Source organism: Streptomyces justiciae, assembly GCF_015163075.1.
GTDB classification, from domain to species: Bacteria; Actinomycetota; Actinomycetes; order Streptomycetales; family Streptomycetaceae; genus Streptomyces; species Streptomyces justiciae.
Window position 1 is genome coordinate 1 of record NZ_JADDXU010000002.1, and the last position, 56,490, is coordinate 56,490.

At 71.7% G+C, this 56,490-nt stretch carries 52 protein-coding genes and 2 pseudogenes; 31 read left to right on the forward strand and 23 right to left on the reverse strand.

The window, feature by feature from the left end; translation table 11 throughout:
• Positions 1–11: 11 nt before the first annotated feature.
• The 4 genes and pseudogenes from IQ210_RS04160 to IQ210_RS04170 all read right to left on the reverse strand — a co-directional run bounded on the left by IQ210_RS04160 (position 12) and on the right by IQ210_RS04170 (position 5,137).
• The gene (locus IQ210_RS04160; RefSeq protein ID WP_194077128.1) at positions 12–1,799 is read right to left on the reverse strand and encodes an alpha-galactosidase D; all 1,788 of its coding nucleotides are present in this window, start codon (positions 1,797–1,799) and stop codon (positions 12–14) included.
• Positions 1,800–1,830: 31 nt separating this feature from the next.
• The gene (locus tag IQ210_RS04165; RefSeq protein WP_194077130.1) at positions 1,831–3,012 is read right to left on the reverse strand and encodes an ROK family transcriptional regulator; all 1,182 of its coding nucleotides are present in this window, start codon (positions 3,010–3,012) and stop codon (positions 1,831–1,833) included.
• A 69-nt stretch (positions 3,013–3,081) separates the two neighbouring features.
• Positions 3,082–3,266, reverse strand: a pseudogene (locus IQ210_RS47085) (GNAT family N-acetyltransferase); the annotation flags it as partial.
• A 116-nt stretch (positions 3,267–3,382) separates the two neighbouring features.
• Positions 3,383–5,137: a M4 family metallopeptidase gene (locus IQ210_RS04170; protein WP_194077132.1), complete on the reverse strand. Its 1,755-nt coding sequence runs from the start codon at positions 5,135–5,137 to the stop codon at positions 3,383–3,385.
• A gap of 314 nt (positions 5,138–5,451) precedes the next feature.
• On the opposite strand from IQ210_RS04170, the gene IQ210_RS04175 reads away from it, so the two are divergent.
• The 7 genes and pseudogenes from IQ210_RS04175 (at position 5,452) to IQ210_RS04205 (ending at position 13,883) form a co-directional block, all read left to right on the forward strand.
• Positions 5,452–6,678 (forward strand): serine hydrolase domain-containing protein, encoded by a 1,227-nt coding sequence (locus IQ210_RS04175; protein WP_194077134.1) that lies wholly within the window; start codon positions 5,452–5,454, stop codon positions 6,676–6,678.
• Positions 6,679–6,764: 86 nt separating this feature from the next.
• A complete protein-coding gene (locus tag IQ210_RS04180) occupies positions 6,765–8,072 on the forward strand; it encodes a CAP domain-containing protein (protein WP_194077137.1) in 1,308 nt (435 codons plus the stop codon).
• A gap of 80 nt (positions 8,073–8,152) precedes the next feature.
• Positions 8,153–8,830 carry an AIM24 family protein gene (locus tag IQ210_RS04185; RefSeq protein WP_194077140.1) on the forward strand — a complete coding sequence of 226 codons (678 nt, stop codon included), beginning with the start codon at positions 8,153–8,155 and terminating at the stop codon, positions 8,828–8,830.
• A 204-nt stretch (positions 8,831–9,034) separates the two neighbouring features.
• Positions 9,035–10,075, forward strand: a pseudogene (locus IQ210_RS04190) (tetratricopeptide repeat protein).
• Positions 10,072–11,085, forward strand: a complete 1,014-nt coding sequence (locus IQ210_RS04195; protein WP_322656308.1) for a polyprenyl synthetase family protein — start codon at positions 10,072–10,074, stop codon at positions 11,083–11,085. The pseudogene IQ210_RS04190 and the gene IQ210_RS04195 overlap by 4 nt, the downstream one beginning before the upstream one ends.
• Before the next feature lie 92 nt (positions 11,086–11,177).
• Entirely contained in the window at positions 11,178–12,137 is a 960-nt protein-coding gene (locus IQ210_RS04200) for a threonine/serine dehydratase (RefSeq protein WP_194077142.1), read from the forward strand.
• 141 nt (positions 12,138–12,278) lie between these two features.
• A complete protein-coding gene (locus IQ210_RS04205; RefSeq protein ID WP_228047037.1) occupies positions 12,279–13,883 on the forward strand; it encodes a serine/threonine protein kinase in 1,605 nt (534 codons plus the stop codon).
• On the opposite strand, the gene IQ210_RS04210 is transcribed toward IQ210_RS04205, so the two are convergent.
• The gene (locus tag IQ210_RS04210) at positions 13,875–15,278 is read right to left on the reverse strand and encodes a serine hydrolase domain-containing protein (protein WP_194077145.1); all 1,404 of its coding nucleotides are present in this window, start codon (positions 15,276–15,278) and stop codon (positions 13,875–13,877) included. The two genes, IQ210_RS04205 and IQ210_RS04210, sit on opposite strands and share 9 nt — an antisense overlap.
• Positions 15,279–15,362: 84 nt before the next feature.
• Here IQ210_RS04210 and IQ210_RS04215 point away from each other — a divergent pair, with 84 nt between their 5' ends.
• The 4 genes from IQ210_RS04215 (at position 15,363) to IQ210_RS04230 (ending at position 18,740) form a co-directional block, all read left to right on the forward strand.
• Positions 15,363–16,337, forward strand: a complete 975-nt coding sequence (locus IQ210_RS04215) for an LLM class F420-dependent oxidoreductase (RefSeq protein ID WP_194077147.1) — start codon at positions 15,363–15,365, stop codon at positions 16,335–16,337.
• A 96-nt stretch (positions 16,338–16,433) separates the two neighbouring features.
• Positions 16,434–17,477 carry a hypothetical protein gene (locus tag IQ210_RS04220; RefSeq protein WP_194077149.1) on the forward strand — a complete coding sequence of 348 codons (1,044 nt, stop codon included), beginning with the start codon at positions 16,434–16,436 and terminating at the stop codon, positions 17,475–17,477.
• Positions 17,478–17,539: 62 nt separating this feature from the next.
• Positions 17,540–17,974, forward strand: coding sequence for an SsgA family sporulation/cell division regulator (locus IQ210_RS04225; RefSeq protein ID WP_194077152.1), 435 nt, complete (start codon positions 17,540–17,542; stop codon positions 17,972–17,974).
• Between the two features lie 64 nt (positions 17,975–18,038).
• Positions 18,039–18,740 carry a DUF2238 domain-containing protein gene (locus IQ210_RS04230; RefSeq protein ID WP_194077153.1) on the forward strand — a complete coding sequence of 234 codons (702 nt, stop codon included), beginning with the start codon at positions 18,039–18,041 and terminating at the stop codon, positions 18,738–18,740.
• Here the strand turns inward: IQ210_RS04230 and IQ210_RS04235 are convergent.
• Complete coding sequence (locus tag IQ210_RS04235) at positions 18,661–19,149, reverse strand: DUF6328 family protein (RefSeq protein ID WP_194077154.1); 489 nt, start codon at positions 19,147–19,149, stop codon at positions 18,661–18,663. The genes IQ210_RS04230 and IQ210_RS04235 overlap by 80 nt on opposite strands.
• A 59-nt stretch (positions 19,150–19,208) precedes the next feature.
• Positions 19,209–20,192, reverse strand: a complete 984-nt coding sequence (locus IQ210_RS04240) for an aldo/keto reductase (RefSeq protein ID WP_194077155.1) — start codon at positions 20,190–20,192, stop codon at positions 19,209–19,211.
• A 137-nt stretch (positions 20,193–20,329) separates the two neighbouring features.
• On the opposite strand from IQ210_RS04240, the gene IQ210_RS04245 reads away from it, so the two are divergent.
• Positions 20,330–22,009, forward strand: coding sequence for a cholesterol oxidase substrate-binding domain-containing protein (locus IQ210_RS04245; RefSeq protein ID WP_194077156.1), 1,680 nt, complete (start codon positions 20,330–20,332; stop codon positions 22,007–22,009).
• On the opposite strand, the gene IQ210_RS04250 is transcribed toward IQ210_RS04245, so the two are convergent.
• The 3 genes from IQ210_RS04250 to IQ210_RS04260 all read right to left on the reverse strand — a co-directional run bounded on the left by IQ210_RS04250 (position 22,006) and on the right by IQ210_RS04260 (position 25,353).
• A complete protein-coding gene (locus IQ210_RS04250) occupies positions 22,006–22,596 on the reverse strand; it encodes a TetR/AcrR family transcriptional regulator (RefSeq protein WP_194077157.1) in 591 nt (196 codons plus the stop codon). The genes IQ210_RS04245 and IQ210_RS04250 overlap by 4 nt on opposite strands.
• Positions 22,593–24,047: an MFS transporter gene (locus tag IQ210_RS04255; protein ID WP_194077158.1), complete on the reverse strand. Its 1,455-nt coding sequence runs from the start codon at positions 24,045–24,047 to the stop codon at positions 22,593–22,595. Before IQ210_RS04255 ends, IQ210_RS04250 begins: the two co-directional genes overlap by 4 nt.
• A 91-nt stretch (positions 24,048–24,138) precedes the next feature.
• Complete coding sequence (locus IQ210_RS04260; RefSeq protein WP_194077160.1) at positions 24,139–25,353, reverse strand: FAD-dependent monooxygenase; 1,215 nt, start codon at positions 25,351–25,353, stop codon at positions 24,139–24,141.
• Positions 25,354–25,666: 313 nt separating this feature from the next.
• Between IQ210_RS04260 and melC1 the strand changes: the two genes are divergently transcribed.
• Positions 25,667–26,017, forward strand: coding sequence for an apotyrosinase chaperone MelC1 (gene melC1, locus IQ210_RS04265; RefSeq protein ID WP_194077162.1), 351 nt, complete (start codon positions 25,667–25,669; stop codon positions 26,015–26,017).
• Between the two features lie 31 nt (positions 26,018–26,048).
• The gene (gene melC2 / locus IQ210_RS04270; RefSeq protein ID WP_194077165.1) at positions 26,049–26,873 is read left to right on the forward strand and encodes a tyrosinase MelC2; all 825 of its coding nucleotides are present in this window, start codon (positions 26,049–26,051) and stop codon (positions 26,871–26,873) included.
• A gap of 10 nt (positions 26,874–26,883) precedes the next feature.
• Here melC2 and IQ210_RS04275 read toward each other — a convergent pair whose 3' ends face one another.
• Both IQ210_RS04275 and IQ210_RS04280 read right to left on the reverse strand, forming a co-directional pair.
• Entirely contained in the window at positions 26,884–27,582 is a 699-nt protein-coding gene (locus tag IQ210_RS04275; protein WP_194077167.1) for a ribonuclease H family protein, read from the reverse strand.
• Positions 27,583–27,676: 94 nt separating this feature from the next.
• Positions 27,677–28,471 carry a VOC family protein gene (locus tag IQ210_RS04280; RefSeq protein WP_194077169.1) on the reverse strand — a complete coding sequence of 265 codons (795 nt, stop codon included), beginning with the start codon at positions 28,469–28,471 and terminating at the stop codon, positions 27,677–27,679.
• Positions 28,472–28,615: 144 nt separating this feature from the next.
• Here IQ210_RS04280 and IQ210_RS04285 point away from each other — a divergent pair, with 144 nt between their 5' ends.
• The 6 genes from IQ210_RS04285 to IQ210_RS04310 all read left to right on the forward strand — a co-directional run bounded on the left by IQ210_RS04285 (position 28,616) and on the right by IQ210_RS04310 (position 35,972).
• Positions 28,616–29,617, forward strand: coding sequence for a zinc-binding alcohol dehydrogenase family protein (locus IQ210_RS04285; RefSeq protein WP_194078169.1), 1,002 nt, complete (start codon positions 28,616–28,618; stop codon positions 29,615–29,617).
• A gap of 77 nt (positions 29,618–29,694) precedes the next feature.
• Complete coding sequence (locus IQ210_RS48170) at positions 29,695–31,191, forward strand: alpha-N-arabinofuranosidase (RefSeq protein ID WP_194077171.1); 1,497 nt, start codon at positions 29,695–29,697, stop codon at positions 31,189–31,191.
• Positions 31,192–31,279: 88 nt separating this feature from the next.
• A complete protein-coding gene (locus tag IQ210_RS04295) occupies positions 31,280–32,293 on the forward strand; it encodes a LacI family DNA-binding transcriptional regulator (RefSeq protein WP_194077173.1) in 1,014 nt (337 codons plus the stop codon).
• A 344-nt stretch (positions 32,294–32,637) separates the two neighbouring features.
• Positions 32,638–33,312 carry a response regulator transcription factor gene (locus tag IQ210_RS04300; RefSeq protein ID WP_194077174.1) on the forward strand — a complete coding sequence of 225 codons (675 nt, stop codon included), beginning with the start codon at positions 32,638–32,640 and terminating at the stop codon, positions 33,310–33,312.
• 19 nt (positions 33,313–33,331) lie between these two features.
• Positions 33,332–34,993: a hybrid sensor histidine kinase/response regulator gene (locus IQ210_RS04305; RefSeq protein WP_194077175.1), complete on the forward strand. Its 1,662-nt coding sequence runs from the start codon at positions 33,332–33,334 to the stop codon at positions 34,991–34,993.
• A 79-nt stretch (positions 34,994–35,072) separates the two neighbouring features.
• Positions 35,073–35,972, forward strand: a complete 900-nt coding sequence (locus IQ210_RS04310; protein ID WP_194077176.1) for an SGNH/GDSL hydrolase family protein — start codon at positions 35,073–35,075, stop codon at positions 35,970–35,972.
• Between the two features lie 3 nt (positions 35,973–35,975).
• On the opposite strand, the gene IQ210_RS04315 is transcribed toward IQ210_RS04310, so the two are convergent.
• A complete protein-coding gene (locus IQ210_RS04315) occupies positions 35,976–36,458 on the reverse strand; it encodes a VOC family protein (protein WP_194077177.1) in 483 nt (160 codons plus the stop codon).
• Between the two features lie 107 nt (positions 36,459–36,565).
• On the opposite strand from IQ210_RS04315, the gene IQ210_RS04320 reads away from it, so the two are divergent.
• The 3 genes from IQ210_RS04320 to IQ210_RS04330 all read left to right on the forward strand — a co-directional run bounded on the left by IQ210_RS04320 (position 36,566) and on the right by IQ210_RS04330 (position 39,172).
• A complete protein-coding gene (locus IQ210_RS04320; protein WP_194077178.1) occupies positions 36,566–37,780 on the forward strand; it encodes an epoxide hydrolase family protein in 1,215 nt (404 codons plus the stop codon).
• 149 nt (positions 37,781–37,929) lie between these two features.
• Entirely contained in the window at positions 37,930–38,568 is a 639-nt protein-coding gene (locus tag IQ210_RS04325) for a ClpP family protease (protein WP_059197082.1), read from the forward strand.
• Position 38,569: 1 nt separating this feature from the next.
• Entirely contained in the window at positions 38,570–39,172 is a 603-nt protein-coding gene (locus IQ210_RS04330; protein WP_194077179.1) for a ClpP family protease, read from the forward strand.
• Between the two features lie 15 nt (positions 39,173–39,187).
• Here IQ210_RS04330 and IQ210_RS04335 read toward each other — a convergent pair whose 3' ends face one another.
• A complete protein-coding gene (locus tag IQ210_RS04335; protein WP_194077180.1) occupies positions 39,188–39,754 on the reverse strand; it encodes a helix-turn-helix domain-containing protein in 567 nt (188 codons plus the stop codon).
• Positions 39,755–39,839: 85 nt separating this feature from the next.
• Between IQ210_RS04335 and IQ210_RS04340 the strand changes: the two genes are divergently transcribed.
• Both IQ210_RS04340 and IQ210_RS04345 read left to right on the forward strand, forming a co-directional pair.
• A complete protein-coding gene (locus tag IQ210_RS04340) occupies positions 39,840–40,637 on the forward strand; it encodes a class I SAM-dependent methyltransferase (RefSeq protein WP_194077181.1) in 798 nt (265 codons plus the stop codon).
• 163 nt (positions 40,638–40,800) lie between these two features.
• Positions 40,801–41,688 (forward strand): RNA polymerase sigma factor SigF, encoded by an 888-nt coding sequence (locus IQ210_RS04345; protein WP_194077183.1) that lies wholly within the window; start codon positions 40,801–40,803, stop codon positions 41,686–41,688.
• A 41-nt stretch (positions 41,689–41,729) separates the two neighbouring features.
• On the opposite strand, the gene IQ210_RS04350 is transcribed toward IQ210_RS04345, so the two are convergent.
• On the reverse strand, positions 41,730–42,185 hold the full coding sequence (locus tag IQ210_RS04350) for an ATP-binding protein (RefSeq protein ID WP_194077185.1): 456 nt from the start codon (positions 42,183–42,185) through the stop codon (positions 41,730–41,732).
• Between the two features lie 96 nt (positions 42,186–42,281).
• Complete coding sequence (locus IQ210_RS04355; RefSeq protein WP_194077186.1) at positions 42,282–43,526, reverse strand: DUF6777 domain-containing protein; 1,245 nt, start codon at positions 43,524–43,526, stop codon at positions 42,282–42,284.
• A gap of 161 nt (positions 43,527–43,687) precedes the next feature.
• On the opposite strand from IQ210_RS04355, the gene IQ210_RS04360 reads away from it, so the two are divergent.
• Positions 43,688–44,992, forward strand: coding sequence for a streptophobe family protein (locus tag IQ210_RS04360; protein WP_194077187.1), 1,305 nt, complete (start codon positions 43,688–43,690; stop codon positions 44,990–44,992).
• 25 nt (positions 44,993–45,017) lie between these two features.
• Here IQ210_RS04360 and IQ210_RS04365 read toward each other — a convergent pair whose 3' ends face one another.
• The 4 genes from IQ210_RS04365 to IQ210_RS04380 form a co-directional block, all read right to left on the reverse strand.
• Positions 45,018–46,007, reverse strand: a complete 990-nt coding sequence (locus tag IQ210_RS04365) for a serine/threonine-protein kinase (protein WP_194077188.1) — start codon at positions 46,005–46,007, stop codon at positions 45,018–45,020.
• Entirely contained in the window at positions 45,997–46,542 is a 546-nt protein-coding gene (locus IQ210_RS04370; RefSeq protein WP_194077189.1) for an SH3 domain-containing protein, read from the reverse strand. Before IQ210_RS04370 ends, IQ210_RS04365 begins: the two co-directional genes overlap by 11 nt.
• Positions 46,542–48,869, reverse strand: coding sequence for an ABC transporter ATP-binding protein/permease (locus IQ210_RS04375; RefSeq protein ID WP_194077196.1), 2,328 nt, complete (start codon positions 48,867–48,869; stop codon positions 46,542–46,544). The genes IQ210_RS04370 and IQ210_RS04375 overlap by 1 nt, the downstream gene beginning before the upstream one ends.
• Before the next feature lie 73 nt (positions 48,870–48,942).
• A complete protein-coding gene (locus IQ210_RS04380) occupies positions 48,943–49,353 on the reverse strand; it encodes a hypothetical protein (protein ID WP_194077198.1) in 411 nt (136 codons plus the stop codon).
• A gap of 346 nt (positions 49,354–49,699) precedes the next feature.
• Between IQ210_RS04380 and IQ210_RS04385 the strand changes: the two genes are divergently transcribed.
• Together IQ210_RS04385 and IQ210_RS04390 are read left to right on the forward strand one after the other, a co-directional pair.
• Entirely contained in the window at positions 49,700–50,083 is a 384-nt protein-coding gene (locus IQ210_RS04385) for a nuclear transport factor 2 family protein (protein WP_194077200.1), read from the forward strand.
• A gap of 63 nt (positions 50,084–50,146) precedes the next feature.
• Entirely contained in the window at positions 50,147–50,428 is a 282-nt protein-coding gene (locus IQ210_RS04390) for a DUF1905 domain-containing protein (protein ID WP_194077202.1), read from the forward strand.
• 6 nt (positions 50,429–50,434) lie between these two features.
• On the opposite strand, the gene mgrA is transcribed toward IQ210_RS04390, so the two are convergent.
• Positions 50,435–51,430, reverse strand: a complete 996-nt coding sequence (gene mgrA / locus IQ210_RS04395; RefSeq protein ID WP_194077204.1) for an L-glyceraldehyde 3-phosphate reductase — start codon at positions 51,428–51,430, stop codon at positions 50,435–50,437.
• A gap of 151 nt (positions 51,431–51,581) precedes the next feature.
• On the opposite strand from mgrA, the gene IQ210_RS04400 reads away from it, so the two are divergent.
• From IQ210_RS04400 to IQ210_RS04410, 3 genes are all read left to right on the forward strand, one after another.
• Positions 51,582–52,499: a LysR family transcriptional regulator gene (locus tag IQ210_RS04400; RefSeq protein WP_194077206.1), complete on the forward strand. Its 918-nt coding sequence runs from the start codon at positions 51,582–51,584 to the stop codon at positions 52,497–52,499.
• Positions 52,500–52,567: 68 nt separating this feature from the next.
• Positions 52,568–54,055, forward strand: a complete 1,488-nt coding sequence (locus tag IQ210_RS04405; RefSeq protein ID WP_194077208.1) for a carotenoid oxygenase family protein — start codon at positions 52,568–52,570, stop codon at positions 54,053–54,055.
• Positions 54,056–54,083: 28 nt separating this feature from the next.
• A complete protein-coding gene (locus IQ210_RS04410) occupies positions 54,084–54,599 on the forward strand; it encodes a mycothiol transferase (RefSeq protein WP_194077210.1) in 516 nt (171 codons plus the stop codon).
• On the opposite strand, the gene IQ210_RS04415 is transcribed toward IQ210_RS04410, so the two are convergent.
• Positions 54,581–55,651 (reverse strand): adenosine deaminase, encoded by a 1,071-nt coding sequence (locus IQ210_RS04415; protein WP_194078170.1) that lies wholly within the window; start codon positions 55,649–55,651, stop codon positions 54,581–54,583. The genes IQ210_RS04410 and IQ210_RS04415 overlap by 19 nt on opposite strands.
• Before the next feature lie 48 nt (positions 55,652–55,699).
• Complete coding sequence (locus tag IQ210_RS04420) at positions 55,700–56,092, reverse strand: VOC family protein (protein ID WP_194077212.1); 393 nt, start codon at positions 56,090–56,092, stop codon at positions 55,700–55,702.
• Positions 56,093–56,490: the final 398 nt, after the last annotated feature.

Consider the following 56,490-nt stretch of genomic DNA (forward strand, 5'->3'; position numbering starts at 1 on the left):
TGGTGGGGGTGTCAGGACTGGGGGACATCGATCCGGTCGATGTCCGGCGCGTAGCCGGTGCCGCTGTCGAAGGTGACCGTGTTGGCGCCGGCCTTCAGCGTCACGGGCACGTGGACGCTCGACACGGTGCCCCAGTCGCCGGTGGAGGGGAACTTGTGGCCGGCGCCCGCGCCGCCGTTGGCGGAGACGTTGACCGAGCGGGCGTCACCGCTCACGTAGGCGACCTTGAGCTGATAGGTACCGTTCTTGGGGACCACGATGTCGTTGACGGTCAGCTTGCCGCCGACATAGAGGTTGCCGACCTTCTTCCCGCCGGAGCACGCCGAGCAGTCGGCGACGGAGGCGTTGCCGGAGAGGGTGTTCGAGGGGGACTCGGCCTCGATGCCGGTCCACCGCAGCGTCGTTCCGCGCGGGGTGACGGTGAACAGGCGGGAGCCGTGGGCGGGCAGCGCCTGGGTGATCCCGTTCTTGTAGGTGCCGAGGTTCTCGTGGTTCCACAGGTCGCGGACGGCCGCCTTGCCCGTGAAGCCGAGAGTGGACCAGTCGGCGGTCACCGAGGCCGGCTTGTCGGCGAGGTTGAACAGGGCGACGGTGTAGGTGCCGTCGGTGTTCCGCGCGGCCCACACCTGCTGCGGGTCGGACGGGGTGACCGGGTGCGCGGGCGGATTGGCGTTCTGGTCGACGGCGATGACCTCGCGGTTGGTCAGCAGGGACAGGCCGTAGGAGTCGAGACGGGTGAGGTCGTCGCCGGTGTAGAGCGGGGACTTGGCGATGGCCCACAAGGTGGCGTAGCTCTGCCGCTCGGCCTTGGTCAGGCCGTCCATCTCGCCGTTGCCGACGTCGAGCGAGTCGAGGTCGTTCCAGCCGCCGGGGCCGGCGTGCCGGGTCCAGGCCGGGGTGTCGTCCCAGCGGTCGTCGACGGAGTTCTCCCAGCTGACGAGGGTGTTGCAGTAGCACTCGACGTCGGTGTCGACACGCCAGCCCTGCGAGTACTTCTTCCAGTCGGCGGCGTGGCCGATGTCCAGGGACCAGGACAGTTCGAGGTGGATCGGGCGGCCGGTGGCGGCGATGGCCTGGTGCCAGGCGGCCACGTCGGCAACGTTGTCGTACTGGTCGCCGCTCTTGCCGGAGCCGGGGCCGACGCCGTCGAGCTTGAGGAAGTCGTAGCCCCAGTCGGCGATCAACCGGGCCTGGGAGTCTATGTACTTGGCGGTGCAGGGCTTGGCGAAGTCGAGTTTGTAGGCGCTGTCCCAGCCGTTGGTGGTGCGCAGGTCGTCGTGGACGATGTCGGCGGTGGTGCAGCCGTCCGCGTTCCAGATCGGTGTCTTCCCGTCGCCGTAGGCACCCTTCTCCAGGCCGGCCGGGAGGTAGATGCCGGCCTTGAGGCCCTTGGCGTGCAGGTCGTCGGCGACGGCCTTCATGCCGCGCGGGAACCGGGTGGGGTCGGGCTTCTGGCGGCCGTACTCGTCGAAGCCGGACTTCCAGGCCTTGTCCATCCACCAGCCGGCGTCGATGTTGACGTATGCGTAGCCGTACTTCTTCAGCTTGGCGGCGAGGGCCCCGGCCTGCTTCAGGACGTTGGCCTCAGTGAGGTAGCTGTAGTCGCCGTCCGGGTTGAGACCGGGGTACTTGGAGGACTGCATGCTCCAACTCGACCAGCCCATATAGGGCTTGGCGGCGAGAGGAGCGGTCTCGGCGTGGGCGGTCGGCGCGGTGACCACGGCACCGGCGGCCAGGGTCAGCACCACCAGGGCTCTCAGGGTGCGTGCGGGCATGACGGAGTACGAGGGTGACCGCATGGGCCGTACCTCCTGGGATCGGCTCGGTTGTTCAGCTGTCGGCTCGGACGAAGGACTGGATCGCGGTGGCCGCGGCCCCGCGGGCCCACTCCTCGAAGGGGAGCGGGCGGGTCTGGACGTCGCACTGGGCGGCGGAACCGAAGGCGGCCGCGGTGAAGACGGCGCGGATGTGCTCGGCGAACAGGTCGTAGGCGGCCAGCCCCTCGCCGGAGATGATCACGCGCTCGGGGCCGAGGAGGTTGGCGACGGTGGCGATGCCGCGGCCGATCGCCTCCCCGGCGCGCGCGTACACCTCCCGCGCCCCGGGGACGCCTTCGCGGGCCATGGCCAAGGCCTGGGCGGCGTCGGCGAGTTGGACGCCCGTGGCCTCCTGGATCTGCCGGACGACGGCGGCCTCCCCCGCGATCGCCTCCACGCAGCCGCGGTTGCCGCAGTGGCAGAGCGGGCCGCCCGGGTCGACGGTGACATGGCCGATCTCCCCGGCCACGCCGTGCGCCCCCGCGACCACCCGGCCGTGGACGACGAGACCGCAGCCGATGCCGGCGCCGACGGTCACCACGGCGAAGTCGGACAGTCCGGCGCCGGCGCCGAACCACTGCTCGGCGACGGTCAGGGCGCGTACGTCGTTGTCGACGGTGACCGGCAACCCCGTGATCGTCGTGGCGAGTTCGGCGAGCGGTACGTCACGCCAGTCGAGGAACGGCGAGTAGCGGACGGTGCCCTCGCCGCGGTCCACGTCCCCGGAGACGGCGACGCCCAGGCCCAGGACGGGGGCCCGGAGTCCGTCCGCCGCCGCGAGGAGGTCGTGCACCAGCTCGGCGATCGACGCCAGGACCGCCTTCGGGGCGCGGTCGGCGAGCGGTACGTGCCGGGCCACGCGGATGCGGCAGCACAGGTCGGTGAGGACTCCGATGACCTCGTCGCCGGTCACCTTGACGCCGACGAACAGGGCCCGACCGCCGTCCACCCGGACCAGGTTGGCGGGCCGCCCGAGCGCCGGACGGGACTCCTCGTCCACGTCCTCCATCAGATATCCGGCCTCGATCAGGGGCCGGACCGCCTTGGTGACGGCGGCCGGGGAGAGACCGACGCGGCGGGCCACCTCCAGCCGGGCGAGGGGGCCTTGGGTGAGGACGGTGGTGAACACCTGTGCGGCGGCAGGGGTGTTGACGGGGAACGTCTCGGCGCGAGAGGGCGGGTGGGTCGGGCGCATGGCCGGAAACCTATGAGGGTTCTTTTCCGTCGTCAATAAAAGAACCCGAATTGACGGACGTCCGCGCGGTCAGAGCGGCTTGGCGAAGCAGTGGCTGTCCGAATAACCCCGGTAGGAACCGAAGTTGGCCGTCGGCTCGTAGCCACTCGGGCGAGCCCGCGCCCGCGGCCCTCGGGGACCACGAACATGCGCTTGCCCTCGGCGTCGCCGTCCGCGTAGCCCTCGCCATCGGCGTTCTGGGCACGCCGGCCGCCGTCTCCATGGCAGCGGACGCTAGGAGGCGCCCCGACCGCGCCTCAACCGGATGTCCCGGCCGCTCGACCGGATGTCCCGGCCGCCGGACACCTGACGTCCGGCGGCCGGGATCGCCTCAGTGCCGTGCCGCGGGCGTGTTGGCCGGGGTCACGTTGACGGCGGCCCAGGAGCGGTCCACCGCCTTGTACTCGGTGCTGCCGGCGCCGTACAGGTCCTTGGCCGCCTTCAGCGTCGCCACGCGGGCGTCGTGGAAGTCGGTCGTGGAGACCATGTAGCGGGTCAGCGCGCGGTAGTAGATCGCCGTGGCCTTGGCGCGGCCGATGCCCTTCACGGGCAGGCCGTCGAAGGTCGGCGAGTCGTAGGTGACGCTGCCGATCTTCTTGCGGCCGCTGCCCTCGGCGAGGAGGTAGTACGCGTGCGAGGAGACACCGGAACCGGCGTGCACCTCGGCGTCGTAGACGGCCGGTGACCAGTAGTCGATGGCGCCTTCGAGCTCGTCGAGGGACGGCTTGTCGAGGCGGCGCAGGAACTTCTGGTCCAGGCCGAGCTTCTCGCCGAGCAGGTAGTTCGGCGGGTTCTTCGCGTTGTTGGCGCTGAACTCGACGTTGGAGCCGAAGATGTCGGCGAGCGACTCGTTGAGGGAGCCGGCCTCGCCGTACTGGTTGCCGTCCTGGTCGACCCGGGTGGGCTCCAGGCGGGCGGTGGCGTCCACGACGCCGTGGGTGAGTTCGTGGCCGGTGACGTCGAGGACGACGAGCGGCTTCTTGAACATGTCCCCGTCGCCGTCGCCGTACAGCATGCAGCCGCAGGCGGGGTCCCAGAACGCGTTGGCCACCTTGTTGCCGAAGTGGACCATCGCCTTGGCGCCCTTGGAGTTGTTGGCGATCCCCTTGCGGCCGAAGGTCTTCTTGTAGAAGTCCAGGGTCTTGGTGATGCCGTATTGGGCGTCGACGGCGGCGCTGGCCCGGCTGGAGACGGCGCCGTTGCCCCACTTGTTGGTGGTGGAGGTGAACTTCTTGCCGCGGGCGAAGACCTCCAGCTCCTGGCCCTTGGCGTCCCGGGTCTCGGTGCCCCAGCGGCTGGGGTCCTTCAGGACGTAGCTGCGGCTGCCCGTCTTCGTGGTGGTCAGCGGGACCTTGCCGGCGAAGAGCGAGTTGCCGGTGCCGGAGGCCGTCGCCGCGAGCGCGGAGGCCTGCGGGGCGGTGCCGGTGGCGGGGTCGAGCGTCTCGCCGCGCTCGCGCAGGGTGTCGAGGAGCTTGGGCGAGAGGAACTCGTCGCTGTCCGGCGTGTTGCTGCGCACCTTGCCGGTGAGGGCGTCGACGACGACCGTGCGGGAGCCGGCCTCGGCGGTGGCGCTGTCGGTGACCCGCACCTGGTAGGCGAGGGCCGCCGCGCCGCCGCGGGCGTCGACGACGAGTTCGGCCGGCCCGGCGTCGCCCTTCGCGACGGCGGCGGCCTTCTCCTCGGCCTGTCCGGCCGTCAGCCGGGCGCGCGTGGCCGATGGGTCGACCTTGTGGTCGGCCGCCCGGGTGACACCCGCGTAGGTCAGCCGCTCGGTGAGGTGGACGACGAGATCGCCGCCGAGGACGGCCATGCCCTGATGCGCCCGGACGAACCGGACGTGCCGGCCCCCTTCCGGGTCGATCAGCACGTCCTGGGCGTGGAGTTCGTCGCCCTGGGCGACTCCGGTGGCGGAGGCGTGGGCGAACGCGGCGGCACGGGCCGCGTCGACGACGGTCGTGGCGGTGACGGCAGCGGCCTGGCTCGACTTCCCCGTGGACGGGTCGGCGAAGGCCGTACCCGCGAGCCCCGTGGCGGCCGTCGTCACCGCGACGGCGACGGCCAGGCTGCGTATGTGGGGTCTACGCACTGTTGAGGGTTCCTTCGTGCGAAGGCGGCCGGGATCACCAACCGCCCTGGGACATGGCGCGGTTGGGCGCCATGGGGGCTGGTCGGGCCCCGGATCGCAACCCTTACGGATGAGTCATGTCCACGTAAAGCCCAAATCATCGGTTTTCTGGCTTTTCATGGCAATACTTTGCAAATCCGCACCGCCCAGTGATCAACGGGTGACCAACTGTGCGTCGGCTGTGGAGATGTGACGGGATGCGAGAAGGTTGCCCGGCGTCCGTGTGACCGATCTCGCATCGAGGACTCACCGCCAGGAACGGGAGAAACAGTCGGATGTCATCACAAATGCTGCGCAGGGCAACGGTGTCGGGGACGGTACTGCTGTCCCTGCTGGCGGTCCCGGCCCACGCCACGGCGGACAGCGCCCCCGCCACGACCGGCACCGCGGCCCTGGCTAAGCCCGACCTCGAAGGTGTCCGCGCGGTGCTGCGCACGGCCCGGCAGCAGGGCGCGCCCGGCGCGCTCGCCCGGATCGACGACCGCGGCACGGTCTACCGGGCGGTCACCGGAGTAGCCGACCGGAAGACCAAACGCACCATCAGCACGCTCGACCAGTTCCGGATCGGCTCCGTCACCAAGACCTTCTCCGCCGTGGTGCTGCTCCAGCTGGTCGACGAGAAGAAGCTCAGGCTCGACACGTCGGTCAACCACTATCTGCCGGGCCTGTTGCCCGACGACCGCATCACCGTGCGGCACGTCCTGAGCCACCGAAGCGGGCTGTACGACTACACGAACGACATGTTCGCCCGCACGGTCCCGGGCTTCGAGGCCGTCCGCACCAAGGTCTTCACCTACCGCGAGCTGGTCAAGCGCTCCCTGCGCCACGCCCGCACCAACCGCCCCGGCGCCGCCTACTCGTACTCCAACACCAACTTCGTCGTCGCCGGGCTGCTCATCGAGAAGCTGACCGGCCGGTCCGTGCAGACGGCGTACCAGGACCGCATCTTCGAGCCCCTGAAGCTGCGCGACACCTTCTACGTCCACCCGGACACGAAGCTCCCCGGCCGCCACGCCCGCGGCTACCTCACCCCGGACACGCCCGGCGCCGCCCTCGTCGACGCCACCCGGCAGACCACGTCCTGGGCGCAGAGCGCGGGCTCGATCATCTCCACCGCCGGGGACCTCAACACGTTCCTGTCAGCACTGCTCCGCGGAAAGCTGACGTCCGCCGCGAGCCTGGACCAGATGCAGCGCTGGTGGAAGGTGAACAGCAACACGTCGTACGGCCTCGGCCTGCGCCGCCGGACGCTGTCGTGCGGCGTGTCGGTGTACGGCCACACGGGCGCCGTCCAGGGCTACTACACGTACGCGTTCACCTCGAAGGACGGCAAGCGGAGCCTGAGCGCGGCCGTCAACACCTCCAACAACGGCACGGTCCTCAACACCATGTTCGGCACGCTGGAGTCGGCGTTCTGCGGGAAGCGGGCGAAGACACTGCGCGGCTCGACGGCTGGGGTGGAGCGGTACGAGGACGTCGCGCCCGGCGTGCCGAGGGACTGAGGCGGCGGGAACCCGGGCCGGGGGGCGGACGTTGTCCGGACACCCCCTCCCGGGGCTCCGCACCTCGACACCAGCAGGACGGCACGATGACCGAGTTGGTTCCCGGGGGCAATCTGCCCCTCCCGGGCGGCATCGTGACCGTCCGGGTTCCCGGCCCGTTCGACGTGTCCGCGCTGATCACCGACGACGACGGCAAGGTCCGGGGCGACGCCGACTTCGTCTTCTACAACCAGCCCGCCGCCCCCGGAGCCCGGCTCACCGGCGACACCCTGACCCTCCATCCGGCAGGACTGCGCGCCGGCGCCACCAAGGTCACGGTCGTCGTCAGCCCGGCCGACCCCGGCACTCCCCTGGGCCACCTGCCCGCCCCCGTCCTCGACGTCACGGGCCCCGGCGGGCGCCCGCTCGCCCGGTTCACCCCGCCCCGCCCACGCCAGGAGACCCTCCTGCTCCTCGCGGAGGTCTACCGCCGCGGCCCCGGCTGGAAGCTCCGCGCCCTCGGCCAGGGATACGCCGACGGTCTGGCCGGACTGGCACGGGACTTCGGCGTGGACGTCACCGACGACCCGCCCCCGCCACCCACGCCGCATGCCACCCCGTCCCTCTCCCCCTCTCCTGACCCCGACGGCTTCCTCGGCCTGGTCAACTCCGCCCGCAGCGCCGCCGGTTCCCCGCCCGTCGCCCTGGACGCCCGTCTCACCTCCGCGGCCCGCGCCCACGCCTCCGCCATGGCCGCGTCGGGCCGCCTCGGTGTCGAGGCGCTGGACGGCGTCTCCGTCTACCAACGCCTGACCGCCACCGGATACACGTACGTCACCGTCGGCGAGCACCTCGTCTCCGGCCCGCGCACCCCGGCCGAGTTCGTCGACTACTGCCTGCGCACCGCCCAGCCCCGGCAGACCCTGCACGACCCGGCCTTCACGCACGCGGGTCTGGCGTACGTCACCGACCACCGCTCCGGCGACACCTACTGGACCGCCCTGTGGGCCCGCCCCCTCACCCCCGCCGAACTGACCCGCACCGCCTCCCAGGTGGTCGACCTCACCAACCGCGAGCGCGCCCGCCACGGTCTGCCAGCCCTGACCGTCGACCCTCGACTCACCGCCGCCGCCCAGGCACACAGCACGGACATGATCGCCCGCGCCTTCTACTCGCACACCTCACCGGACGGCAGCCAACCCTGGCACCGGGCGGCCGCCGCGGGCGCGAGCCGGCGCTCGATCGGCGAGAACATAGCCTGCGGCCAGCGCTCCCCTGCCGAGGTCGTCGAGGGCTGGATGAACAGCCCCGGCCACCGCGCCAACATCCTCAAACCGGACTTCACCCACATCGGGATCGGCTTCGCGGGCGGCGGTTCGGCGGGCACGTACTGGACCCAACTCTTCGGCGCCTGACCCCGACGACGCCGCTCCCGTCCGACACGCCGCCGCCCGGCCCCGTGACGGAACGAAACCGTCCGGGACACCATGCCCTCATGAAGGGTGACCTGTTTTCCAGTGAGCACATGGTCCAGCCGGCCACGGCGCCGGGCATGACGGTCGAGAACGCCAAGTGCATCAGGTACGCGGTGAACGGCGAGATGCTCGCCCGCCAGGGCGCGATGATCGCCTACCGCGGCAACCTCCAGTTCGAGCGCAAGGGCCAGGGCGTGGGCGGCATGTTGAAGCGTGCGGTCACCGGCGAGGGCCTCCCGCTGATGGCCGTGCGCGGGCAGGGCGAGGCCTGGTTCGCGCAGGAGGCGCAGAACTGCTTCGTCGTCGACGTCGACCCCGGTGACGAGTTCACGGTCAACGGGCGCAACGTCCTGTGTTTCGACGCCTCGTTGTCGTACCGGATCGCGACGGTGAAGGGCGCCGGGATCAGCGGGGGCGGCCTGTTCAACAGCGTCTTCACCGGGCAGGGCCGCCTCGGCCTGGTCTGCGAGGGCAATCCGCTGGTCATCCCGGTCTCGGCGCAGTTCCCGGTGTACGTCGACACGGACGCGGTCGTCGGCTGGACCGCCGGCCTCCAGACCTCCCTGCACCGCTCGCAGTCCATCGGCTCGATGCTGCGAGGGGGCTCGGGGGAAGCGGTCCAGCTGATGCTCCAGGGCCAGGGATACGTCGTCGTACGGCCGAGCGAGACGACCCCGCACAAGCCGCAGCAGCACTAGCGCGCCACCGAAGGTGATCCGCGCCTCACGAGCAACCCCATCGAGCCGACCGACGTCTTGATCGGCAACAGGTGACACGCCCTGGCCCGCAACGGGTCAGGGCCGGTTTTCGGCGCACTATACGCACCATGTATACACATCGCGTATACGCAGAGTGCATAGGTGCGCCGGTCACCGCTCGTGCACGCGTAGCGAAAGGCATCCATGTACGGCAAGGCATTCGCCCCGGAGTATCAGGGCGCCCTCACCACCCTGTCCGTGAACTCCTCCCTGACCGACGTACTGGCCGCCGGCACCGAGCAGTTGAGGGCCGCCGAGCAGGCCGGGAAGAGCGCGGAGGCGGCGCGCTCGGGACTGGCGGTCGCCGAGGCGCACCGGCGGCTCGGGCGCGTCGGCGAGGCGGACCGGGCGTGGTAGGCGAGTTACCGGGCGGCACGCAAGGCCGGGGATCTCGGCGCGATGGCCTGGGCCCTGTGGAGCGGCGGCACCCTGGCCCGGCAGCGCGGCGCGCTCGCCCTCGCCCGACGGCTGCTGGGCCTCGCGGCCGAACTCGGCGAGCGCGGCGGCGACATCGTCGTACGGGGCTACTCGCTGGCAGGGCTGGCGGAGACCGGCCGGATCCAGGGGGACTACGAGGCGGTCGGGCGGCTGCACGAGCAGTTGCTGGCCGAGGCGCGCCGGCGCGGGGAGGCACGGCACACGGTGTGGGCGCTGGAGGGCATCGCGCAGATGCACCGCAACACCGGTGCGTACGACACCGCGTTCGCGCTGTTCGAGGAGGCCGCGGAGGTCGCCGCGCGGGCGGACGACCGGCGCGGCCATGCCTGGGCGCTGCGCGGGCTCGCCGACATCGTCTCCGTGCGCGACGGTGACGTGGAGCGGGCCCTGGCGCTGCTGTCGGAGGCGGAGGCCGGCTGCCGCGCGATGAACCTCTCCGGCGCTCTCGCCTACAACCACAAGATGCGGGGCAACGTCCTTTACCGCGCCGGGCGTTACGCCGAGGCCCGGGACCTGTACGAGGAGGCGCTGGCGGAGTTCCGGGCGATGAGCGAACCGCGCGGGGAGGCGCTGGCGCGGCTGGGGCTGGCCAAGTCGCGGGCGCAGCTCGGCCGCGACCGCCGCGAGACCGCCGCCGAACTGGCCGATCTGTACGAGGTGTTGGGCCGCATCGGTCTGCGGCACGCGCAGGAGATGGTGGCGCGGGCCCAGACGGAGTTCGGCGTAGCGGCGGAGGCCGTACGGTGACCGCGGCCCTCACAGAACTCGTCGAGGTGCCCCAAGTCCTCGACCGCAGCCGCGCGTTGGTGCGCCCCGCCCTGCGGTCGGCCGTGGATCGGCTGCACCCGTGGGTGGGTGAGATGGCCGCCTACTCCTTCGGCTGGTGCGAGGTCGGGGGCGCGTCGGCGGTCGCGTCCGGCGGCAAGGGCGTGCGCCAGGCGCTGGCGGTGCTCGGCGCAGAGGCGGCGGGGGCGCCCGCTCGGGCCGGGGTGCCGGCCGCGGTGGCGGTGGAGCTGCTGCACACCTTCTCGCTGGTGCACGACGACATCATGGACGGCGACACGGCACGGCGGGGCCGCGCCACCGCCTGGAAGGCGTACGGCACCGGTCCCGCGGTGCTCGCAGGCGACGCGCTGTTCGCCCTGGCGGTCGAGACCCTCGCGGAGACGGGTCACGGGCCCGCCGCCGTCCGGCTGACGGCCCGGGCGCTCAGCGACCTGGTGCGCGGTCAGGCCGACGACCTGCTGTTCGCCGACCGGCCCTGGACCGGTCCGGGGCGGGTCCAGCCGGCCCAGTACCGGGCGATGGCCGAGCACAAGACGGGCGCGCTGCTGGGCTGTGCACTGGGGCTGGGTGCCCTGCTGGGCGGTGCCCCGGCGGCCGCGGTCGGCGCGCTCGACCGGGCCGGGCGGCACATCGGCATCGCGTTCCAGGTCGTCGACGACGTGCTGGGCATCTGGGGCGACCCCGCCGTCACCGGCAAGCCCGTGCACGCCGATCTCCGGGAACGGAAGAAGACGTACCCGGTGCTCGTCGCCCTCGACGCCCCGGGCCTCGCCGGGCTCCTGGAAACCGGCGACCGCCCCGCCGAGGCGGCCACCCTCATCGAGGAGGCGGGTGGCCGGGCGGCGGCGCTCGCCGAGGCACGCCGGCATCTCGACGCCGCGCAGGCCTCGCTCGACGAGGTGCTCCTGGAGGCGACCGCGCTGCACGAGCTGCGGTGCCTGCTGGACTTCCTGGTCCGGCGCGACCTCTGAGGCGGCCGTCGGCGGAACCCGGTTGACCCGCACCGCGCGCCGCGTCAGGGTCGAAGCGGTGCGGGACGTCCGTACCGGGAAGGGTGACTGCCTTGATCGGGATCTCCGAGATCGAAGCCGCGGCCGAGCGGATCACCGGACATGTCGTCCGCACCCCCACCGTGCCGAGCCCCGGCCTGTCCGCGCTGCTCGGGGCTCCGGTCACCGCCAAGCTCGAACTGCTCCAGCGCACCGGCTCGTTCAAGGCACGCGGCGCGACCGCGAAGCTGCTCTCGCTGAGCGCGGCCGAGCGGGCCGCCGGTGTGGTCGCGGTCAGCGGCGGGAACCACGGCATCGCGCTCGCGATGACGGCCGCGGCCCTCCATGTGAAGGCCACGGTGGTCATGCCGCGCTCGGCGCCCGCCCGTGCCGTGGAGATCGCCGAGGCGGCCGGTGCCGCGGTGCGGCTGACCGAGGACATGGACGGCGCGTTCTCGCTCGTGACCCGCTTGCGCGACGAGGGACTGACGCTGGTCCACCCCTTCGACGACCCGCTGGTCGTCGCCGGGCAGGGCACCGTGGGGCTGGAGTTCGCGGAGGACGCCGGTGAGCTCACGGACGTCCTCGTCAGCATCGGGGGCGGCGGGCTGATCGCGGGGGTCGCGGCGGCGCTGCGGGCCCGGCGTCCGGGGGTGCGGATCTGGGGTGTGGAGACCGAGGGCGCCACGGCCATGTCGGAGGCGCTGGCGGCGGGCGGGCCGGTGCCGGTCGCGCTGTCGTCGATCGTGTCCACGCTCAGCGCCCCTGCCGTGTCGCAGCTGACGTACGACCATGTGTCGGCCCTGGTCGACGAGGTGCTCGTGGTCACCGACCGGGAGGCCGTGCAGGGTTCGCTCCAGCTCGCCGACCACGCCAAGGTGTGGGCCGAGCCCGCCGCCGGCTGTCTGCTGCCCGCGGCCCGGCGCGTGCTGGAGCGGGTCGGGGACGGTGCCCGGCTGGGACTGGTCGTCTGCGGCGGCAACGCGACAACCGGGGACGTCATGGCGTGGGCGGAACGATTCGGCCTTCTCTGACCATTCGTCACCCATCCTTGACCAATCGTCAATTCCCGCTCGGTGACTGCATGTCAGGAAAGCAGTTGCCATTCGGCTGAACACACCCCGTCGCGCCCTTCGTACCTGTGGGAAAGGTGAGAGCCAGGGGTTCAGCGAGGGATGACCATGGTCAAGGCGCACGTCTCCACACAAGAGCTGGTCGCCGGACGGTACCGGCTCCTGGAGGTCCTCCACCGCGAGACCAACCGCGTCTGCTGGTACGGCGAGGACGTCGAGGCCGGCCGCCCCTGTCTCCTCACCCAGATCGGGTTGCCGCCGGACCCCGACGGGGAGAGCTCGCGGCGGGCCGTCGCCCGGGTCGTCCGGATGTCCGAGACCATGGGCCGGCTCTGTCCGGGCCGGGTCGCCGCGGTCGTCGACGCCGTCGAGGAGTACGGCACCCTGTGGACCGTCACCGAGTGGATCGAGGGCACCCCGCTGGGCGAACTCCTGGAGCGCCAGGGCACGTTCGACTACGCGCGCGCCGCCCGCATCGGCCTGGAGCTGCTCGACGTGCTGGAGGCCGGGCACGGCGAGGGCATCACGCACGGCGAACTCAGCCCCGGCCAGGTGTTCGTGCGGGACGACGGCCCCCTCGTGGTGACCGGCTTCGGGCTGGCCGGCGCGACCCTCGCGCCCCGGGTCAGCGCACCGTCGTACGCCTCCCCGGAGCAGGCCCGTGACGAGCGGATCGGCCCGGCCGCGGACCTGTGGGCGCTCGGCGCGATGCTCTACACGATGGTCGAGGGCCGGCCACCGTTCCGGGACCGGGACAGCCCGTCGACGACGCTGAAGGGCGTGGACCGGCTGCCGCTGCGCAGCCCGGTGCGGGCCGGACCGCTCACCCCGACCGTGCAGGGGCTGCTCCGCAAGAACTCCCGGGAACGCCTCAGCCGCCAGCTGGTCCGCGAGGCCCTCACCCGCGTCGTGGACGAGGACCCCGACGCCGCTTCGGGCGAGGCCGCCCCGCCCCGGCTGCGCCGCCTGTACGCCGCCGGACCGGGCCGGAGCCGGCGCACGATGGCCGCGGGCACGGCACTGGCCGTCGTCACCGTGACCGCCGCGATCCTCGCCGCGACGGGTCAACTCCCCACGGATTCCGACGACTCCGCGGCAGACGCCCCACCGGTCAGACCGACCGCCTCGGCCACCGGTGGTCCGGCGGCCCCGCCCTCCCCGAAGCCGACGCCCACGCCCACGCCCACGGCGACTCCCACCCCCACACCCACCCCCGAGCCGACCAGCGCGGCCCCGTCACCGACCCCGGAGTTCCAGCACTACACCGCGCCTCAGGGCTTCTCCGTCTCGCTCCCCCGAGGCTGGGAGGTGCTGAGCACCAAGACACAGGACGACCTGGCCTACCGGGTCGTCCTCGGCACCGAGGGCGATCCCCGCACACTCGCCGTCACCTACAGCACGCGCGTGGGCGACGACCCGGTCGCCGTCTGGCGGGACGACGTCGAGCCGTCGCTCCAGCAGTCCGGCGACTACCGACGCGTCGGGGACATCCGGGCGACGACGTACCAGGGCCGTGAGGCCGCCGACATGGAGTGGCTCGCCACCGTCGACGGCACCCGCGTGCAGACCCTGGGCCGGGGCTTCCTCATCGGCGGTGGCCGTGGCTACTCGCTGCGCTGGACGACCCCGGCGGCCGACTGGGACGACGCCGCCAACCAGGAGGCCCTGGAGACGATCCTGCGGACCTTCGAGGTGCCGTCAGACTGAGTCGCGGGGTGCCCGCATCGCCCCGATGCGGGAGCTGTGCAGGGGCTGCGTGCGCCACTTCGCGGTGAACGTCCGGTCCGTGAGCGAGCAGGTCACATCCAGGTGGTGCGGCGTCTCCAGCAGCGCCACGTCGAGCACGAGCGTGTCCTCGTCGGTCCATCCCCCGCTCACCGCGGCCGGTACCGGGCCCTCGGTGACGGTCCAGCCGGGCTCACCGCACCCCAGCTCCAGCCGGTGCCCGTCCTCGACGAGGGTCACCCGTCGGCCGTCCGCGCCGACCTCCACGGCCGTCAGCCTGGGAAGACCCGCGCAGCCGCCGTCGTACGGCGTGAACGTGACGGCACCGTCCAGCTGTGCCGGTTTGCCCGCGGCCGGCGGCAGCGCGAGCCCGGCCATGCGCTCCGCGAGCGAGGCGTCCGCCTCCGGCGTGGTGCGACCGAACGCGGGGAGCAGATGCCGCCAGACCAGGTCGAGGACGGCCTGCATCTGGTCGGTGGCCCCGGTGAACGCGATCACGGCGTCCTGCTCGGGCAGCACGAGGCAGTACTGCCCGTACGCCCCGTCGCCGCGATAGCCGTGCTGCGACATCCAGAACTGGTAGCCGTACCCGTGCCGCCAGTCCGCCGACCAGCTCTCGTCCCCGCTGGCGATGTGGGACCGGGTCGCCTCCTCGACCCACCCCTCGGGCAGCACCCGCTCGCCCTCCCACACGCCGTCCTGGAGATAGAGCCGGCCGAGGCGGGCGATCGCGTCGGTGGTGGCGTGCAGTCCGCTGTAGCCGAGCTGGCGTCCGGTCCGGTCCGTCAGCCAGGCGACGTCGCCGATGCCGATCGGGTCGAAGAGGCGGGGACGCAGATAGTCGGTGAGGGTCTGGCCGGTGACCCGCTGGACGATCGCGGCGAGGGTGTAGGTGGTGGGCTGGTTGTAGGCGAAGACCGTGCCCGGGTCGCCGTCCGGCGGCAGCAGGAGGAAGCCGCGCACCGGCTCCTCCCGGTCCGCCGCCAGGGCCTGCTCATGGGTCTCGGCCGCGTGTCCGCTGGCCATCGTCGCGACATGCCGGACGAGCATCGCGCGGCTGCGCGGGTCGGTGATGTCGGCGTCGAACTCCGGGAAGTACGAGATCACCGTGTCGTCGAGCCGGAGCAGCCCCTCGGCCACGGCGAACGCGGCGGCCGTGGCGGTGAAGCTCTTGCTGAGCGAGTACAGCAGGTGGGGGCGGTCGGCGGTGTACGGCGCCCACCAGCCGGAGGCCACGACCTTGCCGTGGCGCAGCAGCATCAGGCTGTGCGGCTCGATGTCGGGGGAGGCTTCCAGGGCGTCGAGGAAGGCGTGGACGCCGGACGCGTCGACGCCTTCGGCGGACGGGGTGCCCGTGGGCAGGGGGCGCACACTCATGCGGGCATCCTCCCCCGGCGGCCCCGCCATGATCCAGATGCCGGTCGGCCGTTTTCGGTGGCCCAGCCAGGGGACTCGCGGCTTATGGTGCAAATCGGATACACGATGATGACCGAGCAGGCCGGGCCCCGAGAGCTGGTCGACCATGTGGTGCGCGCCGAGGAGGTCGGCTTCGACTTCTCGGTGACCTCGGACCACTACTTTCCGTGGCTGCGCTCGCAGGGTCACTCGCCGTACGCGTGGAGTGTGCTCGGCGCCGCCGCGCAGGCCACCTCGCGCATTCCGCTGATGACCTATGTGACGTGTCCGACGTTCCGCTACCACCCGGCGGTCGTGGCCCAGAAGGCGGCGACGATGCAGTTGCTGTCGGAGGGCCGGTTCCGGCTGGGGCTGGGCTCGGGGGAGAATCTCAACGAGCATGTGGTGGGCGGCGGTTGGCCGTCCGTGGACGTGCGGCACGAGATGCTTCAGGAGGCGGTCGAGATCATCCGGGCGCTCTTCGCGGGCGGTCATGTGAACCGGCGGGGCACGCACTTCGACGTGGAGTCGGCCCGGTTGTGGGACCTGCCCGACGAGCCGGTGCCGATCGGCGTCGCCGTCTCCGGTGAGCAGTCCTGCGCGCTCGCGGGCCGGCTCGCGGACCTGGTGATCGCGACGGAGCCGAAGGCGGGCCTGCTGGACTCCTTCGACCGGCACGGCGGCGCGGGCAAGCCGCGCGTGGGCCAGCTGCCGGTCTGTTACGACCCCGACCGGGACACGGCCGTGCACCGGGCGCACGCCCAGTTCCGCTGGTTCGGCGGCGGCTGGAAGGTCAACTCCGAGCTGCCGCACCCCGATGCGTTCGAGTCGGCGACGCAGTTCGTGACACCGGACGATGTCACCGCGTCCATTCCGTGCGGCGACGACCCGGACGACTTCGTCGAGGCCGTACGTCCCTACGCGGACGCCGGTTTCACGGAGATCGCCCTGGTGCAGATCGGCGGCGAGTCGCAGCCGGCGTATCTGGACTGGGCGGAGAAGACCCTGCTCCCGGCGCTCCACGACGCCCTGGACAGCTAGACACAGAGGGCCTGCCAAAGCATCGCCAATGGGTCGATATAGGCTGCCGGTCTGCACGTGTGCAGTCCCATCAGCCCCTCCTCAGGAGAGACACCTGTGACCCTAGCGATCGATCCGTCCGAGACGTCGGCCGAGACGTCCCCCGCGCCGCTGTCCGACCTCGTGGCGCGGGACGCCCGCGAGTTCGGCGTCTACGCGCGGACCGGCGGATGGGCCTTCGGCCTGATGGTGGCGCGCAGCGTCCGGCCTGGCGGGCAGGGCGCGGACGAGACGCCGAAGGTGTCGGCGAAGGAGTTCGCCGAGCTCGCCGGCTGCTCCGCCGACCGTGTCATGCGCTACTACAAGGCATGGGACCGGGCCGCCGACGACGGCATCGTCCCGCAGTTCGAGGCGCTCGCGCCGGGCCAGGAGGTGGAGCTGCCGGACGCCGACGTGTGGCTCAGCTACTACGTCTCCCGCAACAGCGCCACGTCCGAGCGCGGCACCGCCATCGCCGAGGCCGCCGAGGCGGAGGGCATCCGGCCGACGAAGGCGCTGGAGGTCGCCGAGAACCCGACCGCGCTGCGGGCCGCGATCCTCGCCGACCCCTCCACCGCCCGCGCCGCCCGCCAGGCGCTCCTGGACCGGGTGCGCGAGGACCCGGAGCTCCAGTCCGAGCTGGCCCGTGACGTCGTGCGCACCGACGACCTGAAGAAGGCCGTCGCCACCGAGAGCCGGGCCGCCGACCGGATCGGCTACGTCCGCCAGATCGCCGAGTCCGGCCAGATCAAGACCCCGGCCGGCCAGACCGTCGACGCGCCCGTCGACCTCCGCCAGGAGGCCGAGCGCCACCTCTCGCTCCTGGACGAGCTGGAGGACGACGAGGACACCGGCGAGTGGGCCACGGAGGCCTACGACACCATGAAGACCCTCGTCGTCGAGGCCGTGGAGGCCGACCCCGAACTCCGGGTCCAGGAACGGCGGACGAAGTTCTACAGCAGTCTCCAGAAGGCGACGAAGGTCTTCGAGGAGCTGACCTTCGACGACGCGCAGGACTTCTACGAGGACGACATGGTCCAGCAGCTGGAGGAGTTGCAGCAGGCCATCGGCGCCTGCATCACCGCGTTGCGCGGGGCCCGCGGGAATCACTCTCCGGAGTGAGCATCTTGTGCGCGACAGGGGTACTAGAGGGGGCCAAGTCCGTTCTCCCCGGAGGCCCTCAGGTGAACCCCCTCGTGCACAAGTCCCTGGTCGTGCAGCTCCAGGCGGGCGTCACGCACCGTTTCCCCGTGCTCGCCCACCTGTCGTACGACGCCTCCGACCCGTTCGCCGTCACGGCGGTGTTCAGCCATGACGGCCGGGTCCTCGCCCGCTGGCGGCTCGACCGGGAGATGCTCGCCGAGGGGCTGTTCAAGCCCGTCGGGCTGGGTGACGTACGCATGTGTCCCGTGTCCACGGGCATGGGGCACGAGCTGCGCATCGAGTTCCTCGGCGACGCCCACCCCGACGGCGGCCGGCATCACGCCGTGATCTTCGTGTGGGCCCCGGCGGTGACCACGTTCCTGCGCAGAACCCGGGAACTGGTCCCGCCGGGCAGCGAGCGGAGCGGGGTCGACGAGTTCCTCGCCGAGCTCTTCGCTCAGGACCGGGCTGAGTAGCCGTACTCATGCCCGGCGCGCGCGGTGCCAGCACGATGGGGCTCCGACGAAAAGGAGCCTGAACATGACAGCAGTGCGCCGCCCGCTGCCCACCCTCCTCGCGGGGGCCGTGGTAGTGGGGATGGTCCTCTCCGCGTGGGGCCCGAAGGACCGCACCACCTGGTTCCTGGAGACCGTGTGGGTGCTGGTGGGCCTGCCGCTGATCGTGCTGGCCCGGCGCCGCTTCCCGCTCACCGACCTGCTGTGCTGTCTGCTGGCCGTGCACGCGGTGGTGCTGATGGTGGGCGGCCACTACACCTACGCGCAGGTGCCGCTCGGGAACTGGCTGCGCGACGAACTGGGCCTGGAGCGCAATCCGTACGACCGTTTCGGCCACCTCATGCAGGGCTTCGTACCGGCCGTCCTGGTACGGGAGTTGCTCAGCCGCACCTCACCGCTGCGCGGCAGCCGTTGGCTGGCGCCGCTGACGGTGTGCGCGTGCCTCGCCTTCAGTGCCGTCTTCGAGATGCTGGAGTGGCTGGCCGCGGTGGTCGGCGGTCAGGCGGCGGACGCGTTCCTCGCGACGCAGGGGGATGTGTGGGACACGCAGTGGGACATGTTCTGCGCGCTCCTCGGGGCGACCGTGTCGGTGCTGGTGCTGAGCCGTGTGCACGACCGTCAGCTGTCGAAACTGCCGCTCCCGGACGTCACTTCGTCGTATAGCGGCGCCGCACCCACAGCGGGACGACGAACCAGCACACGAGGTACCACGCCACTACCGCGGTGACCAGCCAGGGCACGAACGGGTCGTGGGTGGCGACGCGGAGGATCAGCAGGAGCGAGGAGGCGGTGGTGACGAGGAGCAGCAGCAGGCCGATGAAGGTCAGCCGCGAGGCCCACTCCACCGCCCGTGGCTTGATGCGCCGCCCGGAGACCAGACGGTGCAGGGAGACCGGCCCGATGAGGGCGCCGGTGGCGGTGGCGCCGAGGACGACCGTGACGATGTAGATGGCCTTCTCGGTGTGGCCGAGGTCGGCGTACTTCGGGGTGAAGACGACGGTCAGCAGAAAGCCGAACAGGATCTGCACACCCATCTGGGCGACGCGGATCTCCTGCATGAGCTCCCCCCACATGCGGTCGGCTCGCTCGTCCGCGGTCTCGTCACGGCCGGTACGCCTCTCCGGTGCCTGCACCATGCGGGACGGGTAACCCGGTGTCTGATCGTTCAAACAGCCGGGTCACCCGCGCCGGCGGACTACCAGCGGCTCTCGACCTGGTCCTTGATCCGCCGGTCGTAGATGTCCTGGATCGCGGTGAGCGTCTCGGCGGACAGCTCCGGCAGCGCGGCGGCGGCCGCGTTGGCGCGGGCCTGCTCCGGGTTGCGGGCGCCGGGGATGACGGTGGTGACACCGGGCTGCTGGACGATCCAGCGCAGGGCGAGCTGGGCCGGGGTGTACCCCTCGGGGGCGAGGGCGGAGAACTCGGCGGCGGCCTCCACGCCGGTCGTGTAGTCGACGCCGGAGAAGGTCTCGCCGACGTCGAAGGACTCGCCGTGCCGGTTGTAGGTGCGGTGGTCGTTCTCGGGGAAGACGGTGTCCTTGGTGTACTTCCCCGACAGCAGACCGGAGGCCAGCGGGACGCGAGCGATGATCCCGACGCCGGCCTCCTGGGCGGCGGGAAGCACCTTCTGCAGCGGCTTCATGCGGAAGGCGTTGAAGATGATCTGCACGCTCGCCACACCCGGCCGGGCGATCGCGGTGAGGGCCTCCTCGCAGGTCTCCACGCTGACGCCGTAGGCGGCGATGCGCTCCTCCGCGACGAGGGTGTCGAGGGCGTCGAAGACCTCGTCGCTCGAGTAGACGGGGGTGGGCGGGCAGTGCAGCTGCACCAGGTCGAGGCGGTCGACGCCGAGGTTGCGGCGGGAACGGTCGTTCCAGGCGCGGAAGTTGTCGAGGACGTAGTTCTCCGGGATCTGCTCGACGCGGCGGCCCATCTTCGTCGCCACGAACACATGCAGATCGGGGCGGCCGCGCAGGAACGTCGCGATGGTCTGCTCGCTGCGGCCGTCGCCGTAGACGTCGGCGGTGTCGAAGAAGGTGACTCCCGACTCGGCCGCCGCCTCCAGTACCGAAAGGGCTTCCTTGTCGTCGACGTCTCCCCAGTCGGCACCCAACTGCCACGTACCGAGACCGACGACGGATGCCCGCTGACCCAACCTGCCGAAAGTGCGCTCGTCCATGGCGTCAGTCTGTCATCCGCCACGGCCGCGCGCGGAACGGGCTCCGCCAGGCCGCCACCTGTGAATGATTCACTCACATGAGTGAATGCCTTCGACGGGCAAGCGCTCTCTGTCAAGCGAGTGCCTAGCTTGTGCCCGTGACGGACACATGGACCCGCAGGAGTTTTCTCCTCAGCGCAGCCGCTCTGACCCTGCTGCCGGCCGATCCGGCGGTCGCCGCGGCGGAACTCCCGGACTTCCCCGGAGACGTCGCCCTCTATCGCACGGCCTACCGGAACTGGGTCGGCGAGATCACCGCGGACGGCCTGTGGGCCTGCTCCCCGGCCGACGGGGAGCAGGTCGTCGCCGTCGTCAACTGGGCCTGGAGAAACGGCTGGAGAGTACGCGGCCGGGGTTCCTCCCACGGCTGGTCCCCGCTGACCCTCACGGAGGGCACCCCGTCGGACGCCCCCGTCCTCCTCGTGGACACCGCTACCCATCTGACCGGCCTGACCCTGGAGTCGTCGCACGCCGTGCGGGTCGGCACCGGCGTCACGCTGGAGGCCCTGCTGACGTTCCTGGAGGGGCACGGCCTCGGGGTCACCGCCGCCCCCGCGCCCGGCGACCTCACGCTGGGCGGCGCCCTGGCGATCGACGCGCACGGCACGGCCGTACCCGCGCGGGGCGAGGAGCGGCTGCCGGGACAGACGTACGGCTCGCTCAGCAATCGCGTGCTGACCGTCACGGCGGTGGTGTGGGACGAGGCGAGCGACGCGTACGTCCTGCGGACCTTCGACCGCGCCGAGGCGGACAGCGCGGCGCTGCTGACCCACCTCGGTCGGGCCCTCGTCACCGAGGTGGTGCTGCGGGTCGGTGCCAACAGCAATCTGCGCTGTGTGAGCCGTACGGACATCCCGGCCGCGGAGCTCTTCGCCGCGCCCGGCGGGGACGGGCGCACCCTCGCGAGCTACCTGGACCAGGCGGGGAGGGTGGAGGCGATCTGGTTCGCCTTCACGGAGTTCCCGTGGTTGAAGGTGTGGAGCGTCGAGCCGACGAAGCCGCTCACCTCGCGGCGGGTGACGTCGCCGTACAACTACCCGTTCTCCGACAACGTCCCCACCCTGGTGGCGGACATCGCCGGGCGGATGGTGTCGGACGCGGCCTGGTATCTGGCGCCGGTACTCGGGAACGCGCAGTACGACGCGGCCGCGCTCGGGCTCGTGGCGACGCTGTCGGCCGACATCTGGGGGCCGTCGAAGAACACGCTGCTCTATCTGAAGCCGACCACGCTGCGGATCAACGCCAACGGCTACGCGGTGCTCACGCGGCGGGACCAAGTGCAGCGGGTCGTCGCCGAGTTCACCGACTTCTACCGGGAGCGCCTTGCGGTGTACTCCGCGCTCGGCCGGTTCCCGGTCAACGGCTCGGTGGAGATCCGGGTGACGGGCCTCGACGACCCGGCGGACGCCGAACTCGTCGGCGCCCGGGCCCCGTTGCTGTCCGCGCTGCGGCCCGACGCCGGGCACCCGGAGTGGGACACCGCCGTCTGGCTGGACATCCTGACGCTGCCGGGGACGCCGTACGCGGAGCAGTTCCTGCGCGAGATCGAACGGTTCCTGCTGGACAGCCACGACGGCACGGACTCCCTCACCCGGGTGGAGTGGTCCAAGGGGTGGGCCTACACCGAGGACGCGGTGTGGGACGACGAGGAGGTGCTGGGCACGGTGGTGCCGGCGTCGCTCGGGGACGGGGCGTGGGGGCAGGCGGCCGGGATGCTGGACCGGCTCGATCCGCACCGGGTGTTCGGGAACGCCTTCCTGGACCGGCTGTTCGGCTAGGGCGTCAACTGGGCCTGCACCAGAGGGGCGTAGCGGTCGACGATGTCCTCGATCGCGCTCGCCCTCAGATGCGGGCCGCGGGCTATGCCGTACATGACGCCCAGGCCCAGCAGGGTGCCGACGGCGAGTTCGGCGCGCAGGCCGGCGTCGGGGCCGGTGAGGCGGTCGGCGAGGAGTTCGGTCACCTGGGTGCGGAAGTTGGCGCGCAGGATGTCGCCCTGCTCGCCGTGCAGGGGCGCGAACGCGATCCGCAGCAGGGGGTCGGCGCCGCGTTCGCTCTGGCTCTCCAGGACGTGCCGCACCATGTGCCGGCCCAGTTCGGGCAGCGAGGCGTCCAGCAGCGCCTCCGCGTCGGCCTCGAAGGACATGACGCGGGCGAAGAGGGCGTCCTTGTTGCCGAAGTACTTGAGGATCAACGGCGGGCTGACTCCGGCGCGTTCGGCGACGTCCTTGAGGGTGATGTCGGTGTGGGCGTGCCGGGCCAGGAGGTAGCGGGCAGACCTGAGGATCGCCGCCTTGGTGGCCTCGGCGTCCCGGCGCGCGGGTGCCGCGTCGGAGGCGGTGGGTGGAGTGCTCACAGCTCTCATGCTCCCTCCATCACCTCCTTCCGGGGTCCCCGGGCCCGCCACGTGCCGCCGGTCTCGGGATCGCCGGGGATGCAGAGCGCGACGGCGCTGCCCGCCAGGGCGATCGCGCCCGCGATGCCGAAGGCGAGCAGATAGCCGTCGAGGGTGGGCACCGGGAGGCCGCCCACCGGGCTGGTGTGCCGGACCAGCACCGCGGCGACGGCGGCGCTCGACACGGCCTGGCCGATCGTGCGCATGAGGACGTTGACGCCGTTGGCGGACGCGGTCTGGCCGGCCGGGACGGCGTGCAGGATCAGCGTCGGCAGCGCCGAGTACGCCAGAGTGGTGCCGGTGCCGACGACCGCCGCGCCCACCATGATCATCCACAGGTCGCGGCTGTCGGCGATCCGCACCGCGTACCCGGCCGCGATGACCGCGGCGCCCAGGGCCAGGGTGACGCGCGGGCCGCGGGCCGCCGAGATCCTGGCGGAGAGGGGTGAGAACAGCAGCATGATGAAGCCGCTCGGCAGCAGCACCAGTCCCGTCTGCACGATCGACAGGTCGAGCCCGTACCCGGTGGCCTCGGGCGCCTGCACCAGCTGGGCGGTGACGAGGGAGTTGGCGTAGAACGCGAACCCGGTCAGCAGCGCGGCGACGTGCGACAGCCCCACACGCGGCCGGGAGACCAGCCGCAGGTCGACCAGCGGCCGTTCGGCCCGCAACTGCTGCCACCACCACAGGGTGAGCACGGCGACGGCGGCCGCGAAGAGTCCGACGATCCGCGCGCTCCCCCACCCCCACTGCCCGCCCTGCGACACCCCGAGCAGCAGACACACCAGGCCGGTGGCCAGCCCCAGCGTGCCCGGCACGTCGAACCGGCCCGGCTCGCGCACCGGCGACTCCCGCACCGCCCACCACACCGATCCGACGCCCACGGCACCGAGGGCCGCGGTCACCCAGAACATGGCGTGCCAGTTCGCGTACTGCACGATCACCGCCGCGAGCGGCAGCCCCAGCGCCGCACCGATGCCGACGGTCGAGCTCATCAGCGCGACGGCGTGCCCCCGCCGCTGCGGCGGGAGCTCGTCGCGCAGGATGCTGATGGACAGCGGTACGACCGCGGCGGCGGCGCCGGACAGCGCGCGGGCGGCGATGAGCACCCGGATGTCGGAGGACAGGGCGCACAGCACCGAGCCGGCGGCCATCAGCGCGAGCGCCGCCATGAGGACCCGGCGTTTGCCGTACATGTCCCCGGCGCGGCCGAGGACCGGGGTGAGGACGGCGCCGGCCAGCAGGGTCGCGGTGACCATCCAGGAGACGGTGCCCGGCGAGGCGCCGGTCAGTCGCGGCAGGTCCGGCAGCAGCGGGACGACCACGGTCTGCATGACGGCCATGAGGATGCCGCCGAAGGCCAGCACCGGGACCGTCAGCCGGTCCCGGAGCGGGCGGGGTATCGGGGCGGGTGCGTCCATCGGCACTCCAGCGGGACATGAAAAAATGGTGAATGGCTATTCACCATAGTGGGTGAATAGCCATTCACCTAGCGAAATTCCCGACGCTCCTTCAGTCCTTGCGGGAGTCCAGCGCCCGTGCGTGCACGTTCCGGGCGATCTTCGGTCCCAGCCAGCGCTTGAACCGGCGCAGCACCTCCAGCTGTCCGGCGGCCCGGTCGATCCGGTAGTAGAGCTGGGGCGGGACGTAGGGCAGCAGCGGGGAGTGGCGCTGGCCGAGCAGGGCGAACATCTGCTGCGGGGGCAGGCCGATGTAGCGCGGGAGGTTCTCGTACCACTGGGCGCTGTAGCGGGCGGCGCTCTGGACCGAGAGGAGTTCCGCCTTGCGCCGGCGCTCGTACCGGGCGAGGGCCTCGGGGAGCTCGGCGTGCTCGCGCAGCGCCTCGGCCAGGGCCATGGCGTCCTCCAGGGCGAGGGTCGTCCCGGCGCCGATGGAGTAGTGCGTGGTGTGGGCGGCGTCGCCCATGAGCACGAGGTTGCCGTGCGACCAGGTGCGGTTGGTCAGGGTGCGGAAGTTCAGCCACTGGGCGCTGCCGTCGGCCGAGGAGCGGCCGATGAGGGCGTGCCCGTCCAGGATGTCGGCGAAGAGCTTCTCCAGCAGGGCCAGGCCCTCGCCCTCGTCGGCCCGGTCGAGGCCGAGGCCGGTCCAGGTCTCGGGGGCGCATTCGATGACGCAGGTGCTGCGGTCGGGGCCGAAGCCGTAGCCGTAGCACCAGATCCAGCCGTGGTCGGTCTCGACGAAGGCGAAGGTGAAGGCGTCGAAGACCTTGGTGGTGCCGAGCCAGACGTAGTGGTTGCGGCCGGCCCTGACCTCGGTGCCGAAGTGTTCGGCGTGCGCGGTGCGCAGCGCGCTGTGGACGCCGTCGCCCGCCACGACCAGGTCGGCGTCGGGCACGTTCTCCGGGGTGATGCCGTGCTCGAACTCCAGGCGGACGTCGAGGGAGCGGGCGCGGGCGGCGAGGAGTTCCAGGAGGCGGTGGCGGCCGATGCCGTGGCCCTCGTCGCCGTCCTGGCGGGTCGCGAGGTCCCGCACATGGGCGACGCCGTGGTTCCAGCGGACGGAGTGCTCCTCGACGGCACGGGCCGACTCGGGGTCGTGTGCGTGCAGCTTGTCGAGCAGTCCACGCCAGTAGGTGACGCCCCAGCCGTACGTCGAGCCCTCCGGATTGCGCTCGTAGACGGTGATGTCGTGGGACGGGTCCTGCAGTTTGAGCAGGATCGACAGATACAGGCCGGCGGGCCCGCCTCCGACACAGGCGACCTTCACGCGCACCCCTGGGAATCACTCAGAGCGGTCATTTGACGACGCAGGGTAGCAGGGCTTTGCGTCAGCTTCCGCGGGTGAGGCAGGTCACCGGCGAGGCGCCGTTCGGGGAAAGATCACCGGGCGGGCGGGTGCGCGCGGTGGAATTTCCCCTTCCAGAGCCTCTCCTTCACACTTCACAGCAAGATCATCTTCGTTCAATCTTGCACCGGATATCGGGAATTGTCCGGATCGCAGCCAACCGGTCGCAGCCGCCTCTTCGGCACCGATAGGCATACGGGGTCATCCGCCGCACCCATCCGAAAGGACCGACCCCGTGGCCGAACTGACCCGGCGTCACGCCCTCGCCTCCGCGGCCGCCGTCGCCACCACGGTGGCCGTCGCCCCGCAGGCCTCCGCCCACGACCACCACTCCCCCGACATCTTCGACGAGGTCTACAAGGGCCGCCGGATACAGGGCCGGCCGGCCTCGGGCGGCGGTCACCACCACGGCGCCGGATACGCCGTGTTCATCGACGGGGTGGAGCTGCACGTGATGCGCAACGCCGACGGCAGCTGGATCAGCGTCGTCAGCCACTACGACCCGGTGCCGACACCGAAGGCCGCCGCACGCGCCGCGGTCGACGAGCTCCAGGGCGCGCCGCTCGTCCCGCTCCCGGCCAACTGACCTTCTCCGTACACGTTTTGGAGTACCGCACATGACCGTCCGCAAGAACCAGGCGAACCTGACCGCCGACGAGAAGCGGCGGTTCGTCGCCGCCGTCCTGGAGCTGAAGCGCAGCGGCCGCTACGACGCCTTCGTCACCACGCACAACGCGTTCATCATGTCCGACAGCGACAACAGCGAGCGCACGGGCCACCGTTCACCGTCGTTCCTGCCCTGGCACCGCAGATACCTCCTGGAGTTCGAGCGGGCGTTGCAGTCGGTGGACGCGTCCGTCGCGCTGCCGTACTGGGACTGGTCGGCCGACCGCTCCCCCCGCGCCGCGCTGTGGGGGCCGGACTTCCTCGGCGGCACCGGGCGCAGCCGGGACGGCCAGGTGATGGACGGGCCGTTCGCCGCGTCGGCGGGCAACTGGCCCATATCCGTGCGGGTGGACGGCCGCACGTTCCTGCGCCGCTCGCTCGGCACCTCCGTGCGCGAGCTGCCGACCCGGGCGGAGGTCGACTCGGTGCTGGCGATGGCGACGTACGACATGGCGCCCTGGAACAGCGCGTCGGACGGCTTCCGCAACCACCTGGAGGGCTGGCGCGGGGTCAATCTGCACAACCGGGTCCATGTCTGGGTCGGCGGCCAGATGGCGACCGGGGTCTCCCCCAACGACCCGGTGTTCTGGCTGCACCACGCCTACGTCGACAAGCTGTGGGCCGAGTGGCAGCGCCGGCATCCGGACTCGGGGTATCTGCCGGCGGCCGGGACGCCGGACGTCGTCGATCTGGGCGAGACGATGAAGCCGTGGAACGACGTACGCCCGGCGGATCTGCTGGACCACCGGGCGCACTACACCTTCGACACGGACTGAGGCCGGCTGATCAGGCCCCTGCCGTACGGCACTCCGGGTGACCCCAGCCCTGGTCGTTCTTGGCGATGTCCGCGCCCGCCGCGTAGGGACGGCCGCACATGCAGCGGCCGGGGAACTTCGCCTTGACGGTGCGGGACGAGGAGGCCGAACCGCCGCTTCGCCGGGGCGACTTGGCCTTGGCGGGGCGGGAGGTCTTCGGGGTGTCCGGGGAGGGCGGCGGCTCGGGGGAACCCTGATCGCTGCCCGCGGGCTCCTGGACCGTGGCGGCCTGGCTGGCGGCGCGGTCCGCGAAGTCGTTGAGGCGGTCGCCGTCGACCTGGTGGGCGGGGACGTAGCGGAAGTCGACCGTGCGGCCGTCGAGAAGTTCGTCGATGCGGACGACCAGTTCCTGGTTGGCGACCGGCTTGCCCGCGGCCGTCTTCCAGCCGTTGCGCTTCCAGCCGGGCAGCCAGGTGGTGACGGCCTTCATGGCGTACTGGGAGTCCATCCGGATCTCCAGCGGCACGTCCGGGGCGACCGCCGTCAACAGGCGTTCCAGCGCGGTCAGTTCCGCGACGTTGTTGGTGGCCCGGCCGAGCGGACCCGCCTCCCAGCGGGCCGGGGTCTCCGCCTCGTCGGCGACGACCCAGGCCCAGCCGGCCGGTCCGGGATTTCCCTTCGATGCACCGTCGCACGCGGCCACCACACGTTCACGCATGCGACCGATCATGCCACGGTCGGGCCAGGGCCTGTCCGGCGGACCAAGTCGCGGGAAAGCAGCGGCGCCTCATCAACGCCGATGCCCGGCCCCAGGGCCCGGGAGCTCAGACCTCGCTGATCTTCGGCATCTCTCCCTCGGTGGTCGACATGTCGATCACCGAGAAGCTCGCGCCCTGGGGGTCGCTGAGGGCGGCGAACCGGCCGAAGGGGCTGTCCACCGGCCCGAAGCGCAGGGTGCCGCCGAGCTTGGTGGCCTTGGCGACGGCGTCGTCGCAGTCGGCGACCGCGAAGTAGACGTTGATGTACGAGGGGACCTCCGGCGGGAACTCCTCCGTCATCTTCATCCGGCCGAGGACCGTGTTCTCGCCGACGTCGAACATGCCGAAGTCCATCGAGTCGTCCTCCATCCGTTTCCTGGAGTACGGGAAGACGGCCGGGAAGAACGCGTCCACCTTCTCGGGGTCGCGTGTGAAGATCTCCGCCCAGGCGTACGCGCCCGGCGTGCCGACGGCCTCGAAGCCCTCGTGGACACCGGCCTGCCAGACGCCGAAGACGGCGCCGCCCGGGTCGCGGCCCAGGCACATCGTGCCGAAGTCGCCGACCGCCATGGGCTCCATCAGGATCTCGCCGCCGTTGTCGCGGATCTTGGCAGCGGTCGCCGCCGCGTCCGGGCTCGCGAAGTACAGGCACCACTGCGACTGGCCCTCCTGCCCGGGCATGGGCGGGACGACGGCGGCGACGGCCTTGCCGTCCGCGTAGGCCTGCGTGTAGTTGCCGTACTCCGACGACGCCTCGCCGAAGGTCCAGCCGAGGACGTCGCCGTAGAAGGTCTTCGCTCCCTCCACGTCGCTGAACATCGCGTCGGCCCAACAGGGGGTTCCCTCAGGTTGTACGGCCATGACTGCGGCCCTCTCCGGTTCGGTGGGTGGTCCGGTTTCTCACGCTAGCCACGTGTTCGCCGGGGCGCGCGCCGAACGGTTCGGTCCGTTTCAGACTGGATAAGGGCCTTCGCGGAGAGGGGGAGCCTCATGACGGCCGGTGTGATGCGGGCGTGGTCGGTGGTGCGGCCGGGGCCTCTGGAGGAGGCGGCCCTCCAGTTCGTCGAGAAGCCGGTGCCCACTCCGGCGGACGACGAGCTCCTCGTGCGGGTGACCGCGTGCGGGGTGTGCCGGACCGATCTGCATGTCGCCGAGGGAGATCTGCCGGCGCACCGGCCCGGGGTGACGCCGGGGCACGAGGTCGTCGGGGTGGTGGCCCGCGCGGCGCCCGGCTTCGCCGAGGGCGACCGGGTGGGGGTCGCCTGGCTGCGCCGTACCGACGGCACGTGCGCGTACTGCCTGCGGGGCGCCGAGAACCTCTGCCCGGCCTCCCGCTACACCGGCTGGGACGCGGACGGCGGGTACGCCGAGTACACGACCGTGCCGGCCGCCTTCGCCCACCGGCTGCCGGCCGGGCTCGACGACGTTGCGGCGGCGCCGCTGCTCTGCGCCGGCATCATCGGCTACCGAGCGCTGCGCCGGGCAGCGCTGCCGCCCGGCGGACGGCTCGGGTTGTACGGGTTCGGCGGCAGCGCCCATCTGTGCGCCCAGGTCGCGCTCGCCGAGGGCGCCACCGTGCACGTCCTCACGCGCGGCGCCGCGGCCCGACGCCTGGCGCTCACCCTGGGAGCCGCCTCCGCGCAGGACGCGTACGCCGCGCCGCCCGAGCCCCTGGACAGCGCCATCCTGTTCGCCCCCGCCGGGGAGCTGGTCCCGGTGGCGTTGAGGGGGCTCGCCCGGGGCGGGACGCTGGCGATCGCCGGCATCCATCTCAGCGACATCCCGTCGCTGCGCTACGAGAGCGAGCTGTTCTACGAGAAGCAGGTGCGCAGCGTCACCTCCAACACCCGCGAGGACGCCCGGGAGTTCCTGGCCCTCGCCGCGCGTCACGGCGTACGCGCCACGACGCACACCTATCCGCTGGAGCGGGCCGACGAGGCGCTGCGGGACCTCGAGGCCGGTCGTTTCGAGGGGGCGGCGGTGCTGGTGAACGACCCGGGCCAGTAGGCCGCCGCCCTCTTGACGCAGGTCGTACAGGTAGGCGATTTTAACGATAAACACGGCCTCGTCCTGGAGTGCATCTAGTGTCAGACACCACTGCCGTCATCAACCTCGACCTCGAGGGTCCGACGATCAGCCGGCATCTCTACGGCCACTTCGCCGAGCACCTCGGCCGCTGCGTCTACGGCGGTTTCTGGGTCGGCGAGGACTCGCCCATCCCCAACGAGGGCGGTATCCGCCTCGACGTCGTCGAGGCCCTGCGCGCCCTGAACATCCCCAACCTGCGCTGGCCCGGCGGGTGTTTCGCCGACGAGTACCACTGGAAGGACGGCATCGGCCCGCGCGAGCAGCGGCCCCGGATGGTCAACACGCACTGGGGCAACGTCGAGGAGAACAACCACTTCGGCACCCACGAGTTCATGGCCCTGTGCGAACTGCTGGGCGCCGAGCCGTACATCAGCGGCAACGTCGGCTCGGGCACCGTGCAGGAGATGAGCGAGTGGGTGGAGTACCTCACCCGCGACGGCGACAGCCCCATGGTGCGGTTGCGCAAGGCCAACGGGCGTGAGGAACCGTGGCGGGTCAGGTTCTGGGGCATCGGCAACGAGACCTGGGGCTGCGGCGGCAACATGCGCGCCGAGTACTCCGCCGACCTGGCCCGCCAGTACGCCACGTACTGCCGCGACCACGGCGAGAACAAGCTGTACCGGATCGCCTCGGGCGCCTCGGACGCCGACTACAAGTGGACCGAGACGCTGATGCAGCAGATCAGCTGCTTCGGCTGCGAGGCCACCCCGAAGAACTTCTTCCAGGGCCTGTCCGTGCACTACTACACGCTCGCCGGCCCCTGGGAGGCCAAGGGCAGCGCCACCGACTTCGACACCGACGACTACTACCGCACGATGGCGGCGGCCCAGAAGATCGACCGCATCCTCACCGGCCACTCCACCGTCATGGACGTCTACGATCCCGGCCGCACGGTGGGGCTGGTGCTGGACGAGTGGGGCACCTGGTGGGACGTGGAGCCGGGCACCAACCCCGGGTTCCTGTTCCAGCAGAACACCCTGCGGGACGCACTGGTCGCGAGCGTCCACTTCGACATCTTCCACAAGCACGCGGCGCGGCTGCACATGGCCAACATCGCGCAGACCGTCAACGTCCTCCAGGCGATGATCCTCACCGACGGCGACAGCCTGGTGCTGACCCCGACCTACCACGTCTTCGAGATGAACAAGGGCCACCAGGACGCCAGTTCACTCACCGTCCACCTGCGGGGCGAGGACACGGAACAGGGGCGCCTGTCCGCCTCCGCCAGCGTCAAGGACGGCACGGTGCTCATCTCGCTCTCCAACCTCGACGCGGAGGCACCGGCCCGGGTGACGCTCGACCTGCGCGGCGGCGGCCTCGGCGCGACGACCGCCCGTATCCTCACCGCCGACCGGCTCCAGGACCACAACGCCCCCGGCACACCGGAGACGGTCGCCCCGCGCCCCTTCGACGACCTCAAGACAACCGACCGGGGGCTCGAACTGACCCTGCCGCCCCACTCCTTCGTCACCGTCCAGGCCCCGCTGACCTGACCCGCGCCCCGGCCCTGCCGCTCACGAGGGGGCAGGGCCGGGATGTAATGGTCCGGCGGACCTCGGCAGCACAGAACAGGGGGTGACCATGGCGACCATGCAGGACGTGGCCCGGGCGGCCGGTGTCTCGGCGATGACGGTGTCCAACGTCATCAACGGTCATCCCAAGGTGAGCGAGGCGACCCGGGAGAAGGTCCTCCAGGCCATGGCCCGCCTCGACTACCGCGTCAACGTCTCCGCCCGCAACCTCCGCAAGGGCCGTACGGGCACCATCGGCCTGGCCGTCCCGGAGGTCGACAGCCCCTACTACGGCCGGCTGGCCGCGGCCATCATCGCCGCGGCCGCGCCGCGCGGCCTGCGGGTCGCCATCGAGCAGACCTACGCCCTGCGGGACAGCGAACTCGAGGCGCTGGCCCTGTCCCGCAACCGCCTCTACGACGGGCTCATCCTCAGCACGGTGGGCATGGGACCGCAGGACACCGAGTGGCTGACCATGGACCACCCGGTGGTCATCCTGGGCGAGCGGATCTTCGGCGGCCCGGTGGACCACGTGGCCATGCCCAACGTCGAGGCCTCCCGGGCGGCCACCCGTCACCTCGTGGAACGGGGCTGCCGGCGCATCGCGTTCGTGAGCGGCACGGTCGGCGAGGAGGTCGACGTGTCGAGCCTGCGCCACACCGGCTACCGGCAGGCCCTGGCGGAGGCCGGCCTGCCCCCGGGCCCGGAGCTGCACCGACGCCTGGCGGCCTTCTCCATGGCCGAGGGGGCGCGCTGCGCCCGGGACATGGTGGAGAGCGGTCTCGACTTCGACGGGGTCTTCTGCGTGACCGACACCGTGGCCATGGGGGTGCTGCGCGGCCTGGCCGACGCCGGGGTCCGGGTACCGGAGCAGGTCAAGGTGATGGGCTTCGACGACGTCCCCGAGAGCGGCTTCCTGGTGCCCTCCCTGTCCACCGTCGACCCCGACCACGACACGATGGCCGAGCGCGCCGTCAGTCTCCTGGTCCGGCGGATCGAGCGGACCGGCGCCCGTCCGGAGCCGGAGGAGTTCGTCAGCCGTTTCACGGTGGTGGCACGGGAGTCGACGGGCGGCCCCGCCTGACACCGCCCGCCGCCCTCACCAAGGCATCGGTGAGCGTGACAGCGGGCGCGTGCTCCCCGGCCGGGGCCCGGTAGGCAGGGCCGAGCGGCTCCAGCGTGTTCTCGTGCGAGCCGTCCGTCCCCGTGCCCTGCCCACCGTGCGCCCCGGACGCCATGTTCCGGAGCGGGCGCGGGCGGTGATGTCGTCATCCCCGCACCGCGCGCACCCGCTCCGGAACTCCCCCTGGGCGGCTCCCCCTTGAACCGTGGGCATTTACTGTTCTACCTTCGCCACATGGTCGGGGCATCAACGCCCGCTCACCGGTGCCACAACGAGCGGACGGCAGTTGGGCCGGGTGATGCGGCATGCGTCCGCACCTCGCCTTGATCGAGGACGACTCCGACTTCGCACTGATGTGCCGTTCCTATCTGGAGCGGGCCGGTTTCACCGTCACCTGGGCCATGGACGCCCGCGCCGGCAAGGCCGCGCTGCACGAGGGCGGCATCGACCTGGCCGTCCTCGATCTGGGCCTGCCCGACGGCAGTGGCCTGGAGCTGCTGCGGGCGCTGCGCTCCACCAGCCGGCTCCCCGTCATCGTGATCACCGGCCGGGGTGCGGAGGCCGACCGGGTGGCGGGCCTGGAGATCGGGGCGGACGACTACCTGGTCAAGCCGTTCTCGCAGCGGGAGCTGGTGGCCCGTATCCGCGCCGTGCTGCGCCGCTCGCAGCCGCCGGAGACGCCGGCCGTGTTCCAGATCGGCCCGCTCCGTATCGACACGGCCGCCCGCCAGGCGTCCTGCGAGGGGTTCCTGCTGGTGCTGCGGCCCAAGGAGTACGCGCTGCTGGAGATGCTGGCCGCCGCGCCCGGCCGGGTCTTCTCGGCGGAGCAGCTCCTGGAGCGCATCTGGGGCGCGTCCTGGCAGCAGCCCGCCACCGTCATCGAGCACGTCTACCGGCTGCGCGGCAAGCTCGCCCGGCTGCCCGTACCCGCGCCGCGGATCACGACCGTCCGCGGCTACGGCTACCGACTGGACCCCTGACCTGCTCCGGAGAGCCGCCATGCCCGAGACCCTGGACTTCCGGCGCCTCTTCGACGCCACTCTGTCGCCGCTGCTGATCCTCACCCCCGACTTCACCATCGTCGAGGTCAACCGCGCCTACCTGACGGCGACCAGGACCGAGCGCGCCATCGTCGGGCAGCGGATCTTCGAGGTGTTCCCCGACAACCCGGACGACCCGACGGCTGACGGCGTCGCCAACCTGCGGCGTTCGCTGGAGACGGTGGTGGCGACGGGCCGTACCGACACCATGCCGCTCCAGCGGTACGACATCCCCACGGGCGAGGCGGGCGGCTTCGACGAGAAGTACTGGAGCCCGGTCAACACCCCGGTCCTGGACGCGGACGGGCGGGTCACGCACGTCATCCACCGGGTCGAGGACGTCACGGAGTTCGTGCATGTGCGCCGGGTGGGGCGGGAGCAGCGGCGGGTGGCCGCCGAGGCGCAGATGCGGGCCGAGGGCATGGAGATCGACCTGTTCGTGCGGGCCCGGGAGATCCGCGAGGTCAACGAGCAGCTGCGCCGCGTCAACGCGGAGCTGGACGCGGCCGGGCGTCGGCTGCGGGAGGAGCAGCAGGCCAAGGACCGGTTCATCGCCACGCTCTCGCACGAGCTGCGCAACCCGCTCGCCGCGGCGACCGCGGCCACGGAACTGCTGGCGCTCGACATGCCCGACGGTCATCCGGCGCTGTCCGTGCTGGAGCGGCAGCTGGGCACGCTGGTGCGCATGAGCAACGACCTGCTCGACGGCACCCGGGCGCTCACCGGACGGCTGGAGCTGGTGCGCGAGCGGGTCGACGTGCGGTCGGTGGTGGAGAGCGCGTGCGCCGACATCCGTGGCTTGTTCGGGCACGAGGGCCGCAAGCTGGACGTGGGGCTTCCGGCGGCGCCGGTGGTGGTGGACGGCGACCGGCTGCGGCTGGCGCAGGTGCTGACGAACCTGCTGTCGAACGCGCTCAAGTACACGCCGCCGGGCGGCCGCACCGAGGTCGCACTGCACGCCGACGACGGCGGGGCCCGGCTGACCGTCCGGGACGATGGCATCGGTTTCGACCCCGCCCAGGCCGAGGACCTGTTCGGGGTGTTCACGCGGGCGGCCCCGGCCGGTCCCGACACACCGGAAGGCCTGGGCCTCGGCCTGGCCGTCGCACGGACGGTGGTCGAGCTGCACGGGGGCCGGATCAGCGCGCACAGCGAAGGCCCGGGCCGCGGCGCGGCGTTCACGGTGCTGCTGCCTGTCGCGGACCCGACGGCACCGGAGCCGCCCCGGCCCGTGGTGGTGCGCCCGGCCCGGCGTCAGCTGTCCATCCTGATCGTGGAGGACAACGCCGACCTGGCCCTGACCTACCGCACCCTGCTCCAGCGGCAGGGCCACCATGTCACCGCCGTGCACACGGGCGCCGACGCGCTCACCGCCACCGAGGACGGCCTCTTCGACGTCGTCCTGTGCGACCTGGGTCTGCCCGACGTCGACGGCTACACGGTCGCCCGCACGATCCGGGCCCGGCCGCACGGGGACCGGGTGCGGTTGATCGCGGTGTCCGGATTCAGCCGGGGCACCGACCGCGCCCGGTCCCGTACGGCGGGCTTCGACGCGCACCTGGCCAAGCCGCTGCCGCTCAACGACCTCATCGACCTGCTGGAGGATCCCGACCGGGCGTGACCGGCGTACGTCTTCCGCCTTGTGCCCTGCTGTGCTTGCCTGGGGAGCCGATTTCGGTGTCCGGGGCGGGAGTTGCCGCATGCGCAAGCCGTGGATCGTGGGACTGCTGCTGGCCGGGGTGCTGCTCGGCGCGTGCGGGGACCCGGAGTCCGGACCGGAGGCGGCCCCGCCGTCGCCGGCGGTCGGCACCACGCATCAGCGTGCCGCCGCCAGCCCCAGCGCCACCGTCCCCGCCGAGCCACCGAAGGTGCTCTATCTCGGGGACTCCCTCGCGATGGAGGCGCAGAAGGTGCTCGGCCAGGAGCTGCGCCGGGATCTGCGGGCCGACTACACGAGCCGTCCGTACTCGGGGACGACGGTCTGCGACTACCTGGAGGGCACCGGCGCGAAGTCCCTCGTACCGGACGGCCACAAGGCGGCCGCGCTCGTGCGGTCGCTGCACCCGGACTTCGTGGTGCTGCAGTTCTGGGGCAACGCGTGGGGCTACACGTGGTGCATGGACGGCATCACCCACGCCGACGACCCGACGACGTACTACAAGCGGTACCGGGCCGACATGTCCCGGCTGACCGAGCAGATCGCCGCCGCGGGCGGTGCCGCGCGGCCGCGGATCGTGTGGGTGGCGCAGGGCCCGGACCCGATCACCCCCGACCGGGTCCGGCGCGTCAACGAGCTGTACGAGCAGCAGGCCGCCGCCACCGGGGACGTCGTCGCGGACGCCGGGGCCCGGGTGAGCGCGGCCGGCGCCCGCTACACCTGGGTGCAGTACCTGCCGTGCGACACCTACGAGCACGAGCACCCCGCCTACTGCACCCAGCCGGGCCGGGACCGGACCGCCCTGCACCTCGACAAGGACTATCTGCACTTCTGCCTGGCGCCGACGACGGCCACGCCGAAGCCCTGTCCGGTCCGCTCGCCCGGCATCCTGCGGATCGCGCGGGAGATCACCCGCGTGATCGGCCGGGCCGCCGCCGGCTGACGCTCACTCGCCGGCGTAGACCCGCTCCAGCTCGGCCTTGTCGAACTTGCCCATCGCCATGAACGCCTTCGTCACCCGGACCGCCTTCGCCGGGTCCGGGTCGCTGACCATGGCGATCAGGTTGTCCGGGACGACCTGCCAGGACACGCCGTACTTGTCCTTGAGCCAGCCGCAGGGGCCGGGCTCGCCGCCGTTCTCGGTGAGCTTGGCCCAGTAGTAGTCGATCTCCTCCTGGCTCTCGCAGAAGATCTGGAAGGAGATCGCCTCGGTGAACTTGAACTGCGGTCCGCCGTTCAGGGCGACGAACTTGTGGCCGTTGGCCGTGAAGTCCACGGCCATCACGGAGCCGGGCTCGCCGATGCCGCCCTCGTTGACCCGGGCGATCGAGCCGATGCTGGAGTTCTTGAAGATCGAGACGTAGTGGTGCGCGGCTTCCTCGGCATTGCCGTCGAACCAGAGACACGTGGTGAAACCGTCGGTCGCCATGGGTTCCTCCTGGGGCGTGGAATCGCTGTCGTGGGTGTGGACCGATCCATGCCGCGAAACTCATCGGTCGTACGCCTGACTGCCCCGTCCGGCCTACGATCCGCACCATGACGTCAGCTCCCACGGAAGGCAGCGCGGAGACCGTCCGCCCCTACCGCATCGACATCCCGCAGAGCGACCTCGACGACCTCCACACCCGCCTCGACCGCACCCGCTGGCCCGACGACCTCTCGGCGACCGGCTGGGCGTACGGCGTACCGGCGGACTATCTGCGCGACCTCGTCCACCACTGGCGGCACTCCTACGACTGGCGGGCCGCCGAGGCGGAGCTCAACGAGTGGCCCCAGTTCACGACCGTCATCGACGGGTCGACCGTGCACTTCGCCCACGTCCGCTCCCCCGAGCCGGACGCCACGCCGCTGATCGTCACGCACGGCTGGCCGGGTTCGATCGCCGAATTCCTGGACATCGTGGGCCCGTTGACCGATCCGGCGGCCCACGGAGGCGATCCCGCCGACGCCTTCCATGTCGTCGTACCGAGCATCCCCGGCTTCGGGCTGTCCGGGCCGCCCGCGGACACCGGCTGGGACGTCGGCCGGATCGCCCGTGCCTGGGACGAGCTGATGCGGCGGCTGGGCTACGAGCGGTTCGGCGCGCAGGGCGGTGACTGGGGCTCGGCGATCTCCCGTGCGCTGGGCCGGGTCTGTCCCGACCGGGTCGTCGGCGTCCACCTCAACCTGGTGATGGGCGCGCAGGCCACCCATGAGCCGACGGAAGAGGAACTCGCCGCGCTCACGCCCGAGGAGCGGGAGCGCACGCTGGAGTCGTGGCGCCGGTGGAGCGCCTGGTCGCGTGACGGGATCGGGTACGCAATCCTGCACTCCACCCGGCCGCAGACCCTGGCCTACGCCCTGACCGACTCGCCGGTCGGCCAACTCGCCTGGATCGTCGAGAAGTTCCAGGAGTGGACGGACTCGGAGCGGTACCCGGAGGAGGCCGTGGACCGGGACCGGCTGCTGACGAACGTGATGCTGTACTGGCTGACGGGGACGGCCGGTTCGGCCGCCCGCATCTACTACGAGAACGCCCGCTCCCAGGCCGGGCGGGCGGCCCGGCCCACCGAGCCGTCGACGGTCCCCACCGCGGTGGCCGTCTTCCCGGCCGAGATCTCGATCCCGCTGCGGCGGAACGCGGAGCGCACCGACACGATCGTGCGCTGGACGGAGCTCGACCGCGGCGGGCACTTCGCGGCGCTGGAGGAGCCGGAGCTGCTGGTCGAGGACGTCCGGGCGTTCTTCCGGCAGCTGCGCGAAAAGGCCTGATCCTGCGCGGAAAGGCCTGATCAGAGCCCCTCCACCGGCTTCTCTGCCCGTGGCGAATCTGCCACGGGCAGAGAAATCGGCCACGGGCGGCCGGTGGGGTCAAGAGTGAAGTCGACGGCATCCCGACCACTCCGCACGGAGGCGAACCGATGACTCCACTCACCCCGCTCCTGCCGCGGGCCGAGGAGGGCGACACCCCGCCCTCCCGGTTCGACGACGACCTGGCCGCTCAGTTGCTCGGGCAGCGGATCGTCCTGCTGGGCACGCAGGTCGACGAGGTCTCCGCGAACCGCGTCTGCTCGCAGCTGCTGATCCTCTCCGCCGAGGACCCGCGCACCGACATCAGCCTGTACATCAACAGCCCGGGCGGCTCGGTGTACGCGGGCCTCGCCATCTACGACACGATGCGGCTCATCCCGAACGACGTGTCCACGCTCGCCATGGGGTTCGCGGCCAGCATGGGGCAGTTCCTGCTCTGCGCCGGCGCACCCGGCAAGCGGTACGCGCTGCCCAACGCGCGGATCATGATGCACCAGGGCTCGGCGGGCATCGGCGGCACCACGGCCGACATCGAGATCCAGGCGGAGAACCTGGACCACAGCAAGCGGACCATGGAGCGGCTGCTGGCCGAGAACACGGGCCAGACGCCGGAGACCATCGCCCACGACGGCGACCGGGACCGCTGGTTCACGGCCGAGGAGGCCAGGGAGTACGGCATGGTGGACCGGGTCCTGGAGTCCCTCGCGGACGTCCGCCCGGCCGCCTCGAAGCGACGGATGGGGCTGTGACATGGGGAACTACACGATTCCGTACGTCGTCGAGCGCACCGCGCACGGCGAGCGCACCTCTGACGTGTTCAGCCGGCTGCTGTCGGAGCGGATCATCTTCCTCGGCACCGAGATCGACGACGGCGTGGCCAACGTCGTCATCGCGCAACTCCTCCATCTGGAGTCCTCGGCGCCGGACCACGAGATCTCGATCTACATCAACTCCCCCGGCGGCTCGTTCACCTCGCTCATGGCGATCTACGACGCGATGACGTACGTCCAGGCGCCGATCTCGACGGTCTGCGTCGGCCAGGCGGCCTCCACGGCGGCCGTGCTGCTCGCCGGCGGGGACCCGGGGCGGCGGATCGTGCTGGAGCACGCGCGTGTGCTGCTCGGCCAGCCGGCCAGCGGCGGCAGCCGGGGCATGATCTCCGACCTCGCGCTCCAGGCCAAGGAGATGATCAGGATCCGCGCGCAGGTGGAGGAGGTGCTCGCCCGGCACACCCACCACGACATCGCCACCCTGCGCGCCGACATGGACCGCGACAAGTTCTTCACCGCACAGGAGGCCGTGGCGTACGGGCTGGCCGACGAGGTGCTCAGCCGGCGCCTCGTGACGGTGTGAGACGCCGGGCGCGCGTCAGGCGGCCAGGCAGAGGCCGTCGTACGACGAGGCCGTCGTCCGGCGGGTTCCGGTGGACGTCCGGCTGGTGAGGCGGATCAGCTCGCCCTGGGCCCGCGCGAGCAGGTCACCGAGTCCGAGGCCGAGGGCCTGGGCGGCGGCCGCGAGAACCTCCGACGAGGCTTCCTTGCGGCCCCGCTCCACCTCGGAGAGGTAGGGCATGGAGATCCGCGCGGCATCGGCGACGTCCTTCAACGTCCGCTCCTGCTCCAGCCGTTCACGCCGCAGCACGTCACCGACGAGGTCCCGCCACAGGGGTTCCTTCGGGGGCGGCGAGCCGGCGGGCCGATCGGCGACGGGGCGGACCGGTGCGGCACTGTCGGACAGCCGCCGGGCAGTTCCCGGACCGGCGATCTCCGGGCGGGTGGTCGCGGGGCGGGCGGAGGACGTGCGGGCGGGCGCGGGGCGCGTGGTTCCCTGGCCGGTGGTTCCCGGGTGGGCGGCGGACGGGCGGGCGGTCTCGGGGCGGCCCGGGATCGGGCGCAGCGGGATGACGCGGGCTTGGTTCGGCGCTTGTTCGCTCACCTTCCCAGCCTAAAAGCGTTGGACGGCTTGGGAAGGGATCAGCATTCTGCCCTGGGTGGAATCGCGGAGAGCGAAAGGTGCGGGCATGGCGCTGCGGGAGACGTTCAACGAGGACGCGGAACTCTACGACCGGGCGCGGCCCACGTATCCGCCCGACCTGGTCGGCCAGTTGGCCCGCGCGTCCGTTCTGGGCCCCGGACGCCGCGTCCTGGAGGTGGCGCCCGGCACCGGTCAACTCACCCTGCCGCTGGCGCAGTTCGGAGGCCAGGTCACGGCCGTGGAGCTGGGCCCCGACATGGCCGCCGTGGCCCGTCGACGGCTGCGGGACTTCCCCCAAGTGTCCGTGGAAGTAGCCGACTTCGACGACTGGCCCCTGCCGGCCGAGCCCTTCGACCTGATGGTGTGCGCGACCGCTTGGCACTGGCTCGACCCGGCCCGGCGTGTGGAGAAGGCCGCGGACGCGCTGGCGCCCGGCGGCCTGCTGGGCGTGATCGTCACGGACCATGTGGCGGGCGGCACCACGGAGTTCTTCCACCGCTCCCAGCAGTGCTACCGGCGCTGGGACCCGGCCACACCGCCCGGTCTGCTCCTGAAGGAGGCGGACGAGATCCCCCCACCGACCGAGGAGTTCGAGCACTGCCCGCGTTTCGAGAACGTCGCGGTGACCCGGTACTTCCAGGAGATCACGTACACCACCGACGAGTACCTGGACGTCCTGCTCACGTACTCGAACCACCGCGCGCTGGACACCGCGCGCCGCGAGGGCTTGCTGGCCTGCATCCGGGAGCTGATCGACTCCGCCTACGACGGCCGCATCACCAAGCGCTACCTCCACGACCTGATCACGGCCACCCGCACCGGATCGTCACCAGTGGATCTGTGACGTCCGTCATAGACGCGCGCAGGAGCCGCACGCCACACCCGCCGTCCACCGCCTTCTCACCGTCCCGGCACCGCGCCGCGGGCATGCCCTGCCCCACCAGGGGTACGCGCTGAGTGAGGACCGGCGGGTCGCCCGCTGGTCAAACCGTGACGTGGGAGAGGACATGGACACCGCCGTGACCGGGTCGGAGGCACAGCTCGTCGAGAGGACCGCCGGGACCAGCACGGGTGACGGACCGCTGCCAGGAGTCGTGGACCCGCGGAGCGTCGCGCCGCGTGACGCGCGGGAGCTGTCGCGCCAGTTCTTCCAGCGCCTGACGGAGGTCGAGGAAGGCACACACGAGTACCAGTACGCGCGCAACACGCTGATCGAGATGAACATGTCCCTCGTGCGGTTCGCCGCCGGCCGCTTCCGCGGTCGCGGCGACGACATGGAGGACATCGTCCAGACCGGCATGATCGGCCTGATCAAGGCCATCGACCGGTTCGAACTCGCGCGGGAGGTCGAGTTCACGTCCTTCGCGCTGCCCTACATCGTCGGCGAGATCAAGCGGTTCTTCCGGGACACCACCTGGGCGGTGCACGTGCCGCGGCGGCTCCAGGAGCTGCGGGTGGAACTGGCCAAGGCGCGCGAGGAGCTGGCCAGCAGGCTGGACCGGGAGCCGACGGTGGCCGAACTCGCCACCTTGATGAACATCTCCGAGGACGAGGTCGTCGAGGGCCAGATCGCCTCCAACGGCTACAACTCCGCCTCGCTGGACGCCGCCCTCACCGGCGACGGGCCCGAGCACGGCGAGTCGGTGCTCGCCGACTTCATCGGCGTCGAGGAGGACGGACTGCGGCTGGTCGAGGACTTCCAGTCGCTCGCGCCGCTGATGGCCGAACTCAGCGACCGCGACCGGCAGATCATCCATCTGCGGTTCGTGGAGGAGGCCACCCAGGCGGAGATCGGCGAACGGCTGGGCTGTTCGCAGATGCATGTGTCCCGGCTGATCAAGCGGATCATCGCGCGGTTGCGCGAGGGCATGCTGGGCGAGCTGGGCTGCGCCTGAGGACCGGGGCGAGGGGTGGCCTGCCGGGACGGCTCCGGCGGTCACCTCTCGCCGAGTCTGAGAACCGCGCTGACCCGCTTGCCGACCGGTACGCGCTCGGCGGTGACCTCCGCCGCCAGCGCGTGGACGATCTCCAGGCCGTGCCGGCCGACCCGTTCCGGGTCCTTCGGGAAACGCAGCGGCAGCGCGGCGCTGCTGTCGTAGACGGACACGGTCACGGCGGCGTCCGTGCCCTCCAGATCCAGGATGTACGGCCCGTTGCTGTGCCGGTCGGCGTTGGTGACCAGCTCGCTCACCACCAGGAGCACCTCGTCGTCGGCCCGGGCGCCGATCTCGGCGCACCACTCGGTCCTGAGCTGGTCGAGGAAGTGCGCGGCGAAGTGCCGGGCCTCGGCGATGCATCCCGGTTCGCCCGTGTAGTGGGCCGCCCGCCGGAGTGGGTCGACGGGCACGTCGAAACCAGTCGGTATCACTGCCCCGTCCAGGTGCTCGATCATGCGTTTCTCTCTCGGAAGCCGGACTGGCCGGACGCTGCTGCACCAGTGCTCGTACCCCGAGTGAAGCGCCGCAGTCCCCATAACGGGTCGTGTCGGTCACACCGGCGGTGATGTCACGTCCGGGGCATCGGGGGCGGGGGTGCCGAGCGAGGACTGCTCTTCCGGCGTGTCCTCCTGCGGCGTCGCCGGTTCGGTGGTCTCCGGTTCGGGAACCACCGGCGCGGAGCTCGGCGTGGGCGAGGACGGGCTCGCGGACGTCGGCGGACACGGGGTCGCCGAACCGGTGGGTGTCCCGGTGGGCGTTCCGGTGGCCGTGGACACACACGGTGCCGGGGAGGACGGGCCGGTGGGCGGCGTGGTGGACGGTGACGTCGGGGTCGTGGGAGGTGTCGGCGTCGTCACGGTCACGGACGGCGAGGGGTTCACCGGTGGGACGGTGTGCTGGTCCTTGTGACCCGTGTCGCCGCGGTGGCGGGCGATCCACTCGTTCTCGTCGGGGTCGTAGATCACGAAGACGTTGATGACCGTGATCGACGGCGCGACCACGACCACGTTCGTGGGCCGGTACGACGCCCATCTGTCGCCGGTCTGCTTCGGCGTGGTCTGCTGGGCGACCGGCGGGGTGAGCGGGTTGCCGCAGGCGCAGCGGACGCGGGGCACGCCGCGGCTGTCGACGAGGACGGCGGTGCCGGCCTGGAGGACGGCCTGGTAGCTGGTGGCGGCGCCGTCGCGGTAGCCGTGGTTGGTGACGCGGGTGTCCATGCGCAGTTGTACGGGGGTGAGCGCGCGCAGGTAGGCGGGGACGCGGGACGGCTGGACGCCGGCGACGGAGGCGAAGGCGTTGTTCTTCGCGGGGGCCGCCTGGAGGGCCTTGATCTGGGCCTCCACGTCACAGCTGGAGACGTTGCGGGTGCCGCCGTAGAGGCCGGGTGCGCCGCCGTCGACGCCGCGTACCGCGTTGGTCGCGGCCGACTCGGTCGCCGGGGAGGGGGAGACGGGCGGGGCGGAGCTGTCGTTCGCGGTGGACTCGGTGAAGGGTTCGGGGCCGGTCTTGGAGGCGGTCTGGAGGAAGACCTCGCCGCCCTTGGCGGTGCCGCCGCCCCCGCCGCCGTCGGAGCGGCTGAAGACGAGCGCCAGCACCACGGCGGCCACGACCGCGGTGGCGAGCACGGCGACCCTCGGCACCGACCGCCACCAGGGGCGGTGCGGTTCCGGCGAGGGCGTCCCGCCGCTGCTGCCCGGGGGCTGCGAAGGCGGCCCCGAGGGCGGCTGGGAGGGACCCGACAGCGGACCTGAGGGCGGTCCGGTGGGCCGGCCGGAGGACGGAGGTTCGGCGCTCACGAGCCCTTCTTCCCGACGTGGGGCTATGCGGCTTTTCTACGCTTACGCCGCTTTTATCCACGACGATTCCATTGTGTGCTCCGGTCCGGTGCGGCTCGCAAGCCGACGCGGACGGCCCTCCCGGCGGGCGGCGTCCCCGGGGGCTGCTTAGCGTGGGCAGGGTGAGCCCGAGAACCCGCTCCGACCAGGCCGTTGCCCCGCACGGCTGGGTACAGGCCGCCGTCACCGTGCTGTCCGGACTCCTCGTCATGGGCGTGACCGCGGCCCTGGGGCTGTGGGCGGCGGGGGCGACGGATCTGCCGGACGGGGCGTTCCTCCGGGTCGTCGCGGCGACGGTCGTCACCGCGGTGGGCGGCACGATCGAGCTCTCCGGGAACGCCGGCGGCCTCGCCGACACCCAGGCGGGTCTGACGGTGATCCCGCTGTCGGTCACGCTGGCCGGTGCCCTCGTCCTCGCGGCGGGTTTTCTACGGCCGCTGCGGCACCGCGTGGTGGCGGGCGCCACGGAACTGGCGGGCTGGGCGGCCCGGGTCGCCGTGCTGTGGGTGCTCGGCCTGATCGCCCTCGCCCTGGGGGCGCGTCAGACCTTCACGCTCTCCCTCGGCGAGAGCGCGCTCTCCGACCTCGGCGACCTGTTCGGCGTCACCCCGGAGGTCGGCTTCAAGACGGACGTCCCGCTGACGCTGCTGTTCGGCCTGCTCTGGCTGGCCGGGGTGCTGGCGCTGGCGCTGCTGGTCTCGCGCGGGGCGCCGCTGCCGGGCCGGCTGCTGCGCTTCCAGGCGTCGGTGCGGCCGGCGGCGTACGCGATGGTCGTGCTCCTGCTCGCCTATGTGGCCCTCGGCATCGTCATCGCCCTGGTCGTCGCGGTCACACGCGGTCACGCGGTGGAGACCCTGGCCGTGATCCTTCTCGGCCTGCCGAACCTGGTGTGGCTGACCTTGACGCTGGGCCTCGGCGCGACCTGGAACGGCCGGGTGGAGGGTCCGTTCGGGCTGCCGATGCCACACGTCCTCGACGAGGTGCTGCGCTCGAAGGACACCGCCACGCTGAACCTGTCCACCCTCGCCGACTACGACGGCAGGGTGTGGTGGCTGGTGGCCGTCGACGCGGTGCTGCTGCTCGCCGCCGCGTTCGTGATGGCGGCCCGCTCCCCCGCCCGGATGCGCGCCTGGCAGCACGCCCTGCACCTGGCGGTCGCCCTCGCGCTCACGGTCCTGATGATCTGCCTGCTCGGCCGCATCACCGCCCACTACGGCCTGTCGGTCCTCGGCATCGGCGACCTCGGCGGCGACCTGAACGGGGAGCTGTTCCTCGAGCCCGAGGTGTGGTCCGCGGTCGGACTGGGCGCGCTGTGGGGTCTGGTCGCGGGCTTCCTGGGCGGGTTGCTGGCGCGGCCGGTGCGACGGCGGGGCGAGACGGACGCGCACGGGCCGGCCGACCCCGGCCACGGCCCTGTCCGGCCGTGACACCGCCCCGTCCGGTCGCCTACGGCTAGCCGCCCCTGAAGACCGGTTGTGCCCATGGCGGCGGCTGTTTCGGGCCCGCCACCGCGGAGTTCGCGATGCGCAGGGCGACCTGTGTCGGCGCGTGGCCGCCCGTGCGGTCGCCGGTCATGGCCGTGCGCAGGGCGGAGACGAAGGTGAGGCAGGTGCCGTACCGGTCGTCGGGGCTCTTCGCGAGGGACTTGGCGAGGACCGTGTCGGCGTTCGGCGGGAGGTCGGGGCGGGCCTCGGTCAGTGGGGGCGGTTGGTCGTACTGGTGGGCCCAGAGCAGGGCCATGTCGTCGTCGCGGCGGAACGGGGGGCGGCCCGCGAGGGTCTCGTAGACGACGCAGGCGAAGCCGTAGACGTCGCAGCGGCCGTCGACGGGCTTGCCGGAGATCTGCTCGGGGGCCACGTAGTCGAGCGTGCCGACGAACTGGCCGACCGTGGTGAAGCCGGTCAGGGACAGGGACTTCTTCGTCAGGCCGAAGTCGGTGAGGTAGGCGTGCTCGGGATGGTCGCTGTCGGTGCCGCGGGCGATGAGGATGTTGCCGGGTTTCACGTCCCGGTGGACCAGTCCGTGGTCGTGGGCCGCGTCCAGCGCGGAGGCGATCTGGGCGGCGATCCGCAGAGCGGGTTCGGGCGCCAACGGGCCGCGGCGGTCGAGGAGATGGCGCAGGTCGCTGCCCTCGACGTAGCGCATGGCGATGTACAGGACGCCGTCCGTCTCGCCCGCCTCGAAGACGGGGACGATGTGCGGGTGGTCGATCGCGGCGGCGGCCCGTGACTCGTGGGTGAAGCGGCGGCGGAAGGTGTCGTTGCGGGCGAGTTCGGGGGCGAGGAGCTTGAGGGCGACCGTGCGGTCCAGGCGCAGGTCGTGGGCGCGGTAGACGACGGCCATGCCGCCGCGGCCGATCTCGCGCTCGATGCGGTAGCCGGCGATCTGCCGGCCGATCAGCTCGGAGGGCCGGCCGGAGAAGAGGCTGGTGTCACGGGCCATCGGGCGTCACGACCTGGGTGGCGGCGTGCCCGGGCTCCCCGGCGGCGGCGCGGGGCGCCTCCTCGGCGGCGTAGGTGCTCAGCCGGGTGCCGTCGGCGTAGACCCAGCGGCCGTGCTGGGCGTCGTACAGCCAGACCGACTCCCCGTCGACGACGACGCCGATCCGCAGGCCCCGGGTGCGGCTCTGGAAGCCCTCGCCGTCCAGGCCGCCGCCGGCCAGTTCCTCGACCGCGGACCGGTAGCGCGTGAGGGTCTCCTCGGCGCGGGCGAGCAGGGGGCGGGGGTCGGCGGTGCGGGCGAGCGGGGCGTCCGCGACGGGCGGGTCCTTGGGTACGGCGACCAGGAAGCGGCCGTCGACCCAGGCCGACCAGCCGTTGGCGCACAGCACGTGCCCCCAGTCGCCGCGCCGCTCCACCAACTGGACCGGCAGCAGCGGGTCGAGGGGGACGGTGGGCCGGGCGGGGTCGGGGGCCTCCCAGGCGGGCATGCCGTGCTGGGGAACGACGTGGGTGGGCCGGAAGCCGGGGGTGGTCATCACGACTTCCGCAGGACGGCCGGTTCGTGGCGGCGCAGCAGGCGGGAGACGACGTATCCGAAGAGCGCCGACAGGACGACGAGCATCCCGACGTCGATCAGCCACACCTTCGCCGAGTGCCGGAAGAGCGGATCGGTGGTCAGTTCGCCGGGCACGATCCGGGCGAGGCCCACCGTGCCGGCCATCGCGCCCAGGGCCCAGCGCGAGGGCACCAGCCAGGACAGCTGCTCCAGGCCCGGCACCCCGTCGAGCTTCAACAGGGCGCCGCAGAACACAACTTGGACGATGGCGAGCAGCACCAGCAGCGGCATCGTCACCTCCTCCTTGCGGACCAGCGCGGAGATCAGCAGGCCGAGCATCATCGCCGTGAACGCCAGCAGGGCGACGGCGACGGTGATTTCGACAAGGGGCGACATCAACACGCCTTCGCCGCCGGGCGCGTTGAGGTCGACGCCGAGCAGGGCGACCAACGTCAGGACCACGGCCTGCAGGACGGTGACCGTGCCCAGGACGACGATCTTCGACATCAGGTACGCCGATCTGGACAGGCCGACGGCCCGCTCGCGCTGGTAGATGGTGCGTTCCTTGACCAGTTCGCGCACCGCGTTGGCCGCCCCGGTCAGCACGCCGCCGACGCACAGGATCAGCAGCGCGTTCATCGCCGTCTCCTGCGTCAGCTTGCTGCCGGCCAGGGCGCGGGCCATGGCGCCCATCACGAACGGCAGCGCGATCATGATGACGAGGAAGGTGCGGTCGGCGCTGAGGGCGGTGGCGTAGCGGCGGATCAGGGTGCCGAGCTGGGCGCCGCGGCTGCGCGGCCTGGGCGGCGGGGTGATCACGACGGGGCCGGACCGCGGCACCCGGGGCTGGCCGGAGGCCTCGGTGACGTACTGCCGCTGGAAGGGGGAAGTGCGGAACTCCCCCGCCCAGTCCCGGTCCTGGTCCCGTTCGAAGGCCTCGAAGGCCTCGGGCCACTGCTCGTAGCCGAAGTAGGCGAGGGTGTCCTCGGGCGGCCCGTAGTAGGCGATCCGTCCGCCGGGGGCGAGGACGAGGAGCCGGTCGCAGACGTCGAGGCTGAGGACGCTGTGGGTGACGACGATGACGGTCCGGCCGTCGTCGGCGAGGCCCCGCAGCATGTGCATCACCGAGCGGTCCATGCCGGGGTCGAGGCCCGAGGTCGGCTCGTCGAGGAAGAGCAGCGAGGGCTTGGTGAGCAGTTCCAGGGCGACGCTGACGCGCTTGCGCTGGCCGCCGGAGAGGCTGTGCACCGGCTGGTCGGCGCGCTGGCGCAGGCCGAGTTCGTCGATGACCTCCTCGACGCGCGCCTGCCGCTCGGCCTTCGCGGTGTCCTGCGGGAAGCGGAGCTCGGCGGCGTAGGTGAGGGCGGCGCGGACGGTGAGCTGGGCGTGCAGGATGTCGTCCTGCGGGACCAGGCCGATGCGCTGGCGCAGCTCGGCGTAGTCGCGGTACAGGTCGCGGCCGTCGTACAGGACCGTGCCGTGGTCGGCGGGGCGCTGGCCGGTGAGGGCGCCGAGGAGGGTGGACTTGCCGGCGCCGCTCGGGCCGACGACCGCGAGCAGGCACTTCTCCCCCACCGGGAACGACACGTGGTCCAGGAGCGTCTTGCGGCCGCGGTCGACGGCGACGCTCAGGTCCTGGACGTCGAGGGAGACCTCGCCGGTGTCGACGTACTCCTGCAACTGGTCGCCGACCAGGCAGAACGCCGAGTGGCCGATGCCGACGACGTCACCGGGGCCGAGCAGGGCGCGGGTGACGGCGCTGCCGTTGAGGTAGGTGCCGTTGTGGCTGCCGAGGTCGACGATCTCGTAGCTGCCGTCGGGGAGGGCGCGCAGTTCGGCGTGCCGCCGGGAGACGACCAGGTCGTCGATGACGAGGTCGTTGTCGTCGGCGCGGCCGATGCGGACCGTGCGGGTCGGGAGCGGGCGGACAGTGGTGGGCTGCCGGAAGGTGCCGGTGAGGCCGGGCATGGAGACGGCCGAGGGGCGCTCCGGGGCGATGAGGACCGCGCGCGGCCCGTCGGAGGGGCTGCCGAAGCGGATCACGCAGCCGGGGCCGACGTCCCGTTCCTGGATGCGCAGGCCGTCGGCGTAGGTGCCGTTCGTGCTGTGCTCGTCGGCCAGAGTCCAGTGGTCGGCCTCGGGCCGCAGCACCGCGTGGTGCCAGGAGACCCGGGCGTCGTCGATCACGATGTCGCTCAGGGGATCGCGTCCGACGTGGTAGTCGTGGCCCGGGCTCATCACGGTGGAGCCCGCCTCGGTCTCCAGGACGAGTTCGGGCGCAGTCGGCGCGCTCGGCCGCTCTGCCATGCCGAGATTCTATCGATTCGTCCTGGTGTGCGCCTTTTGTGCGAGGTGCCTCGACCGGCACCTGCGAGGTGCCTCAGCCGACGGAGACGACCAGTGCCGGGATCGTGCGCTGCATGCGCAGGGCGTCCACCGACTCGGCGAGGAGTTCGTACTCGGTGGTGTCGTCGCTGGTGGCGATGCGGATCAGCCGCCCGGCCGCCAACTCCTCGGCGACCAGCTCCTGTTGGGCGGCGTCCCCGCACCAGGCGCGGAGCACGGCGGGCACGTCGGGCACGGAGTGGGCGACCGGGACGAGCGCGCTCGGCGGGATACGGCTGATCTCGGGCTGCGGATCGAGACGCTCGGCGATCCACGACGCCCGGTCCCGTAACCACCACAGGGCGAGGGCGAGGGTGGGGGCCCGGTAGCTGCCGAGCGGTACGCCGATGCGCTGCCCTCCGCAGGTTCCGTACGCGGTGACATGGCACAGGAATTCGTCGTGCACGTTCACTCCCCCGGTGCGTAGTGCGCCTGTCGGCTGGCCTCGCTTTCGATGCGGCTCCGGACTTACGGGTCACCGCGGCTCATGTGCGGTGTGTGATGGCATCCTCGCTGGATGTGAATGCCCTGTCAGTTGAGTATGTTCACTACTGAAACACTGTCACCACGACTTTCCGGCCACTCTCCTGGCATATTCACCAAGGGAGTTGGCCGAAACGAGGCGACCCTCGCATTACCCGTGGGGTAATCGACGGGCCGCGGCGCGGCGGGCATGGTTGCGGTACCGGGTCACCACGACAGGGACTCGGGTCCTGACCAGCAGAGACGACCTCGACGGAGGCTGATGCCGCATGTCCGCGAACACCGAGCGTTACGACAGTGCCGTCGCACGTTATTTCGAGGCCTGGAACGCCGTCGACCAGGAGACCCTGACGAAGGCGGTGGCGGCTGCCTGGGCCCCGGAGGGCAGCTACACCGACCCTCTGGTCGACGTCAGCGGCCACGAGCAGATCGCCGCGGTGATCGCGGCGGCGCACGAGCAGTTCCCGGGGTTCGTCTTCTACCCCACCGGGGTCGTGGACGGTCACCACGACACGGCGCGTTTCTCCTGGGAGCTGGTGAACGAGGCCGACGGCTCCGCGCCGGTCGCGGGATTCGACGTGATCACGCTGGACGAGCAGGGCCGCATCCGGTCGGTGCTGGGGTTCCTGGACCGGGTGCCGGCCGGGGCGTGATGAGTTTCGGCGCCCGTGGCGGTCTCCTGAAGGAGAGCCCACCACGAGCGAGAGGCGGACGTCATGACCGCGAAGATCGACCGGCAGTTCACCGCGGAGCTGGTCAAGAGCCCCGAGGAGGGCGGCTGGACCTATCTGGTCTGGCCCGAGTCCGTCGCGTTCTTCGGCACCCGCGGCCTGGTCAAGGTCAGCGGGACGATCGACGGACATCCGTTCCGCAGTTCCTTCATGGCCCTGGGCGACGGCCGGCACAAGCTGCCGGTGAAGGCCGAGGTGCGCAGGGCCATCGGGAAGGAGGCGGGCGACACGGTGACCGTCCGCCTCCAGGAACGCCTTTCTTCGTAAACGGCCCTACTTCTTGATCACCGCGTCGATGCGGGCCAGTTCCTCCGCGTCGAAGTCCAGGTTGGCGATGGTGCCGACGCTGTCCTCGATCTGCTGCGGGCTGCTCGCGCCGACGAGGGCGGAGGTGACCCGGCCGCCGCGCAGGACCCAGGCCAGCGCCAGCTGCGCCAGGGTCTGGCCGCGGGACTTGGCGATGTCGTTCAGCTCGCGCAGCTGGGCGACCAGGTCCTCGGTGAGGGCGTCGGAGTTCAGGAAGGGGCTGTCGCTCGCCGCCCGCGAGTCCTCGGGGATGCCGTCGAGGTAGCGGCCGGTGAGCACGCCCTGCTCCAGCGGGGAGAAGACGATCGAGCCGACCTGGAGCTCGTCCAGGGCGTCCAGCAGGCCCTCGTCCTCGGGGCGCCGGTCGAGCATCGAGTAGCGCGGCTGGTGGATGAGGAGCGGGGTGCCCAGGTCGCCCAGGATGCGGGCGGCCTCGCGGGTCTGCTCGGCGGAGTAGTTGGAGATGCCGACGTACAGCGCCTTGCCCTGCTGCACGGCGGAGTGCAGGGCGCCCATCGTCTCCTCCAGCGGAGTCTCCGGGTCCGAGCGGTGCGAGTAGAAGATGTCGACGTAGTCGAGGCCCATCCGCGTCAGGCTCTGGTCCAGCGAGGACAGCAGGTACTTGCGGGAGCCCCACTCACCGTACGGGCCGGGCCACATCAGATAGCCGGCCTTGGTGGAGATGATCAGCTCGTCGCGGTACGCCGCGAGGTCGGACTTCAGGGCCTCGCCGAAGGCGGACTCGGCGGCGCCGGGCGGCGGGCCATAGTTGTTGGCCAGGTCGAAGTGGGTGACGCCGAGGTCGAAGGCGCGGCGCAGGATGGCACGCTGGGTCTCGACGGTGCGGTCCGCCGGGCCGAAGTTGTGCCACAGGCCGAGCGAGATCGCGGGAAGCTTCAGGCCGCTGCGTCCGGTGCGCCGGTAGGGCATGTCCGCGTAGCGGTCGGGGTGTGCGGTGTACAACGCGACTCCAGAGGGGTTGGCACGGTTTCCCGAGGGGCTCTGAGCAGATGCCTGAGAGCCGGTATCCACTCTTTCGTGACCTGGGCGCATTGGTCCAACAGAAGAATCCGATGGAATTCAGCGGACGGGTTTCTGAGTAGGCTTCTGCGTCATGGAACTCCGCCATCTCCAGCACTTCGTCGCGGTCGCCGAGGACCAGCACTTCACCCGGGCCGCCGAGCGGCTGCTGGTGTCCCAGTCCGGGCTGTCGGCCTCGATCCGGGCGCTGGAGCGGGAGCTGCAGACCCCGCTGTTCGTGCGCACGACCCGGCGGGTGACGCTCACCCCCGCCGGGCGGGCGCTGCTCGGCGAGGCGGAGCGCATCCTGGCGCAGGTCCGCTCCGCCCACGAGGCGGTGGCCGCGGTGCAGGGGGTGCTGCGCGGGATGCTCGCGCTCGGCTCCGAGCAGTGCATCGCCGGCGTGTACGTGGCGGGGCTGCTCGCCTCGTTCCGGCGCCGGCATCCGGACGTCGAGATCTGTCTGCGGCAGGCCGGTTCCGGCGCGCTCGCGGAGGAGGTCGCGGCCGGCCGCCTGGACCTGGCCTTCGCGGTGCGGACGGCACAGGAGGACACCGACCAGCTGCGTGTCGTACCGCTGGCCGCCGAGCCGATGACCGTCCTGTGCCATCCCGACCACCGGCTCGCGCGTGCCGGGGCCGCCGTGACCCCGGAGGACCTGGGCGGCGAGGTCTTCGTCGACTTCCACCCGGACTGGGGCCCGCGCCGCACCACCGACGCCGCGTTCGCCGCCGCGGGCGTACGTCGGGCGGTCGCGCTGGAGGTGAACGACGTGCACAGCCTGCTGGACCTGGTGGACGAGAACCTCGGCGTCGCCGTCGTACCGCGCCACTTCCGGCACAAGCGGCCGTCCCTGACCGCACTGCCCATGAAGGGCACCGGGGAGGCCGTGTACGAGACCGTCGCGCTGCTGCCGCCCGAGCAGGCCACCAGCCCGGCGGCCCGGGCCCTGATGGCGCTGCTGGAAACAGGGGGCGTAGGTACACCCCAGGACGGGGCCCACCCCTCCTGACCCAGCCCGTCCCCCACCGCAGACTCATGAGCGTCCACTCACGACAACTGCGGTCAGGAGCACGGGAGATGACGGACCACACACGACGGAACGTACTGCGCGGCGCGGCGGCCATCGCTGCCGCGGGAGGACTGGTCGGGGCAGGAGCCCGGGCGGCGGTCGCCGCGCCCCAGGCGCCCACGACGCACCGATTCCCCTTCCTGGAGGGCGCGTTCGCGCCCGTCACCGAGGAACTGACGGCCTTCGACCTGCCGGTGACCGGCCGCGTCCCGCACGATCTGAACGGCCGCTACCTTCGAAACGGCCCCAACGTCCTGGGACTTGAGGACCCGCGCGCCCATCACTGGATGCTCGGCGACGGCATGGTGCACGGCGTGCGGCTGCGCGGCGGATGCGCCGAGTGGTACCGCAACCGCTGGGTGCGCTCCTCCCAGGTGGCGAAGAAACTGGGCGAGCCCTACCCGGGCCCGGTGCCGCCGGACGACTTCCCGTGCAACACCCATGTGATCCCGTACCGGGGGCGCGTCCTCACGCTCCAGGAGAGCGGCCCGCTGCCGTACGAACTCGACGACGAGCTCAACACCGTGGGGACGTACGACTTCCGGGGCACTCTGAAGGGGCCGCTCACCGCGCACACCAAGTTCGACGTCCACGCCGGTGAACTGCACGCCATCGCCTACTACCCGACCTGGGACCACGTACGGCACCTGGTCGTGGACCCGACGGGCCGGGTGTCACGCACGACCAGGATCCCGGTGGCGGACGCGCCGATGATCCACGACTTCGCCCTCACCGAGCACCACGTGGTCATCCTCGACATGCCGGTGACCTTCGACCCGGCCGGCGCCGAGCGCGGCGACATCGTGCCGTACGTCTGGAACGACAGGCATCCGGCGCGGGTGGGGGTGCTGCCGCGCAAGGGCGGTGCGGTGCGCTGGTTCGAGGTCGACCCGGTCTACTACTCGCACACCCTCAACGCCTACGAGGAGGGGTCGGAGATCGTCGTCGACATGACGAACTTCGACGCGCCGTTCTTCGTCGCCGGCAAGGGTTCGGGCGGCCCGTACGGGGCGAGCACGCCGCGCCTCGACCGCTGGACGATCGACCTGCGGCACGGCCGGGTGCGCACCCGCACTCTCGACGACCGCCCGCAGGAATTCCCGCGCGTGAACGAGGCGTTGGTGTCGCGTCGGCACCGTTACGGCTACTCGGCGGCGTCCGCCGAGATGGCGCAGGCCTATATGACGGTCGACGGCGACCCGCCCGACCGGGCGTTCAGCAACGCGCTCATCAAGCAGGACCTGCTGCGCGGCACGACCCAGGTGCACCGGCTGCCGCGCGGCGCGGCGGCGAGCGAGGCCGTGTTCGTGCCGCGCGAGCACGGCACCGCCGAGGACGACGGGTACGCGATCGCGTATGTGCACAACCCCGATCGCGGGGCGTCCGACCTGGTGATCCTCGCCGCCCAGGACTTCACCGGTGAGCCGGTGGCCCGCATCCATCTGCCGGGGCGGGTGCCGCTCGGTTTCCACGGGAGCTGGATTCCGGACGCGTGAGGCGGCCGGGTGCGCGATGGTGGAGGGCATGCATGCAAAGGACATCCTCATCGACGGTTTCAGCCGCATCCAGGAAGAAGTCCACGCCGCCGTCGAGGGCCTGACCCCCGACGACCTCAACCATCGCCCCGCCCCCGACGCCAACTCCATCACCTGGCTGGTCTGGCACCTCACCCGCGTCCAGGACGACCACGTGGCCGACGCGTTCGGGCTCGACCAGGTGTGGCTGACCCAGGACTGGGAGAAGCGCTTCGGCCTCGACGTGCCGCCCCGCGACCACGGGTACGGCCACACCTCCGCGCAGGTCGCGAAGGTGCGGGTCGACTCCGCCGAGCTGCTGACCGGCTACTACGACGCCGTCCACGCCCAGAGCCTGGAGGCGCTGCGCGGGGTGACCGCGGCGGACCTGGAACGGATCGTGGACGACAACTGGGACCCGCCGGTCACGCTGGGCGTACGGCTGGTCAGCGTCCTGTCCGACGATCTTCAGCACGTCGGACAGGCCGCGTATCTGCGGGGGCTGCGTCAGAGCGCGGCTTCGTAGCCCGGCAGGACGACGTCGTCGATGAGGGCCTTGCGCTCGTCGAACGGGATGAACGCGCTCTTGAGGGCGTTGACCGTGACCGTGCGCAGGTCCTCGACCGTCCAGCCCGCCTCCTCGACCAGCAGGGACATCTCACGGGTCATGGTCGTGCCCGACACCAGCCGGTTGTCGGTGTTGAGGGTGACGCGGAAGCCGAGGTCCTTCAGGGCCGTGATCGGGTGCTCGGCGATCGAGGTGGCGGCGCCGGTCTGGAGGTTGGAGGTCGGGCACATCTCCAGGGCGATCCGGCGGTCGCGCACCCAGCTCGCCAGGCGGCCGAGCTTGCCCTCGACGATGTCCTCGGTGAGGCGGACGCCGTGGCCGATGCGCTGGGCGCCGCACACCTGGACGGCCTGGTGGATGCTGGGCAGGCCGTGGGCCTCACCGGCGTGGATGGTGAACGGCACGCTCTCACGGCGCAGGTGCTCGAAGGCGGCGAGGTGGTCGGCGGGCGGGAAACCGTCCTCGGCACCGGCGATGTCGAAACCGACGACGCCGGCGTCACGGAAGGCGACGGCGAGGTCGGCCGCCTCGGCAACACGGTCGAACATGCGCATGCCGCAGAGCAGAGTGCCGACGCGGACCGGCGTCCCGGCGGCGGCCGCCTTGGCCATACCGGCGGCGAGGCCCTCCTGGACGGTCTCCACGACCTCGCTCATGGCGAGCCCGCCCCGCGTGTTCAGCTCGGGGGCGTAGCGCACCTCGCCGTAGACGACCCCGTCCGCGGCCAGGTCGAGGACGTACTCCTCGGCGACGCGCAGCAGGCCCTCGCGGGTCTGCATGACTGCGAGGGTGTGCTCGAAGGTGGCGATGTAGCGGACCAGGTCACCGGAGTTGGCGGCCTCGAAGTACCAGGCGGCCAGCTCGTCGGGGTCGGTGGTGGGCAGGGTGTGGCCGACCTCCGCCGCGAGCTCGATCACGGTGGCGGGGCGCAGGCCGCCGTCGAGGTGGTCGTGCAGGACGGCCTTGGGGAGGCGGCGGATGAGGTCGGCGTCTACGCGCGTAGCAGTCATCATGGCGGGGTCTTTCCTGGGGCGGGGCGGAACGGCGGTGGAGGAAGGTCAGGCGGCGGGCTGGAGGAGGTCCCAGCGGTTGCCGTACAGGTCCTGGAAGACGGCGACCGAGCCGTAGGGCTCGTGGCGGGGCTCCTCCAGGAAGGTCACGCCGGCGGCCAGCATCCGGGCGTGATCGCGGGCGAAGTCGTCGGTGTGCAGGAAGAAGCCGACGCGCCCGCCTGTCTGGTCGCCGAGGCGGGCACGCTGGGCATCGTCCTTGACACGGGCGAGCAGCAGACCGGTGCCACCCGCTTCCGTGCCGGGCTCCACGACGACCCAGCGGGCGCCGCCGGGACGCGGGGCGTCCTCGACGAGCCGGAAGCCGAGGGCCTCGGTGTAGAAGCGGATCGCCTCGTCGTAGTCGTCGACGACGAGGGTGACCAGGGCGATGCGTCTCATCGGGGCCTTTCGGGGCGTTGGGTTAGCGGGAGAGGTTATACGTAAAACTCGGTGGGCGCCAGTCCCTGTATTCGGTGGGCGAGCGGGGGCGGCCTCGGGCGGGGCCGGGGCGGTTCTGAGGGGGGCTGGGGGCGATGGCATGCAGGGGTTCGGGCGGATCCGGGGGTGCGGGGGCTGGGGGGGAGCGATGCCCAGCGAGGCGGAGGGCGATGCCTGGGTGGGCCGGAGGCGATCCCTGGGTGGGCCCGGAGGCGCGGACAAGCGCGGACCGGAGGCGAGGACGGGCGCGGGCTATAGGGCGATCCCCAATGGCGGCCGACGGCGACCCACCGGCAGGCCCGAAGGGCGCGCCGGTACAAGACGGAGAACGGCCGCCGGTGGGGGCGAAGGCGACCGCG

Coding starts and splice junctions, on each gene's coding strand:
- IQ210_RS04370 (WP_194077189.1), bottom strand. CDS start 46,542: ATGACCACCCCCGGCTTCCGGCCCACCCACGTCGTTCCCCAGCACGGC.
- IQ210_RS04280 (WP_194077169.1), bottom strand. CDS start 28,471: ATGGCCGTACAACCTGAGGGAACCCCCTGTTGGGCCGACGCGATGTTC.
- IQ210_RS04165 (WP_194077130.1), bottom strand. CDS start 3,012: ATGCGCCCGACCCACCCGCCCTCTCGCGCCGAGACGTTCCCCGTCAAC.
- IQ210_RS04175 (WP_194077134.1), top strand. CDS start 5,452: ATGTCATCACAAATGCTGCGCAGGGCAACGGTGTCGGGGACGGTACTG.
- IQ210_RS04285 (WP_194078169.1), top strand. CDS start 28,616: ATGCGGGCGTGGTCGGTGGTGCGGCCGGGGCCTCTGGAGGAGGCGGCC.
- IQ210_RS04375 (WP_194077196.1), bottom strand. CDS start 48,869: ATGGCAGAGCGGCCGAGCGCGCCGACTGCGCCCGAACTCGTCCTGGAG.
- IQ210_RS04255 (WP_194077158.1), bottom strand. CDS start 24,047: ATGGACGCACCCGCCCCGATACCCCGCCCGCTCCGGGACCGGCTGACG.
- IQ210_RS04305 (WP_194077175.1), top strand. CDS start 33,332: ATGCCCGAGACCCTGGACTTCCGGCGCCTCTTCGACGCCACTCTGTCG.
- IQ210_RS04185 (WP_194077140.1), top strand. CDS start 8,153: ATGAAGGGTGACCTGTTTTCCAGTGAGCACATGGTCCAGCCGGCCACG.
- IQ210_RS04400 (WP_194077206.1), top strand. CDS start 51,582: ATGGAACTCCGCCATCTCCAGCACTTCGTCGCGGTCGCCGAGGACCAG.
- IQ210_RS04180 (WP_194077137.1), top strand. CDS start 6,765: ATGACCGAGTTGGTTCCCGGGGGCAATCTGCCCCTCCCGGGCGGCATC.
- IQ210_RS04350 (WP_194077185.1), bottom strand. CDS start 42,185: ATGATCGAGCACCTGGACGGGGCAGTGATACCGACTGGTTTCGACGTG.
- IQ210_RS04415 (WP_194078170.1), bottom strand. CDS start 55,651: ATGACTGCTACGCGCGTAGACGCCGACCTCATCCGCCGCCTCCCCAAG.
- IQ210_RS04230 (WP_194077153.1), top strand. CDS start 18,039: ATGACAGCAGTGCGCCGCCCGCTGCCCACCCTCCTCGCGGGGGCCGTG.
- IQ210_RS04250 (WP_194077157.1), bottom strand. CDS start 22,596: ATGAGAGCTGTGAGCACTCCACCCACCGCCTCCGACGCGGCACCCGCG.
- IQ210_RS04420 (WP_194077212.1), bottom strand. CDS start 56,092: ATGAGACGCATCGCCCTGGTCACCCTCGTCGTCGACGACTACGACGAG.
- IQ210_RS04345 (WP_194077183.1), top strand. CDS start 40,801: ATGGACACCGCCGTGACCGGGTCGGAGGCACAGCTCGTCGAGAGGACC.
- IQ210_RS04330 (WP_194077179.1), top strand. CDS start 38,570: ATGGGGAACTACACGATTCCGTACGTCGTCGAGCGCACCGCGCACGGC.
- IQ210_RS04210 (WP_194077145.1), bottom strand. CDS start 15,278: ATGAGTGTGCGCCCCCTGCCCACGGGCACCCCGTCCGCCGAAGGCGTC.
- IQ210_RS04320 (WP_194077178.1), top strand. CDS start 36,566: ATGACGTCAGCTCCCACGGAAGGCAGCGCGGAGACCGTCCGCCCCTAC.
- IQ210_RS04215 (WP_194077147.1), top strand. CDS start 15,363: ATGGTGCAAATCGGATACACGATGATGACCGAGCAGGCCGGGCCCCGA.
- IQ210_RS04405 (WP_194077208.1), top strand. CDS start 52,568: ATGACGGACCACACACGACGGAACGTACTGCGCGGCGCGGCGGCCATC.
- IQ210_RS04340 (WP_194077181.1), top strand. CDS start 39,840: ATGGCGCTGCGGGAGACGTTCAACGAGGACGCGGAACTCTACGACCGG.
- IQ210_RS04300 (WP_194077174.1), top strand. CDS start 32,638: ATGCGTCCGCACCTCGCCTTGATCGAGGACGACTCCGACTTCGCACTG.
- IQ210_RS04390 (WP_194077202.1), top strand. CDS start 50,147: ATGACCGCGAAGATCGACCGGCAGTTCACCGCGGAGCTGGTCAAGAGC.
- IQ210_RS04275 (WP_194077167.1), bottom strand. CDS start 27,582: ATGATCGGTCGCATGCGTGAACGTGTGGTGGCCGCGTGCGACGGTGCA.
- IQ210_RS04235 (WP_194077154.1), bottom strand. CDS start 19,149: ATGGTGCAGGCACCGGAGAGGCGTACCGGCCGTGACGAGACCGCGGAC.
- IQ210_RS04410 (WP_194077210.1), top strand. CDS start 54,084: ATGCATGCAAAGGACATCCTCATCGACGGTTTCAGCCGCATCCAGGAA.
- IQ210_RS04205 (WP_228047037.1), top strand. CDS start 12,279: ATGACCATGGTCAAGGCGCACGTCTCCACACAAGAGCTGGTCGCCGGA.
- IQ210_RS04315 (WP_194077177.1), bottom strand. CDS start 36,458: ATGGCGACCGACGGTTTCACCACGTGTCTCTGGTTCGACGGCAATGCC.
- IQ210_RS04240 (WP_194077155.1), bottom strand. CDS start 20,192: ATGGACGAGCGCACTTTCGGCAGGTTGGGTCAGCGGGCATCCGTCGTC.
- IQ210_RS04385 (WP_194077200.1), top strand. CDS start 49,700: ATGTCCGCGAACACCGAGCGTTACGACAGTGCCGTCGCACGTTATTTC.
- IQ210_RS04325 (WP_059197082.1), top strand. CDS start 37,930: ATGACTCCACTCACCCCGCTCCTGCCGCGGGCCGAGGAGGGCGACACC.
- IQ210_RS04310 (WP_194077176.1), top strand. CDS start 35,073: ATGCGCAAGCCGTGGATCGTGGGACTGCTGCTGGCCGGGGTGCTGCTC.
- IQ210_RS04365 (WP_194077188.1), bottom strand. CDS start 46,007: ATGGCCCGTGACACCAGCCTCTTCTCCGGCCGGCCCTCCGAGCTGATC.
- IQ210_RS04160 (WP_194077128.1), bottom strand. CDS start 1,799: ATGCGGTCACCCTCGTACTCCGTCATGCCCGCACGCACCCTGAGAGCC.
- IQ210_RS04295 (WP_194077173.1), top strand. CDS start 31,280: ATGGCGACCATGCAGGACGTGGCCCGGGCGGCCGGTGTCTCGGCGATG.
- melC2 (WP_194077165.1), top strand. CDS start 26,049: ATGACCGTCCGCAAGAACCAGGCGAACCTGACCGCCGACGAGAAGCGG.